At 45.3% G+C, this 49,941-nt stretch carries 51 protein-coding genes and 1 other annotated feature (1 of these 52 cut by a window edge); of the genes, 16 read left to right on the top strand and 35 right to left on the bottom strand.

Features of this window, described 5'->3' with window-relative positions; genetic code table 11:
* Positions 1-87: IS3 family transposase (locus NC238_03400; GenBank protein ID MCM1565002.1), on the top strand; the 87-nt coding region annotated here is incomplete at its 5' end.
* A gap of 56 nt (positions 88-143) precedes the next feature.
* Here NC238_03400 and NC238_03395 read toward each other — a convergent pair.
* The 3 genes from NC238_03395 to NC238_03385 all read right to left on the bottom strand — a co-directional run bounded on the left by NC238_03395 (position 144) and on the right by NC238_03385 (position 3,805).
* Positions 144-1,637 carry a 2-isopropylmalate synthase gene (locus tag NC238_03395; protein MCM1565001.1) on the bottom strand — a complete coding sequence of 498 codons (1,494 nt, stop codon included), beginning with the start codon at positions 1,635-1,637 and terminating at the stop codon, positions 144-146.
* Between the two features lie 143 nt (positions 1,638-1,780).
* Positions 1,781-2,042 (bottom strand) — a binding site (T-box leader).
* Between the two features lie 113 nt (positions 2,043-2,155).
* Positions 2,156-2,797 (bottom strand): polyprenyl diphosphate synthase, encoded by a 642-nt coding sequence (gene uppS, locus NC238_03390; GenBank protein MCM1565000.1) that lies wholly within the window; start codon positions 2,795-2,797, stop codon positions 2,156-2,158.
* 303 nt (positions 2,798-3,100) lie between these two features.
* Positions 3,101-3,805 carry a CHAP domain-containing protein gene (locus NC238_03385; GenBank protein MCM1564999.1) on the bottom strand — a complete coding sequence of 235 codons (705 nt, stop codon included), beginning with the start codon at positions 3,803-3,805 and terminating at the stop codon, positions 3,101-3,103.
* 353 nt (positions 3,806-4,158) lie between these two features.
* Here NC238_03385 and typA point away from each other — a divergent pair, with 353 nt between their 5' ends.
* Positions 4,159-5,988 (top strand): translational GTPase TypA, encoded by a 1,830-nt coding sequence (gene typA / locus NC238_03380; GenBank protein MCM1564998.1) that lies wholly within the window; start codon positions 4,159-4,161, stop codon positions 5,986-5,988.
* Between the two features lie 192 nt (positions 5,989-6,180).
* A complete protein-coding gene (locus NC238_03375; protein ID MCM1564997.1) occupies positions 6,181-6,495 on the top strand; it encodes a hypothetical protein in 315 nt (104 codons plus the stop codon).
* Positions 6,496-6,595: 100 nt separating this feature from the next.
* On the opposite strand, the gene NC238_03370 is transcribed toward NC238_03375, so the two are convergent.
* The 13 genes from NC238_03370 to NC238_03310 form a co-directional block, all read right to left on the bottom strand.
* On the bottom strand, positions 6,596-6,763 hold the full coding sequence (locus NC238_03370; protein MCM1564996.1) for a DUF1540 domain-containing protein: 168 nt from the start codon (positions 6,761-6,763) through the stop codon (positions 6,596-6,598).
* 121 nt (positions 6,764-6,884) lie between these two features.
* Complete coding sequence (locus tag NC238_03365; GenBank protein MCM1564995.1) at positions 6,885-7,145, bottom strand: GIY-YIG nuclease family protein; 261 nt, start codon at positions 7,143-7,145, stop codon at positions 6,885-6,887.
* Positions 7,146-7,213: 68 nt separating this feature from the next.
* Positions 7,214-8,146: a homoserine O-succinyltransferase gene (gene metA, locus NC238_03360; protein ID MCM1564994.1), complete on the bottom strand. Its 933-nt coding sequence runs from the start codon at positions 8,144-8,146 to the stop codon at positions 7,214-7,216.
* Positions 8,147-8,250: 104 nt separating this feature from the next.
* The gene (nspC, locus tag NC238_03355) at positions 8,251-9,459 is read right to left on the bottom strand and encodes a carboxynorspermidine decarboxylase (GenBank protein MCM1564993.1); all 1,209 of its coding nucleotides are present in this window, start codon (positions 9,457-9,459) and stop codon (positions 8,251-8,253) included.
* Positions 9,459-10,658: a saccharopine dehydrogenase family protein gene (locus NC238_03350; protein ID MCM1564992.1), complete on the bottom strand. Its 1,200-nt coding sequence runs from the start codon at positions 10,656-10,658 to the stop codon at positions 9,459-9,461. Before NC238_03350 ends, nspC begins: the two co-directional genes overlap by 1 nt.
* Before the next feature lie 600 nt (positions 10,659-11,258).
* Positions 11,259-12,380 (bottom strand): tRNA 2-thiouridine(34) synthase MnmA, encoded by a 1,122-nt coding sequence (gene mnmA, locus NC238_03345; protein ID MCM1564991.1) that lies wholly within the window; start codon positions 12,378-12,380, stop codon positions 11,259-11,261.
* A gap of 54 nt (positions 12,381-12,434) precedes the next feature.
* Positions 12,435-13,718, bottom strand: a complete 1,284-nt coding sequence (locus NC238_03340; GenBank protein ID MCM1564990.1) for a homocysteine synthase — start codon at positions 13,716-13,718, stop codon at positions 12,435-12,437.
* Positions 13,719-13,780: 62 nt separating this feature from the next.
* Positions 13,781-14,671 (bottom strand): pyridoxal 5'-phosphate synthase lyase subunit PdxS, encoded by an 891-nt coding sequence (pdxS, locus tag NC238_03335; GenBank protein ID MCM1564989.1) that lies wholly within the window; start codon positions 14,669-14,671, stop codon positions 13,781-13,783.
* Positions 14,672-14,714: 43 nt separating this feature from the next.
* Positions 14,715-15,644, bottom strand: coding sequence for a cysteine synthase A (cysK, locus tag NC238_03330; GenBank protein ID MCM1564988.1), 930 nt, complete (start codon positions 15,642-15,644; stop codon positions 14,715-14,717).
* Positions 15,645-15,877: 233 nt separating this feature from the next.
* The gene (locus tag NC238_03325; GenBank protein ID MCM1564987.1) at positions 15,878-16,327 is read right to left on the bottom strand and encodes an Rrf2 family transcriptional regulator; all 450 of its coding nucleotides are present in this window, start codon (positions 16,325-16,327) and stop codon (positions 15,878-15,880) included.
* 129 nt (positions 16,328-16,456) lie between these two features.
* Positions 16,457-17,410: a serine acetyltransferase gene (locus tag NC238_03320; protein MCM1564986.1), complete on the bottom strand. Its 954-nt coding sequence runs from the start codon at positions 17,408-17,410 to the stop codon at positions 16,457-16,459.
* A gap of 27 nt (positions 17,411-17,437) precedes the next feature.
* The gene (gene larE, locus NC238_03315) at positions 17,438-18,253 is read right to left on the bottom strand and encodes an ATP-dependent sacrificial sulfur transferase LarE (GenBank protein MCM1564985.1); all 816 of its coding nucleotides are present in this window, start codon (positions 18,251-18,253) and stop codon (positions 17,438-17,440) included.
* A gap of 300 nt (positions 18,254-18,553) precedes the next feature.
* Positions 18,554-19,015, bottom strand: a complete 462-nt coding sequence (locus tag NC238_03310; protein MCM1564984.1) for a MarR family winged helix-turn-helix transcriptional regulator — start codon at positions 19,013-19,015, stop codon at positions 18,554-18,556.
* Between the two features lie 577 nt (positions 19,016-19,592).
* Between NC238_03310 and NC238_03305 the strand changes: the two genes are divergently transcribed.
* Positions 19,593-19,925 carry an arsenosugar biosynthesis-associated peroxidase-like protein gene (locus NC238_03305; protein MCM1564983.1) on the top strand — a complete coding sequence of 111 codons (333 nt, stop codon included), beginning with the start codon at positions 19,593-19,595 and terminating at the stop codon, positions 19,923-19,925.
* Positions 19,926-19,942: 17 nt separating this feature from the next.
* Positions 19,943-20,950, top strand: a complete 1,008-nt coding sequence (gene arsS / locus NC238_03300) for an arsenosugar biosynthesis radical SAM protein ArsS (protein MCM1564982.1) — start codon at positions 19,943-19,945, stop codon at positions 20,948-20,950.
* Positions 20,951-21,085: 135 nt separating this feature from the next.
* Here arsS and NC238_03295 read toward each other — a convergent pair whose 3' ends face one another.
* From NC238_03295 to NC238_03270, 6 genes are all read right to left on the bottom strand, one after another.
* The gene (locus NC238_03295) at positions 21,086-21,856 is read right to left on the bottom strand and encodes a tRNA threonylcarbamoyladenosine dehydratase (protein MCM1564981.1); all 771 of its coding nucleotides are present in this window, start codon (positions 21,854-21,856) and stop codon (positions 21,086-21,088) included.
* 79 nt (positions 21,857-21,935) lie between these two features.
* Positions 21,936-22,151: a heavy-metal-associated domain-containing protein gene (locus NC238_03290; protein ID MCM1564980.1), complete on the bottom strand. Its 216-nt coding sequence runs from the start codon at positions 22,149-22,151 to the stop codon at positions 21,936-21,938.
* A 40-nt stretch (positions 22,152-22,191) separates the two neighbouring features.
* Complete coding sequence (locus NC238_03285) at positions 22,192-24,438, bottom strand: heavy metal translocating P-type ATPase (protein ID MCM1564979.1); 2,247 nt, start codon at positions 24,436-24,438, stop codon at positions 22,192-22,194.
* 94 nt (positions 24,439-24,532) lie between these two features.
* Positions 24,533-24,799 carry a metal-sensing transcriptional repressor gene (locus tag NC238_03280; protein MCM1564978.1) on the bottom strand — a complete coding sequence of 89 codons (267 nt, stop codon included), beginning with the start codon at positions 24,797-24,799 and terminating at the stop codon, positions 24,533-24,535.
* A gap of 197 nt (positions 24,800-24,996) precedes the next feature.
* Complete coding sequence (locus NC238_03275; protein MCM1564977.1) at positions 24,997-26,139, bottom strand: 2-hydroxyacyl-CoA dehydratase family protein; 1,143 nt, start codon at positions 26,137-26,139, stop codon at positions 24,997-24,999.
* Between the two features lie 19 nt (positions 26,140-26,158).
* Entirely contained in the window at positions 26,159-26,923 is a 765-nt protein-coding gene (locus NC238_03270) for an acyl-CoA dehydratase activase (GenBank protein ID MCM1564976.1), read from the bottom strand.
* A gap of 235 nt (positions 26,924-27,158) precedes the next feature.
* On the opposite strand from NC238_03270, the gene NC238_03265 reads away from it, so the two are divergent.
* Positions 27,159-28,079, top strand: coding sequence for a selenium metabolism-associated LysR family transcriptional regulator (locus tag NC238_03265; GenBank protein MCM1564975.1), 921 nt, complete (start codon positions 27,159-27,161; stop codon positions 28,077-28,079).
* A gap of 199 nt (positions 28,080-28,278) precedes the next feature.
* On the opposite strand, the gene NC238_03260 is transcribed toward NC238_03265, so the two are convergent.
* From NC238_03260 to NC238_03240, 5 genes are all read right to left on the bottom strand, one after another.
* Positions 28,279-29,562, bottom strand: coding sequence for a homocysteine synthase (locus NC238_03260; GenBank protein ID MCM1564974.1), 1,284 nt, complete (start codon positions 29,560-29,562; stop codon positions 28,279-28,281).
* A gap of 88 nt (positions 29,563-29,650) precedes the next feature.
* Complete coding sequence (cysK, locus tag NC238_03255; GenBank protein MCM1564973.1) at positions 29,651-30,571, bottom strand: cysteine synthase A; 921 nt, start codon at positions 30,569-30,571, stop codon at positions 29,651-29,653.
* A gap of 70 nt (positions 30,572-30,641) precedes the next feature.
* Complete coding sequence (locus tag NC238_03250) at positions 30,642-31,406, bottom strand: TPM domain-containing protein (protein MCM1564972.1); 765 nt, start codon at positions 31,404-31,406, stop codon at positions 30,642-30,644.
* Between the two features lie 10 nt (positions 31,407-31,416).
* Positions 31,417-31,986 (bottom strand): LemA family protein, encoded by a 570-nt coding sequence (locus NC238_03245; protein MCM1564971.1) that lies wholly within the window; start codon positions 31,984-31,986, stop codon positions 31,417-31,419.
* A 304-nt stretch (positions 31,987-32,290) separates the two neighbouring features.
* Complete coding sequence (locus NC238_03240; protein MCM1564970.1) at positions 32,291-33,184, bottom strand: RluA family pseudouridine synthase; 894 nt, start codon at positions 33,182-33,184, stop codon at positions 32,291-32,293.
* A 319-nt stretch (positions 33,185-33,503) separates the two neighbouring features.
* Here NC238_03240 and NC238_03235 point away from each other — a divergent pair, with 319 nt between their 5' ends.
* The 3 genes from NC238_03235 to yedF all read left to right on the top strand — a co-directional run bounded on the left by NC238_03235 (position 33,504) and on the right by yedF (position 35,316).
* The gene (locus NC238_03235) at positions 33,504-34,646 is read left to right on the top strand and encodes an aminotransferase class V-fold PLP-dependent enzyme (protein MCM1564969.1); all 1,143 of its coding nucleotides are present in this window, start codon (positions 33,504-33,506) and stop codon (positions 34,644-34,646) included.
* The gene (locus NC238_03230; protein ID MCM1564968.1) at positions 34,643-34,873 is read left to right on the top strand and encodes a DUF3343 domain-containing protein; all 231 of its coding nucleotides are present in this window, start codon (positions 34,643-34,645) and stop codon (positions 34,871-34,873) included. The genes NC238_03235 and NC238_03230 overlap by 4 nt, the downstream gene beginning before the upstream one ends.
* 104 nt (positions 34,874-34,977) lie before the next feature.
* Positions 34,978-35,316, top strand: coding sequence for a sulfurtransferase-like selenium metabolism protein YedF (gene yedF, locus NC238_03225; GenBank protein ID MCM1564967.1), 339 nt, complete (start codon positions 34,978-34,980; stop codon positions 35,314-35,316).
* A gap of 259 nt (positions 35,317-35,575) precedes the next feature.
* Here the strand turns inward: yedF and NC238_03220 are convergent, their stop codons facing one another.
* Positions 35,576-35,929 carry a hypothetical protein gene (locus NC238_03220; protein MCM1564966.1) on the bottom strand — a complete coding sequence of 118 codons (354 nt, stop codon included), beginning with the start codon at positions 35,927-35,929 and terminating at the stop codon, positions 35,576-35,578.
* Between the two features lie 187 nt (positions 35,930-36,116).
* Between NC238_03220 and NC238_03215 the strand changes: the two genes are divergently transcribed.
* Complete coding sequence (locus NC238_03215) at positions 36,117-37,106, top strand: sigma 54-interacting transcriptional regulator (protein ID MCM1564965.1); 990 nt, start codon at positions 36,117-36,119, stop codon at positions 37,104-37,106.
* A 170-nt stretch (positions 37,107-37,276) separates the two neighbouring features.
* On the opposite strand, the gene glmS is transcribed toward NC238_03215, so the two are convergent.
* The 5 genes from glmS to cdaA form a co-directional block, all read right to left on the bottom strand.
* Positions 37,277-39,106 (bottom strand): glutamine--fructose-6-phosphate transaminase (isomerizing), encoded by a 1,830-nt coding sequence (gene glmS, locus NC238_03210; protein MCM1564964.1) that lies wholly within the window; start codon positions 39,104-39,106, stop codon positions 37,277-37,279.
* A gap of 720 nt (positions 39,107-39,826) precedes the next feature.
* Positions 39,827-41,173: a phosphoglucosamine mutase gene (gene glmM, locus NC238_03205; GenBank protein ID MCM1564963.1), complete on the bottom strand. Its 1,347-nt coding sequence runs from the start codon at positions 41,171-41,173 to the stop codon at positions 39,827-39,829.
* Between the two features lie 84 nt (positions 41,174-41,257).
* Positions 41,258-42,865 (bottom strand): hypothetical protein, encoded by a 1,608-nt coding sequence (locus NC238_03200; GenBank protein ID MCM1564962.1) that lies wholly within the window; start codon positions 42,863-42,865, stop codon positions 41,258-41,260.
* Positions 42,866-42,876: 11 nt separating this feature from the next.
* Positions 42,877-44,124 (bottom strand): CdaR family protein, encoded by a 1,248-nt coding sequence (locus NC238_03195; protein MCM1564961.1) that lies wholly within the window; start codon positions 44,122-44,124, stop codon positions 42,877-42,879.
* Positions 44,111-44,938, bottom strand: coding sequence for a diadenylate cyclase CdaA (gene cdaA, locus NC238_03190; GenBank protein MCM1564960.1), 828 nt, complete (start codon positions 44,936-44,938; stop codon positions 44,111-44,113). The genes NC238_03195 and cdaA overlap by 14 nt, the downstream gene beginning before the upstream one ends.
* Before the next feature lie 125 nt (positions 44,939-45,063).
* Here cdaA and NC238_03185 point away from each other — a divergent pair, with 125 nt between their 5' ends.
* The 3 genes from NC238_03185 (at position 45,064) to NC238_03175 (ending at position 46,057) form a co-directional block, all read left to right on the top strand.
* On the top strand, positions 45,064-45,387 hold the full coding sequence (locus NC238_03185) for a nucleotide pyrophosphohydrolase (GenBank protein MCM1564959.1): 324 nt from the start codon (positions 45,064-45,066) through the stop codon (positions 45,385-45,387).
* A 312-nt stretch (positions 45,388-45,699) separates the two neighbouring features.
* Positions 45,700-45,894, top strand: a complete 195-nt coding sequence (locus NC238_03180) for an asparagine synthase (protein ID MCM1564958.1) — start codon at positions 45,700-45,702, stop codon at positions 45,892-45,894.
* 19 nt (positions 45,895-45,913) lie between these two features.
* Positions 45,914-46,057, top strand: a complete 144-nt coding sequence (locus tag NC238_03175) for a hypothetical protein (GenBank protein MCM1564957.1) — start codon at positions 45,914-45,916, stop codon at positions 46,055-46,057.
* Between the two features lie 124 nt (positions 46,058-46,181).
* Here NC238_03175 and NC238_03170 read toward each other — a convergent pair whose 3' ends face one another.
* Positions 46,182-46,700 (bottom strand): HD domain-containing protein, encoded by a 519-nt coding sequence (locus tag NC238_03170; protein ID MCM1564956.1) that lies wholly within the window; start codon positions 46,698-46,700, stop codon positions 46,182-46,184.
* A 148-nt stretch (positions 46,701-46,848) separates the two neighbouring features.
* Here NC238_03170 and NC238_03165 point away from each other — a divergent pair, with 148 nt between their 5' ends.
* From NC238_03165 to NC238_03155, 3 genes are all read left to right on the top strand, one after another.
* On the top strand, positions 46,849-47,775 hold the full coding sequence (locus NC238_03165) for an alpha/beta hydrolase (GenBank protein ID MCM1564955.1): 927 nt from the start codon (positions 46,849-46,851) through the stop codon (positions 47,773-47,775).
* A gap of 80 nt (positions 47,776-47,855) precedes the next feature.
* Complete coding sequence (locus NC238_03160) at positions 47,856-49,139, top strand: hypothetical protein (protein MCM1564954.1); 1,284 nt, start codon at positions 47,856-47,858, stop codon at positions 49,137-49,139.
* Positions 49,140-49,165: 26 nt separating this feature from the next.
* Positions 49,166-49,834 carry a DUF6320 domain-containing protein gene (locus NC238_03155; protein MCM1564953.1) on the top strand — a complete coding sequence of 223 codons (669 nt, stop codon included), beginning with the start codon at positions 49,166-49,168 and terminating at the stop codon, positions 49,832-49,834.
* A 70-nt stretch (positions 49,835-49,904) separates the two neighbouring features.
* Here NC238_03155 and hydF read toward each other — a convergent pair whose 3' ends face one another.
* Positions 49,905-49,941, bottom strand: the 3' portion of a protein-coding gene (gene hydF / locus NC238_03150) for a [FeFe] hydrogenase H-cluster maturation GTPase HydF (GenBank protein MCM1564952.1). It continues 1,211 nt past the right edge of the window; only the last 37 of its 1,248 coding nucleotides appear in the window; its start codon lies off the right edge, out of view; it ends in the stop codon at positions 49,905-49,907.

Below are 49,941 nucleotides of genomic sequence, written 5' to 3'. Positions count from 1 at the left end.
GAATACTACAATACCAAAAGGATTAAAAGCAAATTGAAAGGACTGAGTCCTGTTCAATACAGGATCCAGTCCTCCAGCGCAGCTTAATTATATTCTGTCCAGATTTTGGGGTTCAGTTCAAGTAAGGCATCTTTTTCTGCATCTCAGCTAAGTTTGGAGACTGCATCGGCATAGGCCAGGGCGCTAGCATCGATGACGTCGGTACTTACTCCCTTGCCGACATAATAATTCCCGTCGGCAAAAATTTTAACAGTTGCATTCCCCAACGCCTCTTTGCCGCGGCTCACAGATTTGATACTATAATCCTCGAGCCGGACTTCGTTACCGGTAATTCGGTCAATTGCTTTAAACACCGCATCGACAGGACCATTTCCGATCGCCGCATCGGTTATCTCCGTGCCCTGTATTTCCAAAGTAACCGCAGCGGTGGCCGACTGTTTCCCTGATGTAGCTACGGATATATTCTTGACCTTGATCCTGTTTTGCTCAGGTATACCCGTTCCCATCAGAATATGCAAATCTTCATCGTAGATTTCTTGCTTCTTATCGGCCAGCAATAGAAATTCTTCGTAAAGGGTATTCATCTGGCTATCTTCCATCTTATATCCGAGTTCCTCCAGCCTGTGTTTCAGCGCATGCCTTCCTGATCTGGCACTCAGGACAATCTGGTTCCTCGGTACGCCGATGGTCTCCGGATCAATAATCTCATAGGTCTGTTTCTCTTTCAGGATGCCATCTTGATGAATGCCGGAAGCATGCATAAATGCATTTGTCCCGACTATCGCCTTATGGCTCGGTACAGGGACCCCTGTGATTGAGGAAACCAGTCTACTGGTCGCGGCAATTTCCCGGGTGTTTACAGCCAAATCGATGCCGTAGCGATCTTTCTGGGTATACATCGCCATAATAACTTCTTCCAAAGCAGTATTGCCGGCTCTTTCACCTATCCCGTTGATAGTGCCTTCCACTTGATCGGCCCCGGCCATAACCCCAGCTAGGGTGTTTGCTGTGGCCATTCCAAGATCATTATGACAATGGACACTTATTTTCACCCGGTCAATATTAGGGACATTGGTTTTGATATAGGAGACCAGTTCGCCGAATTCCCAAGGAGTCGCGTATCCTACAGTATCCGGAATATTTACGACTGTTGCTCCGGCTGCGATTACGCGCTCAAATATCTTAGCCAGAAAATCATAATTACTCCGAAAAGCGTCTTCAGCATAAAACTCGACATCGTTCAGATATTTTTTGGCATGTCTGACGGCTTCTTCAGCCTTTTGAATCACCTGTTCCGGTTTTAGCCTGAGTTTTTTCTCCATATGAATCGGGGAAACAGCGATTCCGGTATGAATTCTAGGGTTCTCAGCTTCTTTGAGAGCCTCGGCACAAAGGTCAATATCTTTTTTCACACAACGGGTCAGTCCACACACTGTGATCCCCTTAACCTCCCTGCCAATGATTTTCACAGATTCGAAGTCCCCGGGAGATGAAGCCGGAAAGCCCGCCTCCAAAATGTCTACGCCGAGTGTAACCAGCTGCTTGGCAATCTCTAGTTTTTCCCGGACATTTAACGTGATTCCGAGAGATTGTTCACCATCTCTTAACGTAGTGTCAAACAAATATAATCTGCGCATAAAACATTACCTCCTTTAACGTCGCCGCCCCTTGCCATCCTTTACACTGCAACCTTTGTCCATCCGTGGGTTTGTCGGTTCTTTCCCTCCATGGAATCGCGACATTAGTCCATCCATGGACGTCAAAAAGCCTTCGTCTCAAATAATGAGACGAAGGCCAATTCGCGGTACCACTCATGTTAACGGCATATGCCGTTCACTCAACAGGATGCGGGAAAACAATGAAATCATCTTCCGATATCCCCTTCCTTTTAACGGCGGAAGACTCCGTCCGGTCCTACTACCTGAATGGTTTCAGCCGGCAACTCAAGGGGGAGTTCAGTCTTTCGTCTTGACCGCTTTTCACCAGCCTGCGGCTCTCTGCACAAACACTCCGGACTTATTATTCCCTGTCATCATCTTTTCATATATTCCTATTCACTATATCAGTCCAATTACTTCTTTGTCAATACCTTTGTTAATACCTTGTTAATACCTTTATTCACCGAGACTGTGCATTCTCCACTCACATTCTTTTTCTAACCGCCTAAAGTAATATCCTGCGTATTATACCACTTCAGAGCATCATAGAAATGCTCTTCCTTAAAATCAGGCCAGTAATCATCGAGTACATAGAAATCCGCATAAACACTTTGTGCAGGCAGGAAACCGCTGAGTCGGCGTCTTCCTCCCCAGCGGATCAGCAAATCAACTCTGGAAATATCATTTGATTTTAACTCTTTAATAACCTTTCTCTTATTTTTTTCGGCAGTACGAAGATTTCCCAGATCCCATTCCCAGCCATAATTGACGAGAAAATTCACTCTAATGCCGCCTTTGCCGACCTTTGTCCGACGCGTATATGGCAGCAGCGCTTTGGGGAACATCTTAGATTCTGTATCGCCAATCACTAACAAGGACACGTCCTCGCTCGCAATCATACCAATTGCATCAATGCAGGCCTGCACAAAAGCTTTCTTCTGAGTAGCTGGTCTTTTGGTATTATCCACTGTAAAACCATAATAGGTCAGTTCTTTGACGCCGGCTCCCCTGCATAATTTCAGAAGTTTAAGTCCTGGGTCCAGACCTTCCCGGTAGCCCATCTCCTTTGGTAATCCATTGTTGTCTGCCCATCGCCGGTTGCCATCTGGGATAACCCCAATATGATTGGGAATTCTCATTCTGGATACTCCTTTACACTATGCCGATAATGTTCGATATTCTCTACAGGTTTACCATTATTGTTTCCAATTATCGTAGATTATTACAAATTATTTTCAGCTAATAAAAAGAAAACTTTGCTGACGCCACGCCTTGGTGTCAACCATAGCTGCATTTAGATATATCAGAAAGTAGTATTTCTACTTTTTGATATACTAAAATGACTGAGTCGAAATTCTCCATCTCGGCTCAGCCTTAATATTTTCAGCCTTAATATTTTTCTGGTTTCTCAATTCCTTAAATCTTTGCTGTTATGGCCAGGTTTACCTGCTGCTAACTCTGAGCCATCCGGCCGGATCTCTATCTCCGGATATCGTATAGGTACCATCTTTGTAAACAAGACTGTATTTTTCCCTGGAAACCTCGGAGTTCTGCTGAATGACTTCAATCCAGTCGTCGCCTACTCCGCAGATAATTGCAACGTGACCGTAAGACCCCTCATCGAAGACCAGCAGGTCTCCTTCCCGGGGTTTTTCATTCCCTCCGTTAACGTACTGAACAAGGCCTCTCTGTTCATTCAGTTCGCCCTGCGCCAGCATCGGATTAAAGAAATATTTGGCGTTTCCAGCGCCGTCAGGCATCTCATGATGATAGATTTCATAATAGAATCGTTTGACGAATTCCACACACTGCCACTTGTAGCCGTAATAATAATCGTCTTCACTATAACTTAAGCCGTGGCTGGACATATAATTCGCGCCATTGGAATAGACTGGCACACCTTTATATTCATCGATTTTCGTACCGGCAGCAACGTCAGCTTGCCGGATTAGACGCGCAGTGTCCGCTGCTTCACTGGAATGATCCGCCGTTTGAGCTCCGTAGCTTGAGCCTGTCTGTGAATGATCGGTTGCATTGCCGGAAACTATTTTGGATACCATTACGATTGCTAAGGCAAATACGATGATTAAGATGGCGAGCAACGGTGTCTTGTTTCGTCTGCGATAGGTTCGCCTGGATTTCCTCATCGGGTCTGCTCCTTCATGATGTGTTTTATACTCGTCCCTATGAAATTATATATTTCTCCGCATATTTGCGCAAGCCTTACCGCGAACATGCCGATTGTAGAATAATGTTGAAACAGTTCCAATAAAAAATAGACAGATCCTGATTCCAGAATAAAACAAAAAATGATCGGGAAAAATAAATTAATTTGAAAAAAACTTTAAACGTATTATAATATTAAAGGTTACGTCCTCTTCATATGCAGGACGATTGGCAAGTATTACTTCTTTAAGATTTCGATATGCAAATACCAATATTCTTATTTATGTTCTTACTTGTTAAGGAGAAAGAATTAGATTACGACAGGAGAAATTGAATGTACGCTGACCATTTAAGAAATTTAGCAATTATTGCCCACGTCGATCATGGCAAGACAAGTCTTGTCGATGTCATGCTCAGACAAAGCGGAGCGTTTCGCTCCAATGAACAAGTCGAAGAAAGAGTCATGGACTCCAATGATCTGGAGAAGGAACGCGGAATTACCATTCTGGCTAAGAATACTTCCGTAAACTGGCAGGGTGTCAAGATCAATATTGTCGATACCCCTGGACATGCCGATTTTGGTGGAGAAGTCGAGCGCGTCCTGAAAATGGTCGACGGTGTGCTTCTGGTTGTTGATGCGTTTGAAGGCCCGATGCCTCAGACGAAATTTGTGCTTCGTAAGGCTTTGGAACTGGATTTGAAACCCATCGTCGTCATTAACAAAGTCGACCGGCCTGAAGCGCGTCCCTACGAAGTTGTCGATGAAGTCCTGGAGTTGTTTATGCAGCTTGGCGCGAGTGATGAACAACTTGATTTTCCAATTGTTTATACCTCAGCCCGTCAGGGAAATGCCGGTTATGAACCCGGGGAAATGACTGAAGATCTGGTCCCGTTATTCGAAACGATTCTGAAAGAAATTCCTGCTCCAGAATGCGATCCCGACAGTCCGCTACAAATGCTGGCAACAACACTCGACTATAACGATTACCTTGGCAAGATTGCTATCGGACGTGTCTTCCGGGGCAAGCTGACTGCTAATACTCAAGTCGCTGTGATCAAAAGAGACGGATCGATCGAGAAAGTCAAAGTCGGTAAAGTATTTACCTTCCAGAACTTAGGCCGGGTTGATGTACTTGAAGCAAATGCCGGAGACATCGTAGCTATCAGCGGCATTCCCAATATCAATATCGGAGAAACCATAGCTGATCCGTTGAATCCGGAACCTCTTCCGATGATTGAAATTGACGAACCTACCCTGACCATGCTTTTCATGGTCAATACCGGTCCTTTTGCCGGAACAGAAGGAAAACATATCACGTCCCGCAAGCTCAGAGAAAGACTGTTTAAAGAGATTGAAACAAATGTTAGTCTCCGCGTGGAAGAAACTGAAAACATGGACTGTTTTCAAGTATCAGGACGCGGAGAGCTGCACCTGTCCATCCTGATTGAAAATATGCGAAGAGAAGGCTTCGAACTGATGGTCTCGAAACCGGAAGTTATTCTGAAGGAGATTGACGGTGTCAAATGCGAGCCATTTGAGCATTTGACTTGTGATATTCCTGATTCGTGCACCGGCACCGTGATTGAAATGCTTGGCACCCGTAAAGCTGAGATGCAGAACATGGTCAACATGTCCGGTGGAGTTACACGCCTGGAGTTTTTGATTCCGGCACGCGGATTGATCGGCTTCAGGGGGGACTATCTTACCGAAACCCGCGGGGAAGGAATCATGGCGCATGTCTTCCATTCCTATCAACCGTATAAGGGCGATATTCAAGGCCGCAACCGGGGAGTCCTGGTCGCTTCAGATCCGGGAGAATCCACCGCTTATGCACTGTTTCAGCTGCAGGACCGCGGCAGAATGTTTATTGATCCCGGAACCAAAGTCTATGAAGGTATGATTGTCGGCCAAAGCAACCGCGAACAGGATATTGATATTAACATTGCCCGCAAAAAGCAGTTGACCAACATGCGCTCCAGCGGAGCCGATGAAAGCCTGAGACTGGAACCGGCAAAATTGCTCGGTCTGGAAGAAGCCCTGGAATATATCAATGATGATGAATATGTAGAAATTACACCCATCAACGTTCGCCTGCGCAAAAGATTTTTAGACAAAAACACCCGCACCCGTTATGAAAAACAAAAAAATATGAGCGGAATCTAATCCTCAAATCAGAACATCTGATAACGAAAAAGCCTGATCGAGAATCCTAAATCCCTTTCCGGATGATTCTTGCATTAGGCTTTTTTGTTTTTTGATTTTTAACCTGGTCATCATTAACTAGGCACATATTATTGTACTTTACCATAATATGGAATGTAAAAGGACAAATTTTATAAAATCAGGTGATCTATAATGGTTTTTGAGCTTCTGCTGGCTTTAAGCCTCCGTTTTTTTCTATTTGACTTTGTCTTATTTAAAAAAATCAGAGATGCCCTTAAGCAGAAAGGCTACTTTTTCTGCAAGTTGTTTGGCTGTCCATTCTGTCAAGGCTTCTGGTGCGGTTTAGCTATTTTCTTATATTACCATTCGCTCCAGCTTAACTTACAGCAGCTTATTGCATTCCTGGGCTTCGGCTTTATCTCCGCTTATCTGGGTCTTGTCTCTGCCGTAATCATTGACCCGCTTATTCAAAGATATGAGCGGAATACCGGTATACCACTTCAGTAGCCTGTAATCAATATTAGAGGGATCATTATTATTGAAATAAAAGTAACAAGAATAGAAAAAGGGGGGGACAAAAGTAGCGTATCCCCCTCCATTTTTCCTGTTATTCTTTGATGAAGGTCGCACAGTCAGTCTGTTCAGCGTTAGCTGCATTCCGGGACTGCACTTCAATTTTTTCAGCTGTGCAGTGATCCCCATTCATATAATAATAACAGGTATTGACCACACATCTGATTCCAGTGTTAGGTCCTTGCATCTTCTTGGCTTTCATTGCAAAAATACCTCCGTTTTAATATTTTGTTTTATTATGGACCGCTGAAAAGAAAATATTCTGTGGCCGGGAAGGTAAATTCTGTGCTTAATTTTTATGTAAAAAATAACCTGACATTCCATCAGGTTATTTGATCCGACTTGCTTTGGGCAATCAGCTGATATTTTTGTTCCCGGGTTAATTGTTTGATGCTGTATTCCCTTTGGAATGCTTCCGGCTTGGATGACACCTGTTCCAGGTATTTGAGGACAACAGGAAACCGCGACCGGGTATATTTAGCACCCTTACCCATGTTATGGGCTGTCAGCCTCTTTTCTATGTCTACAGTCCAACCTGTGTACAATGTTCCATCCTTGCATTCTACAATATAAACGTAAAACAATATAGAAGCCCCCAAAACGATACATGTGATCAATACAAATACGCAGTCACCCAACTTGATTCAACCTCTCAGTCTGACTCAGCCAATTGTCCAAGGTCGAAAGGTGTCTGCTGATATACATAATAGTTCAGCCAGTTTAAAAACAATAAATTGGCATGTCCTCTCCAGGTAACCTGAGGCATTTTCTTCGGGTCATCATTAGGAAAGTAATTTTGGGGAACCGCGATATCCAGGCCTTTATTCACATCCCGGTCATATTCGGTTTTCAGCGTAAACGCATCATACTCGGGATGGCCGGTAACAAAAAGATGCCTGCCATGCTTGCCGGCAGCCATATAAACTCCGGCGTCATCCGATGTGGCCAAAACTTCCAGTTCCGGATGCTTCTCGATATCTTCGATCCTGATTTCCGTATGGCGGGAATGCGGTGCATTGAATACTTCGTCAAACCCCCGCAGGAAATTATTGTTGTTATTATGATTAATAATCTTATGGCTGAATATCCCAAACATTTTACTGTCAAGCGAATATTTCGGAATCCCGTAATGATAATATAATCCCGCCTGGGCTCCCCAGCAGACATGTATGGTTGAATAAACGTTGGTAAGGCTCCACTTCATGATCTGTTTGAGTTCATCCCAGTAGTCCACATCTTCAAATTCCAGATTTTCGACCGGTGCACCGGTGATAATCAGACCATCAAATTTTTGGTCTTTCACTTCATCAAAAGAACTGTAGAACCTGCTTAAGTGTTCTTCCGAAGTATTCGCAGGCTTATGCGTCCAAGTGTAAAGCAGTGTTATCTCTATTTGCAGAGGTGAGTTGCTCATCAAGCGCAAATACTGCGTTTCGGTAACGATTTTGGTAGGCATTAAATTAAGCAGTGCTATTCTTAAAGGACGAATATCCTGATGCTGTGCCCGGTTTTCGCCCATAATAAATATATTTTCATTCTCCAGGATTTCTTTTGCCGGTAAATCGTCCGGAATTTTGATCGGCATTCGCTTTCCTCCTCAAGTGTCAAAAGTCTTTGGTCAAATGCATGCTCCAATAAAACAGTATAATCTATCTTTTATGATCATACCACATTTTCAACTGGCTTGCTTTAAGACAGGCGATTTTTGAAGTCCTCATAGCCGAAGCTGCGGACAGTCTCAAGGGTACCGTCAGCCTTGTTCAGGACAATATCCGGCAGCCGTATCCCATTGAATGTATTGTTTTTGACCATGGAGTAAATCGCCATATCACAGAAGACCAGGCGGTCTCCGGGATTTAAGGCCCGATCAAATGAATAATCGCCGATGATATCGCCGGCCAGGCAGGTTGGCCCCCCAAGACGGTACGTAGTTTTCTTTTCTCCGGGCTGCCCTGAGCCAATTATCCGGGGACGGTACGGAACTTCCAGTACATCCGGCATATGGCAGGCAGCTGAAGCATCCAGGATAGCAATGTTCATACCGTTATGCAGCGTATCCAGCACGGATGAGACCAAAAAACCGGCATTTAGGGCGATCGCTTCGCCAGGTTCCAGGTACACGGTAATGCCATAGGTTTCCCGCAGACGCTTGATGGTTCGAATCAGAAGCTCCCGATCGTAATCTTCACGTGTAATGTGGTGCCCGCCACCAAGGTTCAGCCATTTCATCCCAGGCAAGAACTGACCGAACGACTTCTCAAAGGCTTCGACCGTTGTCACCAGCGCATCGGCATTTTGTTCGCACAGCGTATGCAGATGCAGTCCGGAAAGGCCTTGGAGCCAATCCTGCTTCAAGTTTGCCCTGGTCACACCGAGTCTGGAATAGGGTCCGCAGGGATCATACATGCCATGACCTTTCTGGGTGGAACATTCCGGGTTGATCCGCAGGCCGCATTCTGCCCCTGCAGCGAGCGCCCGCTTACCAAACTTATTCCACTGAGAAAAGCTATTAAATATGATATGATCGGATACAGTCAGGATCTCATCGAATTCATCCTCCCGGTAAGCCGGACTGAAAATATGCACTTCTTTGCCAAATTCTTCACGGCCGAGCTTCGCCTCGTGCAAACCGCTGGCTGTTGTTCCGCACAAATATTGGGCAATCAAAGGGTATACCCGGAACATTGAAAATGCCTTCTGGGCGAGCAGAATCTTTGCTCCGCTCTGTTCCTGAATGTCTTGTAAAATTTTTAAATTTGAGATTAACAGATTTTCATCAACCACATAGCTCGGAGTCAGAACACAGTCAAACCAGTTTTCTGCATTTTCTGTTTCTACAGCCTTCAGTTCCTCAGTATTCTGTTCTCTTGCGTACAGGTCCATTATTGCGTTTCCCATCAGCGTACCAGCGCCGGATTGAAGTCCTGTTCCCAGGGCAGCCCCCACTTATTGAGTGCTTCCATAAAAGGATCGGGATCAAACTCTTCCATATTATAAACACCAGGTTTCGCCCAGGTACCGTTCATAACCAGCATCGCCCCGATCATCGCCGGTACGCCGGTGGTATAGCTGATGGCTTGGCTTCCTACTTCGCGATAGCACTCCTCATGATCGCAGATGTTATACAGATAGTAGGTTTTTTCCTTGCCGTCTTTAATTCCCTTGAAAATGCATCCAATATTGGTTTTGCCCTTGGTACGCGGGCCAAGGGAAGCCGGATCCGGCAGGACAGCTTTTAAGAACTGCAAAGGGATGATTTCCATTCCATTATAATTAATAGGCTCAATGCTCGTCATACCAACGTTCTCGAGACATTTCAGATGTGTCAGGTAGCTTTGTCCGAAAGTCATAAAGAAACGAATGCGTTTGATGCCTTTAATATTCAGCGCCAGGCTTTCCAATTCCTCGTGGTGCAGCAGGTACATATCCTTGACACCAACACCCTTGAAATTGTACTCCCTTTTGATCTCCATCGGCTCAGTCTCCACCCAGTGGCCATTTTCCCAATAGCTGCCTTTGGCCGTGACTTCGCGGATATTAATCTCAGGGTTAAAGTTCGTCGCAAACGGATAACCGTGGTCGCCGCCATTGCAATCCAAAATATCAATTTCATGTATCTCATCAAAGTGGTGCTTTAATGCGTACGCACTGAATACACTGGTGACCCCCGGGTCAAAACCTGAACCGAGCAGCGCGGTAATTCCTGCTTCTTTGAATTTCTCCCGGTATTCCCACTGCCACTTGTATTCAAAATGAGCAGTATCCTCAGGCTCATAATTGGCGGTATCAACATAACTGGTCTTTGTGGCCAGACAGGCATCCATAATATGCAGGTCCTGATACGGCAAAGCCAGATTCAGTACAACGTCAGGCTTCTCTTTGTTGATCAGTGCGATCAGTTCTTCCACGTTGTCAGCATCTACCTGGGCTGTTGTAATTTTGGTTTTACCTCCGCCCAGTTTTTCCGCTAAAGCATCACATTTCAATTTCGTACGGCTGGCAATACACAATTCTCCGAATACCTCTGAATTCTGACAGATCTTGTGAATTGCCACACCGGCGACGCCGCCGCAGCCGATAACGAGTACTTTTCCCATAATCATTTTCCTCCAATCGCTGAAATAATTTTTGCTGTAAGTTCCTGACTTTCATCCCTCTACTGATCATGAAACATAAAACTTCGCAGACATTTTGACAAATAAAAAGCACTTAAGGAGGCGGTACTGCAAAACAGGGCAGTACACCACACCTAAGCGCGACGATCATGAAAAACTTGTTTATTTGGCTCTATTTACGTCAAGGGCGAAGGCCCTTTCCATTTAGAGTTATTTATTCAGCTTTCGAGGTTTCAGAGTCTATATAGCAAGGAATTACTTTTACTACTCTTATTGATCGTTTCACAAGTGTGATGTGCAGCGGATTTGCACACGGCTATGAATTAGCCAACTCATAACGCTTCGAGCCGCCCCGGCTCAATCAATAAGGCAACAAAGTTGCCAACTTCGGCTTTTGACCCGGCTGTCCGTATGGCCTTGGTCCTCTATAGCTTCTGCAGAGAACGGTCAAAAAATTCTTTGCTGAAAAGGCTCTACTGCCTCTTTTCGCAACTGAAATTATATCTAATATTTCGAGATATTTCAATAGTTTTTATAAATTAGTTTTGATAAGCTTCATTTTCATTGTTTTCTTTTAAGATCTTACTTTTGAATTTCACGTACTTCTCTCATAGCGGTAAAACCTTTGGATTGTAAAGCTGATCGGATCGCACCGCCGCCCAGGACATGATCTCCGTCGTAAAACACGACCGCCTGCCCGGGAGTTACCGCTCGCTGTTTTTCTGTGAAGGCCACCTCGGCTGTTCCATCGTGCAACAAATTGACCGCTGCAGAGACTTTTGGTGCATTGTATCTGATCTCAACCGATATGTTTTGTAGGAGTTCAGGAGACACAGAAGAAATCAAATGCACATTTTCTGCAAGCAGACCTGAGCTGAATAGTTCTTCTTTTCTTCCGACCCGGACTGTATTGGTTTCAGCATCGATCGCTGTCACGTAAACAGGGAAACCGAGGGCGAGTCCGAGTCCCTTATGCTGTCCGACCGTATAGTGGTAAATCCCTTTATGCTGCCCAATCAAATTCCCCTCAGCATCAATAATATTGCCTTGTCCAATATCCTGAAGTTGACGGTACATCTCAATAAAATCCCCCGCTGTCCCTTCAACAAAACAGATATCCTGGCTTTCCGCTTTTTGCGCGACAGCAAGTCCTTCCCTGCCCGCAATCTGCCTGACATCCGCTTTACGGTATTTTCCCAGCGGAAAAAGTGTATGGGTAAGCTGATCCTGGGTCAGATGGTAGAGTGCATAGCTCTGGTCTTTCGTTTCGTCGATCCCGGTTTTTAACACCCACTGCTGTGTCTTGTCATCGTATTCTTTCCTTACATAGTGACCGGTTGCAATGAAATCTGCACCCAGACCACGGGCTTTCTGCAGCAAAACATCAAATTTCAAATGCCTGTTGCATTCGATGCATGGGTTGGGCGTTCTGCCCCGGAGGTATTCATTGCAGAAATGGTCAATCACCTTGTCTTCAAACTCCTGCCTGAAATTCATCACGTAATACGGAATTTCAAGCTTCCAGGCTACCCTGCGGGCATCGTTAACTGCCTCCAGACTGCAGCATGCTTTGGCCTTGTCCTCGGATTGCGGCCAGATCTGCATGGTGACACCGATAACACGGTAGCCCTCCCGTTTTAACAACAAAGCGGTGACGGAGCTGTCCACTCCGCCGCTCATGGCAACAACCACAGTTTTCTCCATAACATTCTCCTGTCGTTGTTATTCTTCTCAAAACTTTTATTTTAAATTCACTGATTAGTCTATCTTGGAAAAAGCCTGTTCTAAATCAGCAATGATGTCATCAGCATCTTCGATCCCAATCGATAACCGAATCATGTCGGGTGATACCCCTGCAGCCAGCTGTTCTTCCTCGGAGAGTTGGGCATGCGTTGTGCTGGCAGGATGAATCACGAGGGACTTGGCATCCGCCACATTGGCAAGCAGAGAAAATAATTCAAGATTGTTGATCAGTTTAACTCCCGCTTCCGCACCGCCTTTAATGCCGAACGTAAATATCGATCCAGGGCCTTGCGGAAAATATTTTAACGATAAATCAAAGTATTTATTTTCTTTTAAACCTGGATAATTCACCCACGAAACCTTGGAATGGTTTTTTAAATAATCAACAACCTTCCAGGTATTTGCCACGTGCTGTTTGACACGTAAAGACAGTGTTTCAAGGCCCTGAATAAACAGGAAAGAATTAAACGGGCTCAGGGCCGCACCGGTATCTCTTAAGAGCTGCACTCTGGCTTTCAGAATATAGGCTGGTGCACCCAATGTTGCATAGACCAGTCCATGATAACTCTGATCCGGCTCTGTAAATCCAGGGAACTTGCCGCTTGCAGCCCAGTCAAATTTTCCGCCGTCAATGATCAGCCCGCCGATGGAGGTACCATGACCGCCAATAAACTTGGTTGCCGAATGGACCACAATATCTGCTCCGTATTCAATAGGTTTCAGAAGATAAGGCGTTGCAAACGTATTGTCAATAATAAGCGGTATCCCGTTATCGTGTGCCACTTTGGCAACGGCTTCAATATCGACGATATTGATCCCCGGATTACCGATTGATTCTACATAGATGGCTTTGGTCTTCTCTGTGATTGCTTTCTTAAAATTTGCGGGATCATCGGGGTTCACAAAATGGGTCTTGATCCCCAGCTTCGGAAGCGTAATTGCGAAAAGATTATGTGTTCCGCCATACAGCGTGCTGGCAGCGACAATCTCATCTCCGGCCCCGGCAATGTTTAGAATGGAATAGGTGATAGCAGCCGAACCTGACCCTACGGCAAGCGCCCCAACGCCGCCTTCAAGCGCAGCGATTCTCTGTTCCAAAACATCGGATGTCGGGTTCATAATCCGGGTATAAATGTTGCCGGGTTCTGCCAGCGAAAACAAATCAGCGGCATGCTTGGCATCGTTAAATACATACGATGTGGTCTGATAAATCGGGACGGCTCTGGATCCGGTAGTCGGATCAGGGACCTGTCCGGCATGGATCTGCAATGTATCAAATTTCCAATTTTCTTTGTTCATATCAACATCTCCTCATTATGTTTTTATAATTATTTTCTTAAATTTATGTTTTAAACCTAATATCACCAGCCGCGTTCCTGCATTCGTTCACTGGCATTGATTAAAGAAATTTCCAATCCCGGCATCGCTTCACCTAAATTCCGGGATACTTCGGTTAAGACCTCAGGCTCGTTATAGTGGGTTGTTGCCAGAACAATGGCCTTAGCCCGTGCCCTCGGATTCGATGACTTGAAGATTCCGGAGCCCACGAAGACCCCATCTACACCCAACTGCATCATCAAAGCGGCATCCGCTGGGGTTGCAATTCCGCCTGCGGCAAAATTCACTACTGGCAGCTTCCCGTTTTTGGCGACGGACAACACTAGGTCATAAGGTGCTCCCATCTCTTTGGCCGCAGTCATCACCTCTTCTTTCGGCATTGTTTTCAGTCTTCTGATTTCACTCAGTACCGTCCGCATATGCCTTACTGCCTCAACAATATTCCCCGTTCCTGGCTCTCCTTTAGTCCTGATCATCGCTGCTCCTTCTCCGATCCGGCGCAAAGCCTCTCCAAGATTGCGGGCTCCGCATACGAAAGGTACTGCAAAGGCCTGCTTATCAATGTGATAAAGATCATCCGCCGGGGTAAGGACTTCACTCTCGTCGATATAGTCTACGCCCAGGCTTTCCAACACCTGTGCCTCAACAAAATGCCCAATCCTCGCTTTGGCCATAACCGGAATCGTAACCGCTTCCATAATCTTTAGAATGATTGTTGGATCAGCCATTCGGGCCACCCCTCCGGCTGCCCGGATATCTGCCGGAACGCGTTCCAAGGCCATAACTGCGCATGCGCCTGCTTCTTCAGCAATCTTGGCCTGATCCGGAGTTGTCACATCCATGATCACTCCGCCTTTCAGCATCTCCGCTAATCCTGTTTTCAGTTTCCATGTTCCTTTTTCTGTCTTGCTCATCATGGCCTCCGTATTGATTAAATACTTCTTATTTCGACTGCACTTAACTCTCCTGAAACATTAGCGTGCTCAGGTAACGTTCACCGGTGTCAGGAAGGACAACAACAATCCTTTTTCCTTCATTTTCCGGACGTTTAGCAACCTTCAGGGCTACATAGACTGCGGCACCGGATGAGATCCCCACCAGGAGCCCTTCCTCCCTGGCCAGTCTGCGCCCTGTTTCAAAAGCCTGATCATTCGTTACTTTATAAATTTCATCGACAAGCTTTAGATTAAGGACTTGTGGAATAAACCCTGCCCCAATTCCCTGAATCTTGTGCGGTCCAGGCTTCCCACCGGACAAAACAGGAGAATCATTCGGTTCCACCGCAATGATTTTAACATCAGGTTTCCGTAATTTAAGAATTTCACCAACCCCTGTAATCGTCCCGCCTGTTCCTACGCCGCCTACAATAATATCGACCTTCCCGTCTGTATCACTCCAAATCTCTTCAGCGGTTGTGTTACGGTGAATTTCCGGATTGGCTGGATTTTCGAACTGTTGGGGGATAAAAGAATTTGGCATCTCCTCCGCCAGCTCCAGCGCTTTTTTTATAGCCCCGTTCATTCCATCAGCCCCAGGGGTCAATACAAGTTCAGCGCCATAAGCTTTAAGCAAGCTACGTCTTTCAACACTCATTGTATCCGGCATCGTCAGAATTAATCGGTATCCTCTGGCTGCTGTAACAAAGGCCAGTCCAATTCCAGTGTTTCCACTCGTTGGTTCAATGATCACCGAATCTTTATTAATCAGCCCTTTTCCCTCAGCCGTTTTGATCATATTCAGGGCAATTCTGTCTTTGACGCTTCCACCTGGGTTGAAGGATTCCAGCTTAGCCACAATCTCCGATTTTATCCCCACCGTTATTTTATTTAATTTTACCAATGGAGTACCACCAATTAAGTCTGTTAACTCTTCATAGATTTTACTCATCTAAACACGCCCCTTCTAAATATCATAATGTCTATAGTTTTTGTAGTGTTTAAAGATATAGTAGTAGGGTTTTAAGCATTTGTCAATACTATTCTGACTAATTTATCTGTTATTCCTATGGACTTTATAGTTTTCCATAGAGAAAAATTGACCTTATGCTGCCAGGTAACGGGCATATAAAAAACCCCATGGTTTTTCCAAACAACCATGGGGCAAGATTAAAATACACAGTATTAAATGCAATAATTGTCAAAGGAATTATTGTTCATTTTTTTATATTCCTCCATCAGGTCCGCCAAAGTATAAGAATCCAGTACCTTTACCATTGCATTTTTCAGATCGTCCCATACCATTTTGGTTACGCACAATTCAGCTCTGGAACAGGCACCCGGATTATTGTCATTGACGCAGTCGACGGGAGATATCGGGCCTTCCAGTGCTCTGATCGTATCACCGACCGTAATACTTTCAGGCTCTCTGCCTAAAATATATCCTCCCTGGAATCCGCGGATGCTTTTGATGAGCGCGTTCTGTTTCAGTGTAATGAGCAGCTGTTCCAAATAGCGTTCAGATAAATCCTGGCGCTCGGAAATACTATGAATGGTTACCGGTCCTGCGTGCTCATTCAGGGCCACGTCAAGAATCGCACGTAAACCATATCTTCCTTTTGTTGATATTTTCAAGTCGACCCTCTTTCCTTTCTTCAGATTTTATCGCTTCGTTAATAATCTAACTCATAATCCCTAATATCTATAGTTTTGTATGCCTTACAATCGTATAAATTGCACTCAGCCAGTGCCCTTTAGCTATTTTTAAGTTTCCAGGTCCAGTTCGTTTGTCAGTTCCTTCTTATCTTTTTGCATTTCCTGCCCCTTAAAGATCAGATCCGGATTTTTAATCATTACCCTGGTTCCAGGCGGGACAGATTGGGTAATAAACACATTACTGCCAATGACCGAACCTTTTCCGATAATCGTTTCCCCACCAAATATTGAGGCTCCGGAATAGACAGTCACATCATCCTCAATTGTTGGATGACGCTTTTGGCTGCGAAGGCTTTGTCCGCCTCTAGTGGATAGGGCTCCCAGCGTTACACCCTGATAAATCTTAACTTTATCGCCAATAATCGTAGTTTCGCCAATAACGACACCCGTACCATGGTCTATGAAGAAATATTTGCCGATTTTGGCCCCTGCGTGAATATCAATTCCAGTCTCGTTATGAGCAAATTCAGTCATGATCCTCGGGATCAACGGAACAGAGAGCAGGTAAAGCTCATGCGCGAGCCGGTAAATACTGACTGCCAAAAGGCCCGGATATGCGAAGATCACAAGCGCTTTGTCATCAGCTGCCGGATCCCCGTCAAAAGCAGCCTGTACATCCAGTGCTAGATATTCCCTTATTTCCGGAATCTTGCTTAAAAAGTGCCAACATATCTTTTCTGCTTTTTCACTGATTTCTATATCATCACAAGATGCGTTATTGCCGTGTTGATGCTTGAGCGCACAGCTTACCTGCTGGCTCAATTTTTCATAGATCTCGATCAACAGGTTCCCAACATGATATTCCAAGGTGCTTTCATTCAGGTTTTGCTTGCCAAAATACCCCGGAAATAAAAGCTGCCGCAAGAGGTGAATAATCTCGATGATGACATCCCGGTTTGGAAGCTGGCAGGACAGCTGAGTGTAAGAATTGGGCTGTTCCTGATAGCTTGAAACAATATTCGAAACAAGTTGATTCATTTGCATATTGGCTTTTTCCACCATAATAATCACCTCGGATACTTTCGTTTATCAACTATTCGTATTGATCTTTTCATTCATACTGCCGCTGCGGTAGCCCTTTAGGTCAAGTGCCGTATAAGCAAAGCCAATATCTGTAAATTTCTTATAGATCTTCTGAGCGATGTCCTGTCGTATGATAAGATTATTCTCCTGCGGCAATACCTCTATGCGGGCAATATCACCATGGTACCGTACCCGAACTTGACGGAAACCCAAATCGAGTAAAAATTGTTCTGCAAAATCAATCATCTGTAGTTTCTTTTCATTTATCTCTTCGCCATAGGGAATCCTGGAAGACAAGCAGGCAAATGAGGGTTTATCCCAGGTCGTCAACCCATGTTCTTTCGAAAGAAGGCGGATTTCTTCTTTTGTCAACCCTGCCTGAAGCAGCGGACTTTGTATCCCTAGTTCTTCTAAAGCCTGTCTTCCAGGACGATAATCGCTTAAATCATCCACATTGGAGCCTTCTACGACAGATTCCATACCGTAGTCAGCCGCAATGCTCAATATTTTGCTGAACAATTGTTTTTTACAAAGATAACAGCGGTTAAAAGGATTTTTGCCGAACTCAGGATCATCCAATTCCTCGGACTCTATAATTAGATGGCTGATCTCTTCCTGCCGGCAAAATTGAACAGCCTCCTGAAGTTCCCTCTCCGGAAATGTAGCTGATTTTGCCGTAACAGCAATTACGTTTTTGCCCAATACATCTCCGGCAACTTTAACTAAGAAAGTACTGTCCACTCCTCCTGAAAATGCAATCATGATCTTGCTCATTTTCTCCAGGTTTCCTTGGAGTGTTATAAGTTTATCACGATAGTGCAATACGCTTGCCTCTTTCCAGCTTATAATTTTTGACGCGGAATTAAGTCCATCCCGCAGAACCAATTATCATATTTATCTAATATACCATAATTTCTATAGTCTTAATAGGATAAAGCTCATTTTATTATAAGTTAGATGCTTTTGAAAAAGAGCCCGCATTTTAACGAGCTCTTTCAGGGAGTTTACCGTCTTCCCCAGGACTGAATTATACAGCCTTCTTTACAATGAGCAGTTTCACGCAGCATCCAATGTTTTGTAAACATTTGTGTACACCTCCTCTCACTGGGAACAAACTGCGAACTATTGCATTTTATGATATTCACAACAATTTTGATTGAGAACGCTTTTCACAGCTTTGAGAAACAACCAGGTATTTTCATAAACCGCTTCTTGTTGGTCTTCAGGAATTTCTGCCGACAGTTTTCCCAGAAAAATATCAACATGTTTCCATACATTCGTCTTTATCTGCTGACCTTTGTCAGTCAGAATTAGATTAATCGCTCTGCAGTCAATTTCTGATCTTTCCTTGATAATTAGACCCTGTAGAACAAGAGGCTCAATCAGTCTGGTCGAGGTACTTTTTTCCACTTTAAGCAGAGAGTGTAAATCTGAAAGCTGCAGTATTCCGTATTTGCCAACCAGATCAAGTATGTAAAATTGGGTAAAAGTAATAGATCCTCCTAGGATTGCATCCTGCTGGCAGCATCTCGAGGCTTTTGTCAATTCAGCTAGTAAACATAAAAGCTCTCTGTTATTTTTCATCGCGCCTCTCCTTAGTTGTATGATACAACTACTTTATCTGAATTGTCAATAATTGCTTTCCCTCTCTTTCATAATTATTACGTTTATTTTAGCCAACTAGAAATATTTTTATCAAAATGAAACAAAATATGATTTGAAAAAAGCGATCTCAGTTTGCAAATATGCATATTCTATCGTTTATTTCAGATAAATTATACCGATCCAGATATTGGTACGTTTCTTGCATTAAAATTACTTGTAAGACAATAAAGCTAAAATTTGTTGTTGATGTTTGATTATCACAGAAGGAGAAATGAAAATGAGTTACTTAGAAACCACCCATGATTTGTACAAGGAAACGGCTCTGGAATCGCAGATAAATACGGCTGTGAAACCACTGTGCATTTTGGTGAACTGAATCCCCGAGACACTGTGCTATATGTTGATGTTGGCAGCGGGCTGAGGCGCTGCAATTTGCCTATTTCACACGGTGTCCGCAATCGGTGGTCGCTATCGACACCGCACAAAACTGTTTATTGCCAAGCTTTCATTGTTTTGTTACAACAATAGTAAAAATATTATACGAGGAGAATCGACTATGGAAACTTATTATAATCCAGCTGATTTAGCCAAATTTCCAACAATGGGCGAAGAAGTTCCCGACCTCTGGCAAAAATTCATGGCTTATTATGGCTCTGTTTTTCAGGACGGCACACTGAGTGCGCGAGAAAAATCCTTGATTGCCCTAGCAGTCGCCCATGCTGTCCAATGCCCCTACTGCATTGACTCCTATACCAAAGATGCCCTCGAAAAAGGTTCCAATGAGGCCCAAATCACAGAAGCCATCCATGTTGCTGCAGCAATCCGCGGCGGTGCTACGCTGGTGCATGGTGTGCAGGCAAAGAATATTGTGAGCAAGCTGAAATTCTGAGAGGAGCATGCGACATAATGAAATTGACAGATCATCAAAACGCCCAGCTCTTATGTTTGGAAAGCCTAGATACAATTAAACCGTTTGCCGAAAAAGTCAAAGAAGTCAATACTTATCCCTTATTAAGCTGTTCGACAATCGAAACCATGCAAGTCAATACCGGCAAGGTCTGCAATTTAGGATGCAAACACTGCCATGTGGAGGCTGGCCCTCATCGAACCGAGTCGATGTCAAAGGAAACCATGGCTGCCTGTTTTCAGGTCATGTCAGACAATGATATCAAAGTTCTGGATGTTACCGGCGGTGCTCCGGAACTCAATCCGAATTTATGCTGGCTGATTCGGGAAGCAGCACAATTGAAGCACCATATCATGTTGAGGACGAACCTGACGTTGTTGGACCAGCCTGAATATGCTCATTTACCTGAATTTTTTGCCGCGCATCAGGTCGAGCTGATTTCTTCCCTGCCATACTACAGCGAAAAGGACGCCGACCGCCAACGAGGCAGCGGGGTTTTCCAAAAATCGATTCAGGCGTTATCAAACTTAAATAAACTTGGTTACGGTAAAGAAAACAGTCATTTAAAACTCAATTTGGTTTATAATCCGGGTGGTGCTTTTCTTCCTGCATCACAGCAGTCACTCGAAGCAGACTACCGCCGGGTCCTTCTCAGTCAGTATGAGGTCTCTTTTCACAAATTATTTGCTATGGCCAATTTTCCGGTTGGCAGATTTTTAACCTTCTTGCAAACATCAGGCAATTTGCAGCAATATATGGAAAGACTGGCCAATACATTTAATGCATCTACCCTGAACAATCTGATGTGCCGGAATCAAATTTCCGTAAGTTGGGACGGATACGCCTATGACTGCGATTTTAATCAAATGCTGGGGCTGACATGCAACCCCAGGCATATCTCCAGATTTTCCCCGGCAGATTTTAAGAAACGTGAAATCCGCATCAATAACCATTGCTACGCCTGCACGGCCGGCAGCGGTTCCAGCTGCGGCGGCGCAGTCGCCTAATGAGATCTTAGATTGTTTCCAGCGCATTTCAATGCACAGGCGATCGCACCTGCTTCCCCTTCCAGAAATGCAAGGCGTTTCTCGAAAGAAGCGATCGTCGGATTAATTGATTCGCAGAACTCTTTTACAACCAGGTTAGGAATGACCACAAATAGCATTCCCGAGAATATCCCGGACAACTTCCCCAGCCATCAGCAGACCAGCCACGGACGGAACGTAAGAAATACTGCCGGGAATCTGACTTTTCAGGGAACAGTGAGCATCACCGCTGGGGCAAATACAATTGGACGCGCAGCTATTTTCCTGCTCCAGCGGCTTCAGGGCCGGCTCAGGAGAGAAAACAACTTTGAATCCTTCCGTAATTCCTTCCTTCCTCAGAAGTTTGCGCACCGCTTTGGCTAACGGGCAGCCGCTGGTCTTGGATATATCAGCAACACGGAAACTGAGCGCATCGAGACGATTGCCGGCCCCCATGCAGGAAATGAGCAGAATTCCTCTATGGCGACATTCTTTGGCCAGACTCACTTTACTTCTGACCGTATCAATTGCATCAACCACATAGTCCGGTTTCTCGGTAAAGAAGCCTTCGGCACCTTCCTCCTGATAAAAGGACTGGAAGGTTTCTATTTTGGCTTTGGGATTGATATCCAGCATCCTTTGTTTCATTACATCCACTTTAGACTTGCCAATCGTCGAATGCAGCGCATGAAGCTGCCGGTTGATGTTTGTCAGGCAAATTTCATCAAAATCAACAAGCTTAAAAGCGCCTATACCGGCCCTGGCCAGAGCTTCGGCCGTATAGGAGCCTACCCCGCCCAACCCGAAAATAGTCACTTTGCTGTTCTGAAGCTTTGACAGGCCTTCCTGTCCAGTCAACAATTCCGTCCGCGAAAACTGATTTTGCATAATGACTCCTTGTAAAAATACTATTTTCCATTTGTACCTGTATCCAACGCGGGAATCACAGGAAAACTTACTGTTGATTTTAAAGATCCATGATTCCAACCACTTCGTAACCGACATCCTCGATTGCCAGTTTAATGGCTCCCTCCTGAATATCATCGGTTCCTTCCAACACAGCCGTCTTCGCGTCCAAATTGACATCGACACCTGTTACACCCGCAAGTTCACTCAAAGCTTCTTTGACATGATTGACGCAATGGCTGCAGCTCATGCCTTCGATCTCAATTTTCTTTTTCATAATGTTGCCTCTCTCGTAATGATTGATTTGTAATAAATCTTTATTTTACAGGCTTGAATCCTTTTAACCTGAGCGCATTCAGCAATACCGACACCGAGCTGAAGCTCATGGCAGCGGCAGCAATAGCAGGATTCAGCAGAGGTCCTCCAAAGATATACAGAATTCCCATAGCGATTGGAATTCCAAGGATATTGTAACCAAATGCCCAAAATAAGTTTTGTTTAATATTTCTAATTGTATTTTTACTTAACTGGATTGCAGCCGAAACGTCAAGCAGATCACTTCGCATCAGGACAATATCCGCGGATTCCATCGCGACGTCCGTACCTGAGCCGATCGCTATCCCGATATCTGCTTGGGCGAGGGCCGGAGCGTCGTTGATACCGTCGCCGACCATGGCGACCTTCCTGCCTTCCTGTTGGAGCTTTTTCACTTCGTTTGCCTTATCCTGAGGCAGGACTTCAGCCAGCGTTCTATCGATTCCGACCAATTTGGCGATAGCCTCGGCCGTTCTTTGGTTGTCACCGGTAATCATGACAACTTCAATATTCATTTTGTGGAGGATCTCAATCGCCCTACTGCTGTTTTCTTTGACCGTATCGGCTACAGCGATAATTCCAGCTAAAGTGTTGTCGATCGCAATATACATCGGAGTCTTGCCTTCTCTGGCCAATTGATCCGAGGTTCCCTCGAAGTGAAGAAGAGATATTTTCCTTTCGCCCATTATCTTTTTGTTGCCAAGCAACATAGCTCTGTCTTCGATCTGTACTTCGATCCCCTGACCGGGAATTGCCTTGAACACATCTGGTTTCTTAAAGCTAAGCTTCTTATCCTCAGCCTCCCTGACAATCGCTTCTCCGAGCGGATGCTCCGACCCTTTTTCGGCAGAGGCGGCAAGCTGCAGCAGATCGTTTGGACTGATCCCAGTCGCGGTAATTACGTCTGTGACCTTAGGTTTCCCTTCTGTGATCGTACCCGTTTTATCAAAAACGATGGTATTGATTTTATGTGTCGTTTCTAAGGCTACTCCGCTCTTGATCAAGACCCCATATTCGGCGCCTTTGCCTGTTCCGACCATGATCGCGGTTGGTGTGGCCAGCCCCAGAGCACAGGGGCAGGCGATAACGAGTACCGAGATAAAGATAGTCAGTGCAAAGACCGCGGACTGCCCACCAATAAAATACCATCCTAAAGCCGAGAGCAGAGCAATCCCTATCACCGCCGGTACAAAGTAACCGGAAATCACGTCGGCCAGCTTTGCGATCGGCGCTTTGGAGCCCTGTGCTTCCTCAACCAATTTGATGATCTGCGCGAGGGCCGTATCTTTACCGATTCGGGTCGCCACATATTTGATGGTTCCGTTTTTATTAATGCTGGCCCCGATGATCGCATCCCTGGGATTCTTTTCTACCGGAATACTTTCTCCTGTCAGCATGGATTCATCCACAGACGTACTCCCTTCAACGACATTGCCGTCAACAGGCATTTTCTCTCCAGGTTTTACAAAGATGATATCTCCCGTCTCCACTTCTTCGATCGGGATCTCAATTTCTTTCCCATCCCGGATAATGGTGGCTGTTTTTGGTGCAAGCCCCATCAACTTTTTAATCGCTTCCGAGGTCTTACCCTTCGTTACAGATTCCAGATATTTGCCCAGTGTAATCAGTGTCAAAATCACACCTGCTGCTTCAAAGTACAGATGATTCGCATATTCTGTATTTCCCCTAAAAATCTGAAAGACTGCAAAGACTCCGTAAATGAACCCTGCCGAAGTACCTATTGCAATGAGCGAATCCATATTCGGACTTCCCTTGAGCAGTGTTTTTAACCCAATGGTAAAGAACTTATAGCCTGCGATCACCACAGGCAGAACAAGAATCAGCTGGATAAGGGCGAAGTTTAAAGGATTCATCATCGGATCAATCATTTCCGGCAAATGAAAGCCAACAGCACTGCCAAACATATGTCCCATCGTAATACTTAGAAGCGGAGCCGTAAAGATAGCGGACAGCACAAACCTCCGCCAGAGAGCTTTTCTTTCCCTTTCTTTTTTTTCTTTGTCTTCATCAATCTTTGCTTCTTCCAGAGCACTGTATCCGGCTTTTTCAACGGTCTTTTTGATATCTGAAACACGCAGCAGGGAAGGTTCATAGCGGATGCTTAATTTCTCTGTGGCAAAATTAACATTGGCCTCTTCAACGCCCTGTAGTCTCCGTACGGCTCTTTCGACAGCCTTCGCGCAAGATGTGCAGGTCATCCCTTCTATTTTCAGCGACTTTTCCATCATCGTATACCTCTTTTCAGTGATCTAACCCTCATATAATTATCTATTTTTTTGTCAAATTTATTACCTATTGTATTTATTTTGTATTTATTAGCCTTTATTTATTGGTCACCTTTGCCAGGATTGCCATGATCTCATCAATTTTCTCCCTGCCGTTACCCTGTTCGAAAGCTTCGGTTACACAGTGGTCCATATGCTGTTTCAGGATCAGCAAATTTGCTTTTTTCAAGAGAGATTGTGTCGCAAGGATTTGATTTGATACATCGACGCAATACCTTCCCTCTTCAATCATCTTAATTGTCGCTTCAATTTGGCCCTGGGCTGTTTTTAAAGCCTGAAGGGCTTGTTTTTTTTGGGTGTTCAATTAATTACCTCCTTATCCCCTCCCTGTGGGGGAGGGGATAAGGTAATCATAATATGCCGATCATAATAAGTCAACCGTGTTGTGTTGGTTTTACCTTAATACCAAAAACCCACTTTCTCCTGCGATGTTAGATGATCTATGTTCGCAGGAGAAAGTGGGTTTCATTAATTAGCAGCAATTGAAGAGAATTTGGTATTCTACAGCATTTCCAGAAATGCGTCGACTCTGAGTTTGATTTGCTGGCGGTCAGCATCGCTGTAGTCTGTTTCAATCTGCAGAAGCGGGATATTATGGTTCTTTTTCAAATGTTCCTTGATCGAATAAGACTCAATATTGTACGTATGACAGGCCTGGAGGGTGATATCTACAACCCCGTCAACGTTGTATTCTTCAACGAGCCTGCTCAGCAGTTCAAAGCGACCGGTATTCGGCGAACTACAGGAGCACGGGATCTTGCTGTATTTTTCAGCCAGGGCTTCGAACGGATCCATTTCCTCCGATACAAGATCAACCAGACCTTTAATGCCGCTGCAGGACTCTTGTAGCACAATCGCTCCGCCTGCTTCTTCAATAACCTGCATGACTTTTTCCTGTCCGGTGCCCGTCGGACAGCCTGTAATGAGTATCCGTTTGCTGGAAGATTGGGAAGCACCTTCACCTTTTGCTGTCATTTCTTTTAGTTCAGCAATCAGTTCCTTGACCTTGGCAGTGTATTCATCGCGTTTGAACTGGAAGCTTCTTCCCCACAGCACTTTCAGCAGGTCTGTACCTGAAATTGGAGTTGGATGCAGTTTATTGAGACTAACCAGTTCCATTAAGAGCTTTCTTTCCTCGTTGTAGGTCCTGATGACCTCAGCAAGTTTTTCTTTGCTGATCTTGACATCTAAATTCTTTTCAAAATAATCCTTGGCTCGGTAAATTTGTTTGACCCAATGGCCCTGTCTGTCTTCCAGATTGGAGCTATTCGGAATATCCAGCACGATCATCGGTTTATGCTCCGCCAGCAGCTCGTACATTTTTTTCTTGCCGTCACAGGTCGTTTCGGCCAGGACGATATCTGCAAAATGAAAAAAGGGACATTTGCCGCTTACAGCAAAGCCGTAACTGGATTTGACCAGTGGACAGAGATTACGCGGCAGTACTTTTTCCGCCTCGGCTATCGGTTCCTGTTTGGTTGCACAAAGCCCAACTGGCACTGCCCCTGCAGCCTCGATAAGTTCTATCGGGGAAAATACACAATAATACCCTACTACATTTCTGCCTTGTTCCTTGGCCTCCTTGGCCATGACCATCCCACTAGGGATCAGCTGGTCGAAGTAAGCCATTGTTTGAGCTCGCATTTTTCTTGTTCCTCCTCTTTTATAATTCATAGCCCAGGATTGCAGCTCCCAAAGCCCCTACAGCCTGAGGACTCGGCGGCACAGCCAGCCTGCATCCTATTTCCTGACTAAGCAGGTTTTTAAGCACCTGGTTCTGAGCTACCCCGCCGCAAAAAGCAACGGTATCCTGAAAATGGATCTTCCCAGCCATCACGCTGATGCGTTTCGCTATGGACTTTAACAAACCGGCGACAATACTTTCGATAGTAATGCCCTGCGCCAGCAAGCCAATCATTTCTGATTCGGCAAATACCGCGCACATACTGTTAATGTCAGCCGGATCGGCATCTTTGGCGAGATCGGATAACTGCGAAACCTCCAGACCCAATGTTTGGGCGGTTACTTGCAGAAACCTTCCGGTCCCGGCCGCGCATTTGTCGTTCAGCACAAAGTCTTCAACTTTGCCCTTTTCGCCAAAGCCAATCACCTTGCTGTCCTGACCGCCGATATCAATCAGCCCGCAGGCTTCCGGCAACAGATAATGTACACCGCGGGCATGGCAGGTAATCTCACTAAACGTTTTATCAAACATTCCCTGTTGAATACGGCCATAGCCTGTGCCGACAAGCAAGCTAATATCATCACGGGTCAGTTCCTGCGGCTTCAGCAGACGCTCCAGAACCTCCTGCCCTGCCTGGGAAGGGCTCCAGCCGCTCGGAATAATTTTTGAATCAACCTGTTCTCCATTAAAAAGAACTGCTTTGGTTGATACGGACCCGATGTCGATACCCACTGTCCATTTCATTTCGGGCCTCCAGCATACATTTTCAATAATTGATTAAGCATTAATTCCCTCTGCTTTAAGCTTTTAAATTACTTTATTATAGCAAGCATCAGATCTTTCTTGAAATACTTTTTATCTTCAAATAGGATTGCTATCTATCGATAATAACGATAATATAAAATCATTAACGTTAACGGACTAACGGATAAAGCAAAGACTAACAGCCTATCCTATCTGCAGGGAGTGAATTTTTTTTATGTTATTGCATCAATTGGAGATTTTTACACAAGTAGCGGAAAAAAACAGCTTTTCTAAGGCTGCCCAAAGTCTTTTTTTAAGCCAGTCGACGGTCAGTACGCATATAAGCAATCTGGAGCACTACTTTGGTCAAAAACTGTTTGACCGGCTTGGAAAGGAAATTGTCTTAACGCCTTTTGGGGAAAAATTATATCCATGGGCCAGAGAAATACTCAATGTAAAAGACAGGGCGCTATGGGAAATGAAAGGCTGGACTGCAAAAATTGACGGTCATCTTCATATTGCGGCCAGTAGTGTTCCAGCTAAATATGCAATACCACCTTTATTGGCCAAATTTTTAGGTGAGTACAAAGGAATTCAATTTGTCCTTGACCAAAGCGGTTCGGAAATTGTTGCAGCCAAGCTGTTGAACGGGGATGTCGAAATCGGGGTGCTGGGTAAACAATACCATGAGGATCAGTTAACTTTTATTCCTTTTCTGCAAGAAAAGCTGGTCTTAATCACACCCAGCAACATTTGTCTAAACAATCATATTTCCATCACTGAACTGGTGGATTACCCTTTTATTTTTCGGAAGTCAGATTCGGGCACCCAGGCAAATGTTGTTCAAATGCTGCATACATCAGGCATTACGCTTTCCGACTTGCAGGTTGCCGGCTACTGCGACAACCTCGAAGCTCTTAAAGAAAGTGTCAAGGAAGGAATTGGCATCTCAATTATTTCAGGCATAGCCGCTCTGGATTATGTCAAAAGCAGACAGATCAATGCCTATGAACTTGCTGAACTGCCCGAGAAAAGAATGTTCTATTTTGCCCACCATAAAAAAAGAACCCTGTCTCCCTGGGCAGAAACTTTTATTCACTTCTGCCTGAGATCAGCCGGTCTTGTTTCGAATCAATATGCATCTTTGCCTGACTAACTTGGCATTTTAGACTGCATAAAAATTTATGACCCTGGAAACCATCTATCACTTCTAAAAAATATAAACGGGATGTAATCTAACCGCGCCCAAGCGTAACATGGATGTGAAGCGGGGCTAAATAGCGCCAGAAGGGCGCTATTTGCCGAAGAGCGGTTAGATTACGTCCCGTATACATACATAATACTTTATGGCTAACTCAAATTTTATCAAGTGCCTGCTTCAAATCGGCAATAATGTCTTCGGCATCCTCAATGCCGATGGACAGTCTGATCATATCCGGCGTTACGCCGGAAGCAAGCTGTTCTTGTTCAGACAGCTGGGCATGGGTCGTGCTGGCCGGATGAATGACAAGAGATTTAGCATCGGCAACATTCGCGAGCAAAGAGAACAGCTCCAGGTTATTGATAAAGCTTTTGCCTTCTTCGATACCGCCCTTAATCCCAAAGGTAAAAATCGAACCGGTTCCTTTCGGAAAGTATTTTTTAGCTAAGTCATGGTATTTGTTTCCTTCAAGTTCGGGGTAATTGACCCAGGAGACACGCGGATGACTCTGGAGGAAATCAACGACTTTCCTGGTGTTCTCCACATGCTGTCTGACCCGGAGAGACAGAGTCTCAAGCCCCTGAAGCAAAAGGAACGAATTAAACGGGCTGATCGTTGCTCCCGTATCCCGGATCAGCTGCAGCCTGATTTTGGAAATATAGGCCAACGGTCCAAGTGCTTCAAAGTATTTTAGGCCATGATAGCTCGGATCAGGTTCGGTCATCCCCGGAAATTCGCCGCTTGCCGACCAATCAAATTTTCCGGAATCAATGATCAGTCCTCCGATTGTAGTACCATGTCCGCCGATAAACTTCGTTGCGGAATGCACAACAATATCCGCGCCGAATTCGATCGGTTTGAGAAGGTAAGGTGATGCAAATGTGCTATCGATAATCAGCGGGATACCATTTTCATGCGCGATTTGGGCCACAGCCTCAATATCAACAATGTTGATGCCCGGATTGCCAAGGGCTTCTATATAGATGGCTTTTGTTTTTTTCGTGATGGCAGTCCGGAAATTCTCCAGCTCATCAGGATTTACAAACGTGGTTTTTAAACCAAGTCTGGCTAACGTAGTTGAAAACAAATTATAGGTTCCGCCATACAATGTATTGGCAGACACGATCTCATCTCCAGCTCCGGCAATATTTAAGATCGCGTACGTGACAGCGGCCGATCCGGATGCTGTCGCAATTGCAGCAGCTCCGCCCTCCAACGCTGCAATCCTCTTTTCCAGGACATCTGTCGTGGGATTCATCATCCGCGTATAGATATTGCCGGACTCCTCCAGACTGAATAATTTGGCCGCATGATCCGTATCTTTAAATACATACGAAGTTGTCTGATAAATGGGCACGGCCCTTGAACCTGTTGTAGGATCAGACACCTGACCGGCATGAACCTGCAACGTATCAAATTTCCAGTTATTTTTGCTCATAAATGGTTTCTCTCCTTAGATATTTTATATATGTTCATATGTTCATATGTTTTTTAAGTTTGCAATTATTTTCTATTTTTTATTTATCCTAAAACATTTCAGTACTGATATACCTTTCACCAGTATCCGGGAAAATGACTACAATCATTTTCCTTTCATTTTCCGGACGTTTGGCAACTTCCAGGGCAGCAAAAGCGGCTGCACCGGCAGAAATGCCGACCAACATTCCCTCTTTTTTCACCAGTTCTCGTCCCGTCCGATACGCTTCCTGATCCGTCACCTGGAATATTTCATCAATGAGGTCAAGGTTTAAAACTCCGGGAACAAACCCTGCTCCAATTCCCTGAAGGTTGTGGGAACCCGGTCTGCCCCCTGAGAGGACCGGAGAGCCCTGAGGTTCCACCGCGATTACCTTTAGTCCAGGTTTACGCACCTTCAGAACTTCTCCTATGCCTGTAAGCGTGCCTCCTGTTCCCACCCCGGCAACCAGAATGTCTATTTTGCCATCTGTATCGGCCCAGATTTCCTCAGCCGTCGTCTCCCGATGGATTTGAGGGTTGGCCTGATTTTCAAACTGCTGGGGAATAAAGGATCCTGGGATTTTCCGGGCCAACTCCGCTGCTTTTTTAATTGAACCTGTCATCCCTTCCGAACCTGGCGTCAGAATAACTTCAGCTCCGTAAGCCTGAAGCAGCTTCCGCCTCTCTACACTCATTGTTTCCGGCATGGTCAGGATCAGCCGGTACCCTTTGACCGCTGCGACAAAAGCCAGGCCAATACCAGTATTTCCGCTAGTCGGTTCAATAATCACCGAATCCTTTGTCATCAGGCCTTTTTTCTCGGCATCCAGAATCATATTTAAAGCAATCCTATCCTTAATGCTACCACCAGGATTGAACGATTCAATCTTTGCAATTACCTCCGCATTGATTCCGGCAGAGATATGATGAAGTCTTACCAGCGGCGTGCCGCCGATAAGTTCCGTCAAGCCGTTATAAATCTTTCCCATTTTATGCACCCCCTTACCCATGCTAACAATATTTCATATGATCTTTGTGCGAACACTTTTAGTACACTTCTCACCACCCCCGGGACGATCCACCGCCCCCAGAAGAACCGCCTCCGAACCCGCCACCACCAAAACCACCGCCGGAAGAGCCTCCTCCAAATCCGCCTCCGAATCCTCCCCCGAAAGGACCGCGGAAATTGCCGCTCCGTTTGCCCCTGTTGCGACTGTTAAGGTAAATGATGACAATGAACACAATTAGGATGATGATCCAGTCATAATCAAATCCTGATGATTCTTCAGCTGCTAATTCCTCCGATGCCCCCAGATCATCAATACCATACTCCTCGCAGACCTCAGCGACCAGGAGATTAAATACCAGATAGACGCCGCCGTCGTAATCCCCATCCTGGAAATACGGTGTAGACTGGTCCAGAAAACGACCAGCTTTGGCATCATTAATCCTACCTTCCAGACCATAGCCCACTTCGATTCTTCGCTCCCGGTCCTCTTTGCTGATCAGGAACAATACACCGTTGTCTTTTTCCTGATCTCCAATGCCCCAGGCCCGAAACAGTTTATTGGCATACTCCTCAACCGTGCTGCCTTCCAGGGAATCCACCGTCACAACGGCGATTTGAGCCGAGGTTTTTTCATCCAGAGCAGCGGCAATTCTGAGAATTTCCTGTTTTGTTGTATCTGCCAGCATACCGGCATAATCCTGTACATAAATATCCGTTGCCGGCTTGGCCAGCAGTGTCAATGCCAGCAGAGAAGGGCAAACCCCTGCCGTCAGTAAAAACACAGCCAGGAATACGGAAAGGAGTTTCTTTGTCATTCCTGTCCTCCTACTCGCCAAATTTTACTACCGGAGCCTTTTCTGCTCCTTCCTCGGCTTCGTAGTAAGTGTAGCTTTCAAAATTAAACATCCCTGCAATAATATTTCTCGGGAAACGCTTGATGGAAGTATTAAATGTCTGAACAGCCTCATTATAATCCTGACGGGCGATTGCCAAGCGGTTCTCAGTCCCGGCAAGTTCATCCTGCAGGGCAATGAAGTTCTGGTTTGCTTTCAGATCCGGATAATTCTCAACGATCACCAGTAATCTGGACAAAGCACTGCTCAGCTCATCGTCCGCTGCTACTTTTTCATTGATTGTCTGGGCTCCGGCCAGTTTCGAACGCGCATCCGCAATAGCGGTAAACACTTCATTTTCATGCGCAGCATATCCCTTGACTGTTGCCACAAGATTTGGAATCAGGTCCATTCTACGCTGCAGCTGGTTCTCGACCTGGCTCCACTTACTTTTTACATTTTCATCAGCAGTCACCAGACTGTTATAGCTGCCAATCAAAGAACCTCCAATGATCATAATTAGAATCAGGATAATTCCCAATACAATAGCTGTCTTTTTCATTTTTCTCCCCCATTCAGTAATTTTCTTTTTGATCTTAGGAACATCTTAACATAATTTTCGAAACATCTTAATCCTTTTTGTCCTTTTTACCTTTTGGATAAAGAAACAAAACGACCCGTATCATAGACAAGATAATTTTTAGGCATAATGAACATATATTGGAAATGGATATATTTACCAATATAAAAAGAGGTGAACAGCATGTTCTTTTTTGTTTTCCTTTGGGACTTCCCCTTTTCATTGGCGCATACAGGCCGAGATACCGTTACAGAACCTGGTGGTGGTAAAAGTCACTCCCCAAAAACTATAAAGAAAGATGGCTGATTAGGTTTTCCAAATCAGGCGGAACAGGGGCCTGTATTTCAATTAACTTTCCGTCCACGGGATGGCAAAACGAGACGGATCTGGCATGCAAGGCCTGTCTGGGTATCAGGTAGGAGCGCTTCCCGTACATTCTGTCTCCGAGCACAGGATGGCTAAGTGAGGAGAGATGAACGCGAATCTGGTGCGTTCTTCCGGTTTCAAGGGTAAGCTCCAACAGAGAATAATTTTCAAAAGTCTTGATCGTATTGTAATGGGTAAGCGCACGCTCCCCCTGATCATGAACAGCCCGCCGGTTTGGCAGCGTTGGATGCGGTCCGATCGGTGCGTCAACAGAACCGGATGGCGGCTCAATTCTTCCCCAAACCACTGCGTAATATTTTCTTTTCAGCCTCCCATCCTGTAACTGTTTTTCCAGCTCAGACTGGGTTCGTGCATCTTTGGCAAATACCACACAGCCTGTAGTATCCCGATCCAGACGGTGTAAAGGACGAATGGTAATTGTCTCTCCATTTTCCCGAAAGTACTCCGCCAGATAGTTAGCCAGCGTTCCGCCGGTTGTTTGCCCTGCTGGATGCACCAACATGCCGGCTGGTTTATATAAAATAATAAGTGCCGGATCTTCAAACAAAATGTCAATCAATCCCGGCTCAGGCTTAACCCCAAAGAACTGATCTTCCAAAACGAGAACATCCAAGATGTCCCCGCTTTTTATCTTTTTCTGAAGATAAGCATTTCTTTTATTGAGACGTACTCCGCCTGCTCTGGTCAGCTTTTGAATTTTTCTGCCGGAACATTGTACAATACTTTTCAAATACTGCTCGACAGTCAAGCCCTGATGTTCTTCCGTAATCCGAAATGTTTGGAATTTCTTCATAAGGTCCCTCTCTCATGTCTTTTGACCATGCTTTCCTTCATCACCTTTGACCGCGAGCTTAATGATGTCTAACAGGAAACCATAGTACCATGATACTGGTATCAGTTTATCTTTTGATTAATAATAATTCAATTAGATTCAGAACATCGATTAAATTCCGGAGCATCAATTGAATTCGGGCATCGATTGATGTCTTGAATACTTGACAGTAGGACCGATCGGAATTAGAGATAGCAGATTCTGCCGGGAGAAGATGCAAATCCAATGTCCCTATGCTAAAATAAGTCATATTAAATCCATGTGATAAGGGGAGACGGAATTGCTTTATTTTGATAATGCCGCAACTTCCTGGCCGAAACCCGAGGTGGTCTACGAAACCCATGACCGGGTCCTGCGTCAGGGAGGGAGTGCCGGACGCGGTGTCAATCAATCTTCTCTGCGCGCCGGGCGGGAGCTTCTTCATACCAGAAAGGCTTTAAGCCGCTTGTTTGGCATCGCAAATACTGAGAGAATTGTTTTTACGCAGAATATCACCGAATCGCTCAATGTGGGACTTCATGGACTTCTTCAGACTGGGGATCATGTTCTGATCAGCTCCCTTGAACATAATGCCGTTGTCCGTCCGCTGGAATATCTCAAAAAGAGCGGAATTTCCTATACAATTGTTCCGTGCAGCCGGGAGGGTTTTTTGGATCCCGCTATCGTGGAATCTAATTTTCAGCCCAATACCCGCCTGTTTTGTTTTACGCATGCTTCGAATGTGCTGGGTACGATTCTGCCGATCAAACAGCTCGGGCAAATTGCTAAAGCGCACCATTGCCTGTTTATGGTGGATGCGGCCCAGACTGCCGGCGTGATACCAATTGACGTGGAAGACCAGCACATCGATTTTTTAGCCTTTACCGGCCATAAGAGCCTGTCGGGACCTCAAGGGGTTGGCGGATACTATGCCAGGCCAGATCTTGTTTTAAATCCCCTGATTTATGGAGGGACAGGCCTTCATTCCCTGACCCTTGAACAACCGGATATCTGGCCAGAAGGGATGGAAAGTGGCACACGGAATATCCCGGGAATCGCGGCCCTCGGGGCTGCGGTAGAATTCATATTGCATGAGGGCCTCCCTAATATCCGCAGCCATGAACTTCAACTGATGTCTATCCTGCTTGAAGGATTGGAACATATCCCGGAAATCCAAATTCTCGGGCCCCGTGACATCAATGCGAGAGTCGGCCTGGTGTCCTGTGTTTTCCGGAATCATACCCCTGATAGCGTGGCTCTGGAGCTGGACCGCCGCTTTGATATTGTTACCCGCTCGGGACTGCATTGCGCCCCCTTAGCCCATCAAACAGCCGGAACCATTGATCGCGGAGCATTGCGCATCAGTATCAATTATTCTCAAGCAGAGTCAGATATAGCGGCGTTATTGGCTGCTTTAAACACCATATTGGGAGGTTCAATGTGACAAGTTCGGAAAATGTCGCCCTTGTTTTCAGTTCCGTTCATCAGACGCTTGAAGCAGAAGATCTTTTGAATTCAGGCAGCTGGCCTTTTGTCTTGATACCGGTCCCTCCCTCAATTAACCAGGGCTGCGGGCTCGCGATCCAGATCACCTGCTCCGACCAGCAGGGCGTTGAAGCGTATTTGGAGCAGTATGACATTCTCCCACTCAAAGCTGTCCGTATGGATTGATGATTATTTTTTGCTTCAGGGATCATGTTAAATTTTGGATTTAAGATGAATGGTTCTTGTCTTTGTGTATAAATAAATATTGGGGATTGAAAGGAGCATTTTTTATGGGTTACGTATTGTTGGTTACAAGTAAAGGTTTCGGTAAAGGTGAAGAAATCCTAGGAGAGAAATTAATGTATTCCTATCTCTACAGTCTGAGCGAGGGAGACCATTTGCCCTCTCATATTTTATTCCTGCACGAGGGCGTCAAGCTGGTCACAGCAGATGCCCCAGTTCTGAACATTTTAAAGACTTTAGTCGATAAAGGGGTTACCATTTATGCCTGTGGCATCTGCCTGGACTTCTACAACCTGAAGGATCAGGTCAAGGTAGGTGAAATCGGCAACATGTATCTGAATATGGATATTATGGCCGAGGCTGAGAAAGTAATTACCCTTGGGTAACGTCCGTTCAGTTATACCGCAGGAATATACTTTTTAAGCAAAAATGACTTACGATATTACTTGCTTCACCCAGTTGGCAGCACATTCCAACTCACCATTTTTCAGTGGTCCTTCAGAGTTTTTAACAAAATATCCTTCAGGAGGAGGAATTCAGATTTCCTCCTTTTTTTTTAGCCGCTCAGCAATTGGTTTCGCAGCATAGCCAACGATCTTGACCTTGTTCAATCAAATATCTGTATCTTGTTACTCTTAAACGATTTTAATTATGATGACTGTGCGGTTGCGGATCTACTCCGCTAACCATTACTGTACGGTAGTCACAGCCGATATAGGTCTGCTTTCCGCCCGGCAAGTCTAATGTGCAGTCGGAAGAATCCTCCGTCCAGTCTTCGACAAGCGGTTCCAGCAGATCGACGATCGTCTCCAGACCGTTTTCCTCTTCGTCAATAACCTCAATGGTCGCAAAACCATACGCCGAGGAGTTATTACCATGAATCTCAAACGGGACCAGTTCGCAGTCCTCCGGCAAAAGCGCGAGCACCTTCTGGACATGTTTCTTTTTTAGGCCGCTTTCTGCAGGCACCATCCATGCCGCTGCATGATAGGTTGACAATGGGATAACCTCCTTACCCAGTAACAGCTTTTTCCAGATAATTATATTACTTAAGTGTCTTACAAGGCAAATTTTATTGATAGATGATTATAACATCTGGGTAAAATTTGAATTGACATAATTTTCAGATAATGATAATATTGACCCTAAGCATCTAATCGACAAAATAAAAGGAGCCGGAATTTTCATGTTATCTCAAGAAAGAATTGAAAAACAATCTCAACTTAATCATGACACCATTCATACTTTTGAGGCCATTGTCGGGAAAAGCCGGCCTATCGTACAGACCATTGATTTTGCCAGGAATATCAGCAAGTCTACATATAATGTTCTGCTGAATGGTGAAAGCGGGACAGGAAAAGAGATATTTGCTCAGGCAATTCATCATGATTATTGTCCTGAAGGACCTTTTGTCGCCCTTAATTGTGCTTCTATACCCAGAAATTTAATTGAAAGTGAATTATTCGGCTATGAAGGAGGAGCTTTTACCGGAGCCAACAAAAACGGTCAGCCCGGTAAAATAGAGGCTGCCAATGGTGGAACTTTGTTTTTGGATGAAATCGGGGATATGCCTTTGGAAGTCCAGCCTGTATTATTACGTGTCCTCGAGGACAAAAGAGTCGTCAGGATTAACAGCAGCAAGTACACCACGGTAAACTTCAGACTTATCGCCGCAACTAACCAGAACCTGTTTCAAATGGTACAGGAAAAAACATTTCGAAGCGATCTATATTTCCGTTTATCCGTTTTAGCGATTGACATCCCCCCGTTGCGGGACAGAGGAAAGGATATTCTCCTGCTCGCGCATTATTTTTTGGATCAGATCAGTAAAGAACTACAATGTGAACCACCCAAATTAAGTTTTGAGGTCTATAAAGCGCTTGTGGAATATACCTGGCCCGGAAACATCAGGCAGTTAAAAAATGCGATGGTGTATGCGGTCTTTAAAGCCAAAAACGGCATACTGAATATCGGAGACCTTCCGAATGAAATCAAACACAGGCAAACCACCGTGAGTGTAACACAAAGCAATGATCCGCTGCCTTTAAGGGATATACAAAAAGAAGCCATTATGCATGCTTTGTGTAAAAACAAAAACAAAGATGAAGCGGCCAGGGAGCTGGGCTTATCAAAATCAACATTGTACAGAAAAATCAAGGAGTATGGTCTTAAGTAAAATATACCAGGGCACGCAAACGCCCTAGTTATAGAGCTTCCGTTGGCAAACGGCAATAGGTTGAGAGCAAAAAAGTAGCCCGCATTCAGGGGGCTACTTTTTTTTGCTAAATAACTTTATTTGGCTGGCTTTTTCAGTATCTTCCGTAGGATTGCCAAATACCCTTCATATTACTCAACCGTCACTGATTTAGCCAGGTTCCTGGGCTTATCGACATCATTCCCTCTGGCGACGGAAACATAGTAGGACAGAAGCTGCAGTGGAATCACCGTTAAGATCGGAGCAAGCTCATTGACGGTCTCCGGGATATAGAATATTTCATTAACCGACTTATATAAATCGGTATTTCCTTCAAACGTAAACCCAATGACCTTGGCGTCCCTGGCCTTAACCTCGATCACATTCGAGACCGTTTTCTCGTACAGGTCTCTCTGGGTTGCGAGCGCGATGATCGGTGTATCCTCTGTAATCAGCGCGAGCGTGCCATGCTTTAACTCACCTGAAGCATAGGCTTCAGCGTGAATATACGAGATTTCTTTAAGTTTCAGAGAACCTTCCTGCGCAACTGCCCAGTCCAGACCGCGCCCGATGAAGAATGCGCTGCTCACTTCTTCAAAGTACCTGGCTAGGGTCTTAATGCGTTCAGCTCCTTCTTTGAGAATAATCTCCGCTTTATCAGGAATTTTGCCAAGTTCGGAAATAATTTCGGTGATCCATTCCTTCGGCATGGTTCCTTTGGCCTGCGTAAGATAAAGTGCAAGCAGGATCATTCCTTCGATCTGAGTCGTATAAGCTTTCGTCGAGGCCACGGCAATTTCCGGTCCCGCCCAGGTGTGGATCACATCGTGTGCTTCCCTAGCCACGGAGCTGCCGACGACATTAGTGATTGCGATAACTCTGGCTCCCTTCTTTTTGGATTCGCGCAAAGCTGCCAGGGTGTCGGCCGTTTCTCCCGACTGGCTGATTACAACGACCAGGGTTTTATCATCAATCAAAGGTGCTCTGTACCGGAACTCCGAAGCGATATCGACTTCGACCGGTATTTTGGCCCAGTGTTCAATTAGCCCTTTGCCGATCAGTCCGGCATGATACGCAGTTCCGCAGGCAACAATTGCTACTTTATTGAATAAAGCAACCTCTTTCGGGGTAAGATCCACTTCCTGCAGCACAACATGGTCGTGGTTCAGTCTTCCGGCCAGCGTGTCCCGCAGGGCCTTCGGCTGTTCAAAAATCTCTTTTAGCATAAAGTGCTCGTAACCGCCTTTTTCGGCTGCCACAGCATCCCAAGTGACTTCAAAGACACTCTTTTCAATACATTCGCCTGTCGTAAAATCGCAGAACTTCAAACCTTTGGCCGAGACGGTCACCATTTCCCCGTCTTCCATGATGTACGTCTTTCTCGTATATTTAAGTACAGCCGGGATATCGCTCGCGACAAAATATTCTCCGTCTCCAATACCGACGATCAACGGACTGTCTTTGCGGGCTGCAACCATAATATCGGGATTCTTATAGCTCAAAACGACGACTGCATAGGACCCTTCTACCTTGACCAGCATTTTTTTGACTGCGTCCTGGAGATCCCCTTTATAAAAATGTTCGACCAGATGAGCCAGCACTTCCGTATCCGTTTCGGAACGGAAAAGATGTCCCTCCGCAGTCAGCCATTCTCTAAGCTCAAGATAATTCTCAATAATTCCGTTATGTACAACGGCAAAGTCTCCATGGCAGTCCATATGAGGGTGAGCATTCACATCAGACGGTCTGCCGTGCGTCGCCCACCGGGTATGGCCGATTCCGATTTTTGCATTGTAAGTGCGGTTGCTTAGCTTTTCCTCTAAATTGACAAGTTTCCCAACACTCTTGGTGATCCGGATCCCGCCTTCTTCCATGACCGCTATGCCCGAGGAATCATATCCCCTATATTCAAGCTTTCTTAGACCTTCAACCAAAATCGGAACAGCCGATTTCTCTCCAAAATATCCTACAATACCACACATGTTTTTTGTTCTCCTCGTTTCAAATTTAATAATTTTTTAGTTGTTGTCTCATTCATGACGTGTCTATAACATTATATTTTCGTCAGCCATAAAAAATAGCCGTCAAGGACGGCCACAAATCTCTAACATACAAACATAAAGTGAGAGAAGATATAACAAGGCAAGACAAATCAAAACAAGTCAAGACCTGTTAATCCTGTTCGTGACTTCTTTCCCAACTGCTTCGCAATCGGGCGTAGGAAAGTACGGACAACTAAAGGGATTCCGCAAAGAAAAACCTTCTTCCTGTTTGATCCGCTCTTGTCCCGGAAATTGCTTTCCGGATTTGCAACGAATCTAACGATGACAAGCCACCGAGAGGCACCCGCCGAAAACTTCGATTAACCTCTTCCTCGTCAACCCAAATGGGCTCTGGCGCTACATTTTTTGTGCGGAAAAATCCGCAGTGTAAACTGTATACTGTAAACCGTCAAAATCATCCACTATTCATTTTTTAATCCCTGACCTATTTCCCAACCATCTCCTCATAAGCAGTCAATTATCTATCAATGTAACAGACCAGCAATGCTTCCGACTTTCCTATTATAATCTATATGAGAAAATAGGTACAGACTTATTTTCTCAAGATCATCTGAAGATTATCTGAAAGAAAACTTGGTTGGTGCCGGTCTATTACATTTTTATTCTATTACATTTTCCGTCAAAGGGTTCTAACCCTTTTCAGCCAAGGTCATTCTGATCGACAATCCTGACCACCTTGACGACTTCTTCAGCCAGCCTGATTAGCTCCTGCTGGTCCGGTCCTTCCAGCATGACCCGGATCAGAGACTCCGTACCGGACGGACGAACAAGGATCCTGCCGTCCTCGCCTAGGCTTTCCTGAACCTCTCTGACCTTCAGATTCACTTGCTCATTCTGCATAATCTTGTCTTTATTACCGACGCTGGTATTTACCAGGACCTGCGGGAATCGTTTCATTTGTTTGGCCAGCTCGGACAGCTTGGCTTTTTTCTCTTTTATTACGGACAACAGCTGCAGACCAGAGAGCAGCCCGTCACCCGTCGTATTGTGTTCCAGAAAAATAAGGTGGCCGGACTGTTCCCCACCGAGGATTGCGCCAGATTCCAGCAGTTTCTCCATGACGTAGCGGTCCCCGACCTTGGTCTCAAGGATCCGGATGCCAGCTTTGCGGAGAGCTTTATGCAGCCCCATGTTACTCATCACGGTTACAACCAGCGAATCATGGGCCAGCTTCCCTTTGTCTTTCAGGGCTCGCGCACAGATCACCATGATCGCATCGCCATCAAGAATATTGCCGTTCTCATCAACCGCAATGATCCGATCCGCGTCTCCGTCACAGGCCAGCCCGAGATCCGCACCATGCTGCAGGACTTCTTTAGCGAGCGCTTCCGGATGCGTCGAACCACAGTGAACATTAATATTGATCCCGTCAGGCTGGTTATAGAGTGGTATGACCTCAGCACCGAGATCGGCCAGTACTTTTGGGCCCACTTCATAAGCCGCGCCATTGGCGCAATCCAGAATGATTTTAAGCCCTTTCAGGGATACGGAGGTTTTTTTCAGGAATGCGGCATATTTCTCCGACGCATTCTCGACTTCCACAATGCTGCCAATGTCGCCGCCTGAAGGTAATTCCAGCTCATCAATCCTCTTCAGTGTATCTTCAATCTCATCTTCCAACTCGTCCGAAAGTTTGAATCCGCTTCCGGCAAAAAATTTAATACCGTTGTCCTCATAAGGGTTATGCGACGCCGAAATGACAACACCGGCACTTGCTTCCAACGTCCGCGTCAAAAATGCGATGCCCGGCGTTGGAAGGACTCCAGCCTTCAGTACATCGACTCCCATAGAACAAATACCTGCTGCCAGCGCTGCCTCCAACATATCTCCTGATATCCGAGTATCCTTGCCAATGACAATTTTGGCTTTTTCCTGCCTTTTTCCCAAAACGTAGGCTCCTGCTTTTCCAAGTTTGAAAGCAAGCTCCGGCGTAAGCTCCGTATTTGCTTTTCCTCTGACTCCATCCGTTCCAAAAAGTCTGGCCAAATTCAAGCTCCCCTTTCATTTCCAGTCAACTTAAGGTTATATATACTGTAAATTGGTTTATTTTTTTGGACTTTCCAACTTTTCTTACTCTTTGGGCGCATATTGCGCCATCAATTTTTCGGCAGCCCTGAGTCCATCGACCGCCGAACTGGTGATCCCGCCGGCGTACCCAGCTCCTTCTCCTGCCGGAAACAGACCTTTCAGGTTTACGGACTGGCCTGATTCATTGCGCAGGATCCTGACAGGTGCACTCGTTCTGGATTCGATTCCAGAAAGTGTGGCTTCGGCACCGGCAAAACCTTTCATTTTCTGATCAAAGGCCAGCAAGGCTCTCTCGAGCACGCTGCCGATTTCATCCGGCAAAATCGTATGCAGATCCACCGATGTATATCCCGGCCGGTACGTCGGTACAAGCGGAAATTCCTTAGTCAGCCGATTCCGCAAAAAATCCTGTACCGACTGAGCGGGTACCCAGTAATTCCTTCCTCCGGCCAGAAAAGCCTTCTGCTCCCATTCTCTCTGAAAATCAATCCCTGCTAATGGGTCGCTAGAAGCAAAGTCCTTCGGACTGACTGTCACAACAACCGCACTGTTCGCAATGGCAGTGTCCCTGGAAAAGTTACTCATCCCATTGGTGACGATCCCTCCGTCTTCGGAAGAAGAGGCAATCACCTGTCCGCCGGGGCACATGCAAAACGTATAAGCGCCTCGGCCGCTGCTTATATCTTTATAGGTCAGCTGATAGTCTGCCGGACCTAGCCAAGCGTGGAAAGGGCCCCCATATTGAGTCAGGTTGACATATTCCTGCCGGTGCTCGATTCGCAGGCCGACCGCCAAAGGCTTCGCTTCTAGCTGCACGCCAAGAACCTTCAGGAACTGATAAACGTCCCGCGCACTGTGTCCGACTGCTAGAATCACCGTTTCAGCCGGGATCGTCTCCGCGCCATCGATCTCCACAGCCTCCAGTTGATTGTTGACGGTTTTCAAACCGGTCACTTTGGTCCGGAAGAGCACCTCACCGCCCAAAGCTTCAATTTTAGCCCGCATTGCCGCGACGACCTTCTTCAGTATATCGGTTCCGATATGTGGTTTGGCCGCATACAGAATTTCGGGGCTGGCTCCGAATTCCACAAAACTTTCCAATACTTCCCGTACTCTTCGGTCATCAATCCGGGTGGTCAGCTTGCCATCGGAAAATGTCCCGGCACCGCCTTCCCCAAATTGGACATTACTCTCCGGATCGAGGGTTCCTGTATTCCAAAAGCGTTCAACTGTTCCGCTTCTGTCTTCAACTTTGTCTCCACGTTCCAACACCAGCGGCCTGTAGCCTTTCCGGGCCAGGGCCAACGCAGCAAAATATCCGGCAGGTCCTGTCCCCACCACAATCGGCCGGAAAGCAAGTTTGGACGCCGGGTAGCCATTTAGCGGGTGCTCCGGGACAAACACTTTTTCTTTCAGCCGCGGATAATGGACCATTGCTTTTCTTAATTCCGGACCGGAAATCTGCGCAGAAAACTCAACGGTATAAACAAAAAAAAGCTCCGGCTTTTGGCGTGCGTCAACAGAACGCCGTAGTATCCGCAGGTTATTGATCTTTTCGCGTGACACTCTTAATCTGCGGGCCAGAATATACGGCAGTTCCCCCTCGTCCTGGTCCACAGGCAGCTTTAGATCCGACCAAATCAGATTCAATCTATCCAACTCTATTCTTTATTATCTCCGGAAGTTGCTGTGCTTGCCTTCAGAACAAGCTGCACTTTGGGTATGCTAACCATTGTCACCCCAGATGGGACTTCCCACAGTACCAATACGTCGGAGTATGTCCCTTCTTTCAGGCCTTTAGCATCTATCCAACAGGAAATATCCTCTTGTTTCAGCGCTTTAAGAATATCCGGATATCCGCTGACCGTGACATCGATCGGCTGAATGTTATCAGCAGTCAGTCCGTCGGGAATATTTTTAATCCCGACCGGTATCGCTTTCAGGATCTCATTCTCCGCTTTGGCACCGACATAAACCATGACGCTGATTTTGGTTCCCTTACTGAAAGACACTCCTTTAGGCAAAACAATTGAATTCAGGGAAACATTAATGGTTTTGGTGCTGGTAATTCCGCTGATATCAACAGTCCCAAGATTTAAATATTCGACCGCTTTAAGTTCTTCCTCTTTACCAACGAGCTGAACCTGTGACGGAAGCGGAGTCACGAGCCGTACTTCCATTCCATCCGCAGGTGTCCCTTTAGTTGCCACCCGGAGCGGCACAGTTTTACTCGCCGTCCCTTTTGCATATACCGGCATGATTACCTCAACAGTATCGGGAAAAGCCTGCAGTGTAGGGTACGGATTCGCGTCAAAAATCCCTGCATTTTGGTTATCAGTAAAGTAGACCGGCCTAACCACACTTTTGCTCTCTGTGAGATCTGTAAATTCTACATCGACGGTGACGCTTGTAAGGTTGGCCAGGACCGATGCAGGTCCCCGTACATTCACCACGGAAGGAGTGAATAACAGTTCGCCTGCCTCATAGCCGGAAGCCGGTTCACCCTTAACGTTGGCCTGAACTTTGACAATCTTGTCTTCAAGCCGATCCAGCTTTAATGTCACTGTTTTCGGACTGATTTCTACAACTTTTATACCTTCCGGTGCATTAATTTGAACATCATAGGTGGATTCCCCGGCTACAGCGTCTTTGAGGTCGACATAAGCAACCAGGTCTTTGACACTGCTTTCTTGGGAGGAACTGTCAATCCGGATCGTAATCGTCGGAACCGGCGATATGATCCCAATATTGGAGGGCTGGTTGTAAAACACCAGCTGCCGGGTATCAATATTCTTTGAAAAAATCGAGGAATTATTCTGGCTGGTCAGCCATACCCAGAAAACAATCGCCAGGACCAGAGAGATCACTTTATATCCAAGGTTTCGCCGTAAAATATCACGTATTGGCATTGTTGTCACCTCTTCGGAACAGATTGTGCCCGGAAGCTTTTTCGACCAGGATCTCATTCTTTAAAAGATCGCGGAGGCTCTTTTCATCGAGGAAGCGGGTGAGCCTGCTGTTTTTTGCCGTAGAAACGACACCAGTTTCTTCAGATACGATGATAACCAGCGCATCTGATACTTCTGAAAGCCCTAAAGCAGCTCTGTGTCTGGTCCCCAAATCCTTCTGCAGTCCATTATCCTGGGTCAAAGGTAAAAAACAACCTGCAGCCGCAACTCTGTCCCCACGGATAATCACCGCGCCGTCATGGAGCGGCGACTTTGGAATAAATAGGTTGACCAGGAACTCTGAAGAGACAACCCCATCAATTTTAACACCGGTCTCAACATATTCCTGAATCCCGGTTGTTTTTTCAAGGACGATCAAAGCGCCAATACGGCTTTGCGATAAAACCTGACTGCACCTGACAATTTCCTCGATCAGCTTCTTATACTCCTCAGGTCCGGTTGTCGCCGGGTGCATGGTAATAAACTTACCTCTACCAATCTGTTCCAGGGTCCTTCTTAACTCAGGCTGAAAAACGACAGGCAGCGCAACAACCAGCATGGTCCAGACTTTTTCCACCATCCAGTTCAGCGTCGTCAGACCAAGCTGCCTCGCAATCAGAGAAATGACCATAAACACAAAAAGACCCTTGATTAATTGGACGGCTCTTGTTCCTTTAATCAACATAAGCAATTGATAGATAATGATCGCGACAACGACAATATCTACGAAATCTTTCCATTGAACCATTTGTACAAACGTCTGCAGATATGTCACTGTCTCACTCCTTAAAAATAGATCAATGGATCATGATTCTACATTAATCCCTAAATTCCTTGCCCGACAGGAAAAATTCCCTTAAAATTGAACTTACAATAAACTGCAAGGGAGTACTGTTGGCGATGGATATCAAAGATTGGCAAAAAGAAGTCGATAATTGGATTTCCCAATTTGAAGAAGGTTACTGGCAGCCCTCTTCGATGATGCTCCGACTGATCGAAGAAGTTGGCGAGCTGGCCAGAGAGGTTAATCATCGTTACGGAGAAAAACCCAAGAAACCGTCCGAGCAGGAGGGTGATCTTGCGTTGGAAATGGCCGACATTCTGTTTATCATCATATGTATGGCCAATTCGCTTCAGATAGACCTTGAAAAATCCTTTGAAGGAATGATGGAAAAATACCGTCTCCGGGATAGCAACCGCTGGACCAGAAAACAGCCGGAATGACTAGCCGGGCGCATTTACAACAAGTACCATTTTATACCTTTTTCTGTAATTAGTAAAATATTTTTTATTCACCATACCCAGTACTTGGCAAAATCTATTGACCATCAATATTTTATTATGCTAAAGTAGGCTGAGATACATATTTAATTAGACTTGGCGCAAACTTATCTAATGCCCCTGGACGCAGGGGTATTTTTCTATCTAAGTTAGAGATTTTATCAATTGTCAAAAAATTTCATTTAAAGACAGCTAATAAAATTTGCTAAATTGGTTAAAGCTAAAGATAGAATTTTAATTTAGGAGGGAATGACGATGCGGGAAGGCTTGATACCCAGCGCATTAGGAACTGCAGTCACAGCAGCCGGTGTTGCCTTAAGGGTCAAAGATATGAAAAAAAACGGTATGAACAAAAGGGAAGTATATCCTTTAATCAGTGCCGGAATCATCGGGTTTGGTCTAGCCCATATGATATTGGGCGGGATTGACTTATATGAACACCGCTTTTAATTTAAGGAGGTCTTAAGCCGTGGACAGTGTCATGCATATGGATTTTGCCCAACTTGATCAGACTCAGCTGAATCAGGTCAAACAAACTGAATCAACCCTGAATTCTCAATACAAAGCAAACAATGAAGAACTGGTCTTATTGGCTTTTAAAAAAAGCAAGTAAGAACCAGCTGCCCGGCAAAAGATTCGCCCAAAGAAAAAACCAGATAATACATGCTGTCTGGTATTTCTTTGGGCTTATTTTCTCTTCATTTTAATTATTATTTTTGAATTTTTTTATTATTTCATTATGATTCGGCTGTCAGATAGGCTATCGCAGCTTCGCAGATTTCCTTGCAATAAATGAGTCCTTTTCCGCGGTTTAACTCCGAAATGATTTCCTGCTTCGGCTGGGCTGCCCTGTATGCTCTATCACTTGCCATCGCATCGATTGTATCCGCAACTCTGATAATTTTGGCTTCAAATCGTATTTCCTGCCCCTTTAAACCGCGGGGATACCCCGAGCCATCCATATTTTCATGGTGCTCAAGAATGATTTCAGCGATCGGCCATGGGAAATTGACCCTAGATATTGCCGCACAACCAATTTCGGGATGCATCCGGATCACCGCAAATTCTGAATCAGTTAATTTTCCGGGTTTCAGGAGAATGTCTGAGGGGATGCTTATTTTCCCAATATCGTGAAGTCGTGAAGCAATACTAATTGGCTTTAATTGTTCCTCCTTGACAATACCTAAATTCCTCGCTATTTGGAGGGCCAGACGCTGTGTCCTTATCTGATGGTTCAAATCGCAGGGATCATTCATTCCAATCCCCCCTTCATCAGTATATGGACAAGCATCAAATAAGGGAACAAATTGCCGCCAGCGAATGTGGAATTATAATCGATAAACTTGCGTTTTTCGATTATAATGGAATCAGGATAGGATAGCACAGAGAAGGAGAGGTCGTTCAATGAAACGCTTCAGAAAAAGGCTTTTAAAAGCACTGTCCTATCCGGATGTAAATATTAAAAAGACCTATAAGATCTACCGGAAAGTCCAGAAGGTTGTACATCCATATTTTAAGCCGCTGTACAATTTATTGGACCATAAGATCATTGTTGCTTCAAGACAAATCCCGGTGCGGATTTTTCGTCCTGAAAACCAAGAAATCCCCAGAGTTCTAATCTTCTTTCACGGCGGAGGATGGGTTACTGGAGATATTGATTCCTACACCAATGTCTGTGCCAAAATGGCGGATCAGACCCATCATACGGTTATTTCCGTAGATTATCTTTTAGCGCCGGAAAACCCCTTCCCAGCCGGCATTGAGGAATGTTATCATGTTGCCAGGGAGTTATCCTTACGCCATGATCTACTGCAATGCAGCCCCAAGGATATTACCTTGATTGGGGACAGTGCGGGCGGCAATCTGGCAGCAGCCGTGTCTTTAATGGCCAGAGACAGGGGTGAATTTCTGCCCCCCCGTCAAATACTCATCTATCCCGCAACCTATATTGATCATAGCCCAAGCTCTCCATTTCCGTCTATACGGGAAAATGGTACAGATTATATATTAACTGCCAAACGCATTCAGGATTATATGGATCTATATGTTCAAAGAGAAGAAGACCGCAACAACCCTTACGCGGCACCACTCTTAGCCAAAGATTTATCGAATCAGCCCCAGACACTGATTATCACGGCTGAATTTGACCCACTCCGCGATGAGGGGGAGGCTTATGGAATACGTCTGAGGGAATCCGGCAACGATGTCAGGATATACCGAATGAAAGACGCGGTTCATGGTTTCTTCTCGCTAGCATGGAACACGGAGCACCTCATCACATGCTATAAGGTGATTAATTCTTTTTTAGATGACAGTACATTGTCAACCTAAAAATTATAATATGATGACGAGCAGATTCTCAATATTCTAATTTTAGGATTAACATAGTACGATATCAGAAAGGTGATCGAATGAGACAGCGAAAGAGCGTTGAGTGGACTAGACTGGATAATGCCTCTAAGATCTTTCCGGCAACATGCAGCAATAAAGACACGAAAGTATTCCGGCTGGCCTGTGAACTCTATAACGCTGTAGATCCTGAAATGTTGCAGGAAGCCCTGAATATTACGATGGATTATTTTCCGTTTTACAAATCCGTCTTAAGGAAAGGCGTATTCTGGTATTATTTTCAGACCAGCGACCTGCATCCGGTAGTTGAAAGGGAGTCTGATCCGGTCTGTGCTCCGATCTATCTTGATGACAGAAAGAATTTGCTTTTCCGGGTGTCCTATTACCACAACAGAATCAATCTGGAAATTTTTCATGCTTTATCTGACGGTACTGGGGCGCTCTGGTTCATGAGAACCCTGATCTATCAGTATATCCGGCTGCGGCATAAGGAAGCCTCTGCGGACCAAATCCCTGAATTCAAGCCAAACGCCTCGATCAGCGAAAAAATGGATGACAGTTTCGGCAGGTATTTTGAAGGCCGGGATCTAGATATTCTGAAGCTGATGGATAACCCGAACAAAGCAAAAACGGCCCGAACTTATCGCATCCGTGGAACCAGGCTGGATGAAAACAAAGTGAAAGTAATCGAAGGTTCGATGTCTGCCAAGGCAGCTTTGGGATTAGCACATGAATATAATGCTACTTTGACTGTTTTTATTGCCGCCTTGTTTATTTATGCCCTACATAAAGAAAGACCTGTACGCACGAAGAATGATCCCGTCGTTTTGTCCGTCCCGATTAATTTGCGGAATTTTTTCCAATCTGAAACAACCCGAAATTTTTTCAGCACGATGAATATTGGTTATGCCTTTGGTCAAGAAAGCTTCGATTTTCAAGACGTGATTCGAGGCGTAAGCGAGGACTTTCGAAAAGAGCTTACTGCAGAAAGCTTAAATCAACACTTAAATCAATTAATGTCAATTGAAAAGAATCTTCTTACCCGGATTATTCCTTTACCTTTCAAGGATTATTCGCTGCGCCTGGCCAGTAAAATTGCTGACAGGGGGATCACTGCGGCAATAACGAATATTGGTCAAATCTTGCTTCCAGAGGAATTCAAACGCTATATTCGGCAGTTTAGCCTCTGCAGCAGCGCTAGAATGCCTCATATCAGCATATGCTCCTACAATGACAGGCTGTCTGTGAGTTTTAGTTCACCCTTCCGGGAAACTGAAATCCAACGAACTTTTTTTGAGTTCCTTTCGGAAAAAGGCATCGACATTGAAATTACAAGCAATCTTTAATTGAGTAAACAGAGAGGATCATCTTTATGCAATATTGCAGCCACTGCCAGGTCCGCGTACGCGGTAATAAAAAGGATTGTCCCCTATGCGGAAATATTCTGCCGGGAGACGATGGTGCCTGCGGTCAGCAGGAAATCTATCCGGTGGTTCCTCCGTTCTATGAACGGCACCTAGCCCTGCGGATTATGATTTTTGCCTCTGTCGTTGCTCTGGTCGTCAGTTTTGTGGTCTATGCGTTATTTCCCTCGAGTATAAACTGGCCTGTTTTTGCTTTATTCGGTCTCATCAGCATGTGGCTGAGTTTGATTATCGTCATTAAGAAAAGACATCATATTACCAAGAATATCATGTGGCAGGTAACCATTTTATCTTTTCTTAGTGTTGTCTGGGACTGGGGAACCGGCTGGCGGGGCTGGTCCCTAGACTTTGTTGTTCCTATTTTGTTTGTTTCCGCCATGTTTGTGCTGTATGTAACAGCGAAAATTATGAAGCTCAGGGCCAGGGATTACATTACTTATTTTCTGTTAGATGGTCTTCTCGGCATCATTCCGGTAATATTCCTCTTGTTTGACTGGATTCATGTGCTATACCCTTCTGTAATCTCTGTTGCCGTCAGCATCATATTCCTGTCTGCGATCCTGATCTTTCAAGGGGAAAATATCAAGGCAGAACTAGCCAAACGCATGCATATTTAACAAGGTTGTTGCCGGTAGCCCCGGGGTTGGATATAAGTTGTCCGCATTCCAATCCATGTTAAATGTTTGCTTATTTAATCGGCTCAACTTCTTCCAAAGCCAGACTT

Origin of the sequence: Dehalobacter sp., from assembly GCA_023667845.1 — a bacterium.
In the GTDB taxonomy this organism is placed as follows: Bacteria; Bacillota; Desulfitobacteriia; order Desulfitobacteriales; family Syntrophobotulaceae; genus Dehalobacter.
This window is presented reverse-complemented; position numbering and strand designations above follow the sequence as displayed.

What these genes read in the sequence shown, in the direction of transcription:
- NC238_03395 (MCM1565001.1), bottom strand. Translation starts at nt 1,637, where the DNA reads ATGCGCAGATTATATTTGTTTGACACTACGTTAAGAGATGGTGAACAA.
- uppS (MCM1565000.1), bottom strand. Translation starts at nt 2,797, where the DNA reads ATGAGAATTCCCAATCATATTGGGGTTATCCCAGATGGCAACCGGCGA.
- NC238_03385 (MCM1564999.1), bottom strand. Translation starts at nt 3,805, where the DNA reads ATGAGGAAATCCAGGCGAACCTATCGCAGACGAAACAAGACACCGTTG.
- typA (MCM1564998.1), top strand. Translation starts at nt 4,159, where the DNA reads ATGTACGCTGACCATTTAAGAAATTTAGCAATTATTGCCCACGTCGAT.
- NC238_03375 (MCM1564997.1), top strand. Translation starts at nt 6,181, where the DNA reads ATGGTTTTTGAGCTTCTGCTGGCTTTAAGCCTCCGTTTTTTTCTATTT.
- NC238_03370 (MCM1564996.1), bottom strand. Translation starts at nt 6,763, where the DNA reads ATGAAAGCCAAGAAGATGCAAGGACCTAACACTGGAATCAGATGTGTG.
- metA (MCM1564994.1), bottom strand. Translation starts at nt 8,146, where the DNA reads ATGCCGATCAAAATTCCGGACGATTTACCGGCAAAAGAAATCCTGGAG.
- nspC (MCM1564993.1), bottom strand. Translation starts at nt 9,459, where the DNA reads ATGGGAAACGCAATAATGGACCTGTACGCAAGAGAACAGAATACTGAG.
- NC238_03350 (MCM1564992.1), bottom strand. Translation starts at nt 10,658, where the DNA reads ATGGGAAAAGTACTCGTTATCGGCTGCGGCGGCGTCGCCGGTGTGGCA.
- mnmA (MCM1564991.1), bottom strand. Translation starts at nt 12,380, where the DNA reads ATGGAGAAAACTGTGGTTGTTGCCATGAGCGGCGGAGTGGACAGCTCC.
- NC238_03340 (MCM1564990.1), bottom strand. Translation starts at nt 13,718, where the DNA reads ATGAACAAAGAAAATTGGAAATTTGATACATTGCAGATCCATGCCGGA.
- pdxS (MCM1564989.1), bottom strand. Translation starts at nt 14,671, where the DNA reads ATGAGCAAGACAGAAAAAGGAACATGGAAACTGAAAACAGGATTAGCG.
- cysK (MCM1564988.1), bottom strand. Translation starts at nt 15,644, where the DNA reads ATGAGTAAAATCTATGAAGAGTTAACAGACTTAATTGGTGGTACTCCA.
- NC238_03320 (MCM1564986.1), bottom strand. Translation starts at nt 17,410, where the DNA reads ATGGTGGAAAAAGCCAATATGCAAATGAATCAACTTGTTTCGAATATT.
- NC238_03310 (MCM1564984.1), bottom strand. Translation starts at nt 19,015, where the DNA reads ATGAAAAATAACAGAGAGCTTTTATGTTTACTAGCTGAATTGACAAAA.
- NC238_03305 (MCM1564983.1), top strand. Translation starts at nt 19,593, where the DNA reads ATGGAAACTTATTATAATCCAGCTGATTTAGCCAAATTTCCAACAATG.
- arsS (MCM1564982.1), top strand. Translation starts at nt 19,943, where the DNA reads ATGAAATTGACAGATCATCAAAACGCCCAGCTCTTATGTTTGGAAAGC.
- NC238_03295 (MCM1564981.1), bottom strand. Translation starts at nt 21,856, where the DNA reads ATGCAAAATCAGTTTTCGCGGACGGAATTGTTGACTGGACAGGAAGGC.
- NC238_03290 (MCM1564980.1), bottom strand. Translation starts at nt 22,151, where the DNA reads ATGAAAAAGAAAATTGAGATCGAAGGCATGAGCTGCAGCCATTGCGTC.
- NC238_03285 (MCM1564979.1), bottom strand. Translation starts at nt 24,438, where the DNA reads ATGATGGAAAAGTCGCTGAAAATAGAAGGGATGACCTGCACATCTTGC.
- NC238_03275 (MCM1564977.1), bottom strand. Translation starts at nt 26,139, where the DNA reads ATGCGAGCTCAAACAATGGCTTACTTCGACCAGCTGATCCCTAGTGGG.
- NC238_03270 (MCM1564976.1), bottom strand. Translation starts at nt 26,923, where the DNA reads ATGAAATGGACAGTGGGTATCGACATCGGGTCCGTATCAACCAAAGCA.
- NC238_03265 (MCM1564975.1), top strand. Translation starts at nt 27,159, where the DNA reads ATGTTATTGCATCAATTGGAGATTTTTACACAAGTAGCGGAAAAAAAC.
- NC238_03260 (MCM1564974.1), bottom strand. Translation starts at nt 29,562, where the DNA reads ATGAGCAAAAATAACTGGAAATTTGATACGTTGCAGGTTCATGCCGGT.
- cysK (MCM1564973.1), bottom strand. Translation starts at nt 30,571, where the DNA reads ATGGGAAAGATTTATAACGGCTTGACGGAACTTATCGGCGGCACGCCG.
- NC238_03250 (MCM1564972.1), bottom strand. Translation starts at nt 31,406, where the DNA reads ATGACAAAGAAACTCCTTTCCGTATTCCTGGCTGTGTTTTTACTGACG.
- NC238_03245 (MCM1564971.1), bottom strand. Translation starts at nt 31,986, where the DNA reads ATGAAAAAGACAGCTATTGTATTGGGAATTATCCTGATTCTAATTATG.
- NC238_03240 (MCM1564970.1), bottom strand. Translation starts at nt 33,184, where the DNA reads ATGAAGAAATTCCAAACATTTCGGATTACGGAAGAACATCAGGGCTTG.
- yedF (MCM1564967.1), top strand. Translation starts at nt 34,978, where the DNA reads ATGGGTTACGTATTGTTGGTTACAAGTAAAGGTTTCGGTAAAGGTGAA.
- NC238_03215 (MCM1564965.1), top strand. Translation starts at nt 36,117, where the DNA reads ATGTTATCTCAAGAAAGAATTGAAAAACAATCTCAACTTAATCATGAC.
- glmS (MCM1564964.1), bottom strand. Translation starts at nt 39,106, where the DNA reads ATGTGTGGTATTGTAGGATATTTTGGAGAGAAATCGGCTGTTCCGATT.
- NC238_03195 (MCM1564961.1), bottom strand. Translation starts at nt 44,124, where the DNA reads ATGCCAATACGTGATATTTTACGGCGAAACCTTGGATATAAAGTGATC.
- NC238_03185 (MCM1564959.1), top strand. Translation starts at nt 45,064, where the DNA reads ATGGATATCAAAGATTGGCAAAAAGAAGTCGATAATTGGATTTCCCAA.
- NC238_03180 (MCM1564958.1), top strand. Translation starts at nt 45,700, where the DNA reads ATGCGGGAAGGCTTGATACCCAGCGCATTAGGAACTGCAGTCACAGCA.
- NC238_03170 (MCM1564956.1), bottom strand. Translation starts at nt 46,700, where the DNA reads ATGAATGATCCCTGCGATTTGAACCATCAGATAAGGACACAGCGTCTG.
- NC238_03165 (MCM1564955.1), top strand. Translation starts at nt 46,849, where the DNA reads ATGAAACGCTTCAGAAAAAGGCTTTTAAAAGCACTGTCCTATCCGGAT.
- NC238_03160 (MCM1564954.1), top strand. Translation starts at nt 47,856, where the DNA reads ATGAGACAGCGAAAGAGCGTTGAGTGGACTAGACTGGATAATGCCTCT.
- NC238_03155 (MCM1564953.1), top strand. Translation starts at nt 49,166, where the DNA reads ATGCAATATTGCAGCCACTGCCAGGTCCGCGTACGCGGTAATAAAAAG.